54 protein-coding genes are annotated in these 55,866 nt (G+C 64.5%); 33 read left to right on the top strand and 21 right to left on the bottom strand.

Annotated features, from left to right (window positions below):
* Positions 1–28 precede the first annotated feature (28 nt).
* From fliD to AC07X6_RS22955, 11 genes are all read left to right on the top strand, one after another.
* Complete coding sequence (fliD, locus tag AC07X6_RS23005) at positions 29–1,441, top strand: flagellar filament capping protein FliD (RefSeq protein WP_494792516.1); 1,413 nt, start codon at positions 29–31, stop codon at positions 1,439–1,441.
* 50 nt (positions 1,442–1,491) lie between these two features.
* On the top strand, positions 1,492–1,881 hold the full coding sequence (gene fliS / locus AC07X6_RS23000) for a flagellar export chaperone FliS (RefSeq protein ID WP_072454561.1): 390 nt from the start codon (positions 1,492–1,494) through the stop codon (positions 1,879–1,881).
* A gap of 67 nt (positions 1,882–1,948) precedes the next feature.
* Positions 1,949–2,191 (top strand): hypothetical protein, encoded by a 243-nt coding sequence (locus AC07X6_RS22995; RefSeq protein WP_230541895.1) that lies wholly within the window; start codon positions 1,949–1,951, stop codon positions 2,189–2,191.
* Complete coding sequence (locus AC07X6_RS22990; RefSeq protein ID WP_494792515.1) at positions 2,188–3,330, top strand: flagellar hook-length control protein FliK; 1,143 nt, start codon at positions 2,188–2,190, stop codon at positions 3,328–3,330. The genes AC07X6_RS22995 and AC07X6_RS22990 overlap by 4 nt, the downstream gene beginning before the upstream one ends.
* Positions 3,330–3,806, top strand: coding sequence for a flagellar basal body-associated FliL family protein (locus AC07X6_RS22985; protein ID WP_230541893.1), 477 nt, complete (start codon positions 3,330–3,332; stop codon positions 3,804–3,806). Before AC07X6_RS22990 ends, AC07X6_RS22985 begins: the two co-directional genes overlap by 1 nt.
* Positions 3,807–3,839: 33 nt before the next feature.
* On the top strand, positions 3,840–4,583 hold the full coding sequence (locus AC07X6_RS22980) for a FliA/WhiG family RNA polymerase sigma factor (RefSeq protein WP_230541892.1): 744 nt from the start codon (positions 3,840–3,842) through the stop codon (positions 4,581–4,583).
* A 56-nt stretch (positions 4,584–4,639) separates the two neighbouring features.
* On the top strand, positions 4,640–5,554 hold the full coding sequence (motA, locus tag AC07X6_RS22975) for a flagellar motor stator protein MotA (RefSeq protein WP_034757817.1): 915 nt from the start codon (positions 4,640–4,642) through the stop codon (positions 5,552–5,554).
* On the top strand, positions 5,481–6,542 hold the full coding sequence (locus AC07X6_RS22970; protein ID WP_230541891.1) for a flagellar motor protein MotB: 1,062 nt from the start codon (positions 5,481–5,483) through the stop codon (positions 6,540–6,542). The genes motA and AC07X6_RS22970 overlap by 74 nt, the downstream gene beginning before the upstream one ends.
* A gap of 13 nt (positions 6,543–6,555) precedes the next feature.
* Positions 6,556–6,846, top strand: coding sequence for a flagellar biosynthesis anti-sigma factor FlgM (gene flgM / locus AC07X6_RS22965; protein ID WP_230541890.1), 291 nt, complete (start codon positions 6,556–6,558; stop codon positions 6,844–6,846).
* Complete coding sequence (gene flgN / locus AC07X6_RS22960) at positions 6,843–7,283, top strand: flagellar export chaperone FlgN (protein ID WP_230541889.1); 441 nt, start codon at positions 6,843–6,845, stop codon at positions 7,281–7,283. The genes flgM and flgN overlap by 4 nt, the downstream gene beginning before the upstream one ends.
* On the top strand, positions 7,270–8,031 hold the full coding sequence (locus AC07X6_RS22955) for a glycoside hydrolase family 73 protein (RefSeq protein ID WP_494792514.1): 762 nt from the start codon (positions 7,270–7,272) through the stop codon (positions 8,029–8,031). Before flgN ends, AC07X6_RS22955 begins: the two co-directional genes overlap by 14 nt.
* A 6-nt stretch (positions 8,032–8,037) precedes the next feature.
* On the opposite strand, the gene flgA is transcribed toward AC07X6_RS22955, so the two are convergent.
* Entirely contained in the window at positions 8,038–8,685 is a 648-nt protein-coding gene (gene flgA / locus AC07X6_RS22950; RefSeq protein WP_494792513.1) for a flagellar basal body P-ring formation chaperone FlgA, read from the bottom strand.
* 254 nt (positions 8,686–8,939) lie between these two features.
* Here flgA and flgB point away from each other — a divergent pair, with 254 nt between their 5' ends.
* From flgB to AC07X6_RS22885, 13 genes are all read left to right on the top strand, one after another.
* Positions 8,940–9,302, top strand: coding sequence for a flagellar basal body rod protein FlgB (gene flgB / locus AC07X6_RS22945; RefSeq protein ID WP_034758109.1), 363 nt, complete (start codon positions 8,940–8,942; stop codon positions 9,300–9,302).
* Positions 9,303–9,309: 7 nt separating this feature from the next.
* Positions 9,310–9,726: a flagellar basal body rod protein FlgC gene (gene flgC, locus AC07X6_RS22940; RefSeq protein WP_034757795.1), complete on the top strand. Its 417-nt coding sequence runs from the start codon at positions 9,310–9,312 to the stop codon at positions 9,724–9,726.
* Between the two features lie 3 nt (positions 9,727–9,729).
* Entirely contained in the window at positions 9,730–10,383 is a 654-nt protein-coding gene (locus AC07X6_RS22935) for a flagellar hook capping FlgD N-terminal domain-containing protein (protein ID WP_230541886.1), read from the top strand.
* A gap of 57 nt (positions 10,384–10,440) precedes the next feature.
* A complete protein-coding gene (locus AC07X6_RS22930) occupies positions 10,441–11,619 on the top strand; it encodes a flagellar hook protein FlgE (protein ID WP_230541885.1) in 1,179 nt (392 codons plus the stop codon).
* 26 nt (positions 11,620–11,645) lie between these two features.
* The gene (gene flgF, locus AC07X6_RS22925; RefSeq protein ID WP_230541884.1) at positions 11,646–12,374 is read left to right on the top strand and encodes a flagellar basal-body rod protein FlgF; all 729 of its coding nucleotides are present in this window, start codon (positions 11,646–11,648) and stop codon (positions 12,372–12,374) included.
* Between the two features lie 32 nt (positions 12,375–12,406).
* Entirely contained in the window at positions 12,407–13,195 is a 789-nt protein-coding gene (flgG, locus tag AC07X6_RS22920; RefSeq protein ID WP_170909686.1) for a flagellar basal-body rod protein FlgG, read from the top strand.
* The gene (gene flgH / locus AC07X6_RS22915) at positions 13,195–13,869 is read left to right on the top strand and encodes a flagellar basal body L-ring protein FlgH (RefSeq protein WP_494792512.1); all 675 of its coding nucleotides are present in this window, start codon (positions 13,195–13,197) and stop codon (positions 13,867–13,869) included. The genes flgG and flgH overlap by 1 nt, the downstream gene beginning before the upstream one ends.
* A 9-nt stretch (positions 13,870–13,878) precedes the next feature.
* On the top strand, positions 13,879–14,991 hold the full coding sequence (locus tag AC07X6_RS22910) for a flagellar basal body P-ring protein FlgI (protein WP_230541882.1): 1,113 nt from the start codon (positions 13,879–13,881) through the stop codon (positions 14,989–14,991).
* Positions 14,991–15,395: a rod-binding protein gene (locus tag AC07X6_RS22905; RefSeq protein ID WP_494792511.1), complete on the top strand. Its 405-nt coding sequence runs from the start codon at positions 14,991–14,993 to the stop codon at positions 15,393–15,395. Before AC07X6_RS22910 ends, AC07X6_RS22905 begins: the two co-directional genes overlap by 1 nt.
* 81 nt (positions 15,396–15,476) lie before the next feature.
* A complete protein-coding gene (gene flgK, locus AC07X6_RS22900) occupies positions 15,477–16,838 on the top strand; it encodes a flagellar hook-associated protein FlgK (RefSeq protein ID WP_230541880.1) in 1,362 nt (453 codons plus the stop codon).
* A 10-nt stretch (positions 16,839–16,848) separates the two neighbouring features.
* A complete protein-coding gene (gene flgL / locus AC07X6_RS22895) occupies positions 16,849–17,760 on the top strand; it encodes a flagellar hook-associated protein FlgL (protein ID WP_230541879.1) in 912 nt (303 codons plus the stop codon).
* Between the two features lie 5 nt (positions 17,761–17,765).
* Entirely contained in the window at positions 17,766–18,809 is a 1,044-nt protein-coding gene (locus AC07X6_RS22890) for a hypothetical protein (protein WP_494792510.1), read from the top strand.
* A 120-nt stretch (positions 18,810–18,929) separates the two neighbouring features.
* Positions 18,930–20,051, top strand: coding sequence for a glycosyltransferase family 2 protein (locus AC07X6_RS22885; protein WP_230541877.1), 1,122 nt, complete (start codon positions 18,930–18,932; stop codon positions 20,049–20,051).
* Positions 20,052–20,079: 28 nt separating this feature from the next.
* Here the strand turns inward: AC07X6_RS22885 and AC07X6_RS22880 are convergent, their stop codons facing one another.
* Both AC07X6_RS22880 and AC07X6_RS22875 read right to left on the bottom strand, forming a co-directional pair.
* Positions 20,080–22,242 carry a putative bifunctional diguanylate cyclase/phosphodiesterase gene (locus AC07X6_RS22880; protein WP_494792509.1) on the bottom strand — a complete coding sequence of 721 codons (2,163 nt, stop codon included), beginning with the start codon at positions 22,240–22,242 and terminating at the stop codon, positions 20,080–20,082.
* A 116-nt stretch (positions 22,243–22,358) separates the two neighbouring features.
* Positions 22,359–22,808 (bottom strand): hypothetical protein, encoded by a 450-nt coding sequence (locus AC07X6_RS22875; RefSeq protein WP_230541875.1) that lies wholly within the window; start codon positions 22,806–22,808, stop codon positions 22,359–22,361.
* A 206-nt stretch (positions 22,809–23,014) separates the two neighbouring features.
* Here AC07X6_RS22875 and AC07X6_RS22870 point away from each other — a divergent pair, with 206 nt between their 5' ends.
* Positions 23,015–23,482 (top strand): PACE efflux transporter, encoded by a 468-nt coding sequence (locus AC07X6_RS22870; protein WP_070291265.1) that lies wholly within the window; start codon positions 23,015–23,017, stop codon positions 23,480–23,482.
* On the opposite strand, the gene AC07X6_RS22865 is transcribed toward AC07X6_RS22870, so the two are convergent.
* Positions 23,458–24,339: a LysR family transcriptional regulator gene (locus AC07X6_RS22865; RefSeq protein WP_474290782.1), complete on the bottom strand. Its 882-nt coding sequence runs from the start codon at positions 24,337–24,339 to the stop codon at positions 23,458–23,460. The two genes, AC07X6_RS22870 and AC07X6_RS22865, sit on opposite strands and share 25 nt — an antisense overlap.
* Before the next feature lie 68 nt (positions 24,340–24,407).
* On the opposite strand from AC07X6_RS22865, the gene AC07X6_RS22860 reads away from it, so the two are divergent.
* Entirely contained in the window at positions 24,408–24,611 is a 204-nt protein-coding gene (locus AC07X6_RS22860; protein WP_230541873.1) for a DUF3460 family protein, read from the top strand.
* 6 nt (positions 24,612–24,617) lie between these two features.
* Here the strand turns inward: AC07X6_RS22860 and AC07X6_RS22855 are convergent, their stop codons facing one another.
* Both AC07X6_RS22855 and AC07X6_RS22850 read right to left on the bottom strand, forming a co-directional pair.
* Positions 24,618–25,367: a YcbK family protein gene (locus AC07X6_RS22855; RefSeq protein ID WP_494792508.1), complete on the bottom strand. Its 750-nt coding sequence runs from the start codon at positions 25,365–25,367 to the stop codon at positions 24,618–24,620.
* Between the two features lie 99 nt (positions 25,368–25,466).
* Positions 25,467–26,303, bottom strand: a complete 837-nt coding sequence (locus AC07X6_RS22850) for an EAL domain-containing protein (protein ID WP_494792507.1) — start codon at positions 26,301–26,303, stop codon at positions 25,467–25,469.
* A gap of 234 nt (positions 26,304–26,537) precedes the next feature.
* On the opposite strand from AC07X6_RS22850, the gene AC07X6_RS22845 reads away from it, so the two are divergent.
* Positions 26,538–27,350, top strand: coding sequence for a class II glutamine amidotransferase (locus AC07X6_RS22845; RefSeq protein ID WP_494792506.1), 813 nt, complete (start codon positions 26,538–26,540; stop codon positions 27,348–27,350).
* Positions 27,351–27,416: 66 nt separating this feature from the next.
* On the opposite strand, the gene AC07X6_RS22840 is transcribed toward AC07X6_RS22845, so the two are convergent.
* On the bottom strand, positions 27,417–27,947 hold the full coding sequence (locus AC07X6_RS22840) for a GNAT family N-acetyltransferase (protein ID WP_494792505.1): 531 nt from the start codon (positions 27,945–27,947) through the stop codon (positions 27,417–27,419).
* A gap of 302 nt (positions 27,948–28,249) precedes the next feature.
* On the opposite strand from AC07X6_RS22840, the gene AC07X6_RS22835 reads away from it, so the two are divergent.
* On the top strand, positions 28,250–29,305 hold the full coding sequence (locus tag AC07X6_RS22835; protein ID WP_494792504.1) for a sulfate ABC transporter substrate-binding protein: 1,056 nt from the start codon (positions 28,250–28,252) through the stop codon (positions 29,303–29,305).
* Between the two features lie 57 nt (positions 29,306–29,362).
* On the opposite strand, the gene AC07X6_RS22830 is transcribed toward AC07X6_RS22835, so the two are convergent.
* Positions 29,363–29,848, bottom strand: coding sequence for a hypothetical protein (locus AC07X6_RS22830; RefSeq protein ID WP_494792503.1), 486 nt, complete (start codon positions 29,846–29,848; stop codon positions 29,363–29,365).
* A gap of 173 nt (positions 29,849–30,021) precedes the next feature.
* Here AC07X6_RS22830 and AC07X6_RS22825 point away from each other — a divergent pair, with 173 nt between their 5' ends.
* Positions 30,022–30,240, top strand: a complete 219-nt coding sequence (locus AC07X6_RS22825) for a TOBE domain-containing protein (protein ID WP_034757699.1) — start codon at positions 30,022–30,024, stop codon at positions 30,238–30,240.
* Between the two features lie 64 nt (positions 30,241–30,304).
* On the opposite strand, the gene AC07X6_RS22820 is transcribed toward AC07X6_RS22825, so the two are convergent.
* The gene (locus tag AC07X6_RS22820; protein ID WP_230541868.1) at positions 30,305–31,054 is read right to left on the bottom strand and encodes a LytR/AlgR family response regulator transcription factor; all 750 of its coding nucleotides are present in this window, start codon (positions 31,052–31,054) and stop codon (positions 30,305–30,307) included.
* Entirely contained in the window at positions 31,051–32,304 is a 1,254-nt protein-coding gene (locus AC07X6_RS22815; RefSeq protein WP_494792502.1) for a sensor histidine kinase, read from the bottom strand. The genes AC07X6_RS22820 and AC07X6_RS22815 overlap by 4 nt, the downstream gene beginning before the upstream one ends.
* A 416-nt stretch (positions 32,305–32,720) precedes the next feature.
* On the opposite strand from AC07X6_RS22815, the gene AC07X6_RS22810 reads away from it, so the two are divergent.
* Positions 32,721–33,599: a serine hydrolase gene (locus AC07X6_RS22810; RefSeq protein ID WP_035826880.1), complete on the top strand. Its 879-nt coding sequence runs from the start codon at positions 32,721–32,723 to the stop codon at positions 33,597–33,599.
* Here AC07X6_RS22810 and AC07X6_RS22805 read toward each other — a convergent pair whose 3' ends face one another.
* Positions 33,600–34,532: a DMT family transporter gene (locus tag AC07X6_RS22805; RefSeq protein ID WP_230541865.1), complete on the bottom strand. Its 933-nt coding sequence runs from the start codon at positions 34,530–34,532 to the stop codon at positions 33,600–33,602.
* A gap of 111 nt (positions 34,533–34,643) precedes the next feature.
* On the opposite strand from AC07X6_RS22805, the gene AC07X6_RS22800 reads away from it, so the two are divergent.
* Complete coding sequence (locus AC07X6_RS22800) at positions 34,644–35,543, top strand: LysR family transcriptional regulator (RefSeq protein WP_494792501.1); 900 nt, start codon at positions 34,644–34,646, stop codon at positions 35,541–35,543.
* A 7-nt stretch (positions 35,544–35,550) separates the two neighbouring features.
* On the opposite strand, the gene AC07X6_RS22795 is transcribed toward AC07X6_RS22800, so the two are convergent.
* Positions 35,551–37,488, bottom strand: a complete 1,938-nt coding sequence (locus AC07X6_RS22795) for a methyl-accepting chemotaxis protein (protein ID WP_494792500.1) — start codon at positions 37,486–37,488, stop codon at positions 35,551–35,553.
* A gap of 199 nt (positions 37,489–37,687) precedes the next feature.
* Between AC07X6_RS22795 and AC07X6_RS22790 the strand changes: the two genes are divergently transcribed.
* Positions 37,688–38,350, top strand: coding sequence for a thiol:disulfide interchange protein DsbA/DsbL (locus AC07X6_RS22790; RefSeq protein ID WP_230541862.1), 663 nt, complete (start codon positions 37,688–37,690; stop codon positions 38,348–38,350).
* A gap of 1 nt (position 38,351) precedes the next feature.
* Here the strand turns inward: AC07X6_RS22790 and recD are convergent, their stop codons facing one another.
* The 5 genes from recD to AC07X6_RS22765 form a co-directional block, all read right to left on the bottom strand.
* Complete coding sequence (recD, locus tag AC07X6_RS22785) at positions 38,352–40,310, bottom strand: exodeoxyribonuclease V subunit alpha (RefSeq protein WP_494792499.1); 1,959 nt, start codon at positions 40,308–40,310, stop codon at positions 38,352–38,354.
* The gene (gene recB, locus AC07X6_RS22780) at positions 40,300–43,971 is read right to left on the bottom strand and encodes an exodeoxyribonuclease V subunit beta (RefSeq protein WP_494792498.1); all 3,672 of its coding nucleotides are present in this window, start codon (positions 43,969–43,971) and stop codon (positions 40,300–40,302) included. Before recB ends, recD begins: the two co-directional genes overlap by 11 nt.
* Positions 43,968–47,408, bottom strand: a complete 3,441-nt coding sequence (gene recC / locus AC07X6_RS22775) for an exodeoxyribonuclease V subunit gamma (RefSeq protein ID WP_494792497.1) — start codon at positions 47,406–47,408, stop codon at positions 43,968–43,970. The genes recB and recC overlap by 4 nt, the downstream gene beginning before the upstream one ends.
* Positions 47,409–47,483: 75 nt before the next feature.
* Positions 47,484–50,513: a CHASE domain-containing protein gene (locus AC07X6_RS22770; protein ID WP_494792496.1), complete on the bottom strand. Its 3,030-nt coding sequence runs from the start codon at positions 50,511–50,513 to the stop codon at positions 47,484–47,486.
* Positions 50,514–50,655: 142 nt separating this feature from the next.
* Positions 50,656–51,546, bottom strand: a complete 891-nt coding sequence (locus tag AC07X6_RS22765) for a LysR family transcriptional regulator (RefSeq protein WP_494792528.1) — start codon at positions 51,544–51,546, stop codon at positions 50,656–50,658.
* Positions 51,547–51,654: 108 nt separating this feature from the next.
* On the opposite strand from AC07X6_RS22765, the gene AC07X6_RS22760 reads away from it, so the two are divergent.
* Entirely contained in the window at positions 51,655–52,638 is a 984-nt protein-coding gene (locus AC07X6_RS22760; RefSeq protein ID WP_494792495.1) for a cyclase family protein, read from the top strand.
* Positions 52,639–52,650: 12 nt separating this feature from the next.
* Here AC07X6_RS22760 and cobA read toward each other — a convergent pair whose 3' ends face one another.
* The 4 genes from cobA to AC07X6_RS22740 form a co-directional block, all read right to left on the bottom strand.
* Positions 52,651–53,421 (bottom strand): uroporphyrinogen-III C-methyltransferase, encoded by a 771-nt coding sequence (gene cobA / locus AC07X6_RS22755; protein WP_494792494.1) that lies wholly within the window; start codon positions 53,419–53,421, stop codon positions 52,651–52,653.
* 14 nt (positions 53,422–53,435) lie between these two features.
* On the bottom strand, positions 53,436–54,626 hold the full coding sequence (locus AC07X6_RS22750) for a CmpA/NrtA family ABC transporter substrate-binding protein (RefSeq protein WP_494792493.1): 1,191 nt from the start codon (positions 54,624–54,626) through the stop codon (positions 53,436–53,438).
* A gap of 157 nt (positions 54,627–54,783) precedes the next feature.
* Complete coding sequence (locus AC07X6_RS22745) at positions 54,784–55,422, bottom strand: ANTAR domain-containing response regulator (RefSeq protein WP_494792492.1); 639 nt, start codon at positions 55,420–55,422, stop codon at positions 54,784–54,786.
* Between the two features lie 75 nt (positions 55,423–55,497).
* Positions 55,498–55,866, bottom strand: a 369-nt coding sequence (locus AC07X6_RS22740; protein WP_494792491.1) for an aldehyde dehydrogenase family protein, incomplete at its 5' end; no start/stop codon positions are given.

Raw genomic sequence — 55,866 nt, 5'->3', positions numbered from 1 at the left:
GGTATAACCCTTTATTCAGGAGTCTGGCATGGCAAACGCAATTACCGCACCACGATACGATCCACTCGTCACAGCACAACAACTGGCTACCAAATCGGTGGCTGCGCAAAAGGCGGCCCTGGAGGCTCAGAGTACGCTTGCCAACAACACCTCCAGCGCGCTGGGCAACCTGAAATCGGCCATCTCGGCATTCCAGCTGGCGATGTCGGCAATGACGTCCAGCAAATCCGTGCTGAACCAGTCCGCTACCTTCAGCAATACCGCGTATGGCACGGCCACGGCCGGCATCAAGGCGGCGCCGGGCAGCTACGCGTTCTTTGTGGAACAACTGGCCACGGCCAGCCAGACGTCGTATGGCGGCTTGAGCAGCACCACGCCCGCCAACGGTGGCAACCTGACCATCCGCATCGGCGACCCGGCAGCCGCTGCCACGGCCGACAATGCCTTCGACATCGACCTGGCCGCCGCCAACAAGGATGGCGACCCCTACCTGACGCCGCAGGAAATCGCCGCCGCCATCAATGGCAACAGCAAGAATAATGCGCGCGTCACCGCTTCCGTCATCAATATCGGCAACCAGGCGCAATTGGTGCTGACATCGAATCTCACCGGCCTGGCCAATGCCGTCTCGATCGACACCAACAGTGTGACGGATCCGGCGCTGCAGACAGCGCTGCAGAGCGACAAGAAAGCCCTCGTGGCGCCCAAGGATGCCATCGTCTGGCTGGGAGCCCAGGGCTCCGGCACCAAAATCACGCAGGCATCGAACACGTTTACCAACGTGCCCGACGTGAAAATGACGTTCACCAAGGCCATGACGGCGGGCGAAAATCCGCTTACCGTGACCGTCGGGACGGATAGCGCCGGCACCATTGCCAATGTGCAAGCCTTCGTCGACGCCTACAACAAGCTGAAAAGCGTGATGGATGGCCTGGCCAACCCCGGCAACCCGGAGAAAAATATCGCTGCCGGCATCTTTGCCCACGATTCCGGCCTGAACGCCCTGCGCTCCAGCATGGGCGATGCCTTGCGCCTGAACGTCGATGGCGTGTCGCTGGTGGCGTATGGCATTACGGCCCAGCGCGATGGCACGATCAGCCTGAATGCCGCCAAACTGACGGCCAAACTGGCAGATAATCCTGGCGGCCTGGACAAACTGTTCGGCAATAACAGCCTGTCGGCACCTGCCGGCGTGCTCGGCGGCCTGGACAAGGTGCTGGGCCAGTGGAGCAATGTCACCAAGGGCCAGATCACCCAACGCATGGCAGCAACGGACAAGTTGCAGAAGAGCCTGGTCAAGAGCAGCGAGCGTCTGACCAACCAGTACAACACGGCGTACAGCCGCTTCCTGGATCAGTATTCCCGACTGCAAGTATTGCAGGAGCAAATGACCAGGAATTCCGACATGTTCGATGCCATGTTTAATAGCAGCAAATCCTAAGGCGGACGTGCCAGCCGCGCCGCCACAGTTAACATAGCGAGAAGATAATAATGTTGAACAATGAAGCTTACGGCAACTACCACGCCGTCAACCTGGATTCCCAGACCGCCCGCGCCACACCGGTCGAGCTGGTACTGGTGCTGACGGACGGCTTGCTGGAAGAACTGGCGCGCGCGCGCGGGCATATCGTGGGCAAGCGCTACGAGCAAAAGGCCATCAGCCTGGATAAATGCACGCAGATCATCAACGGTCTGTCGAGCTCGCTCGATTTCGACAATGGCGGCGAAGTGGTGGTCAACCTGGCGCGCCTGTACGACTATTGCGTGGCGCGCCTGTACACGGCCGGCATCAAGCTCGACCCGACGCTGATCGATGAAGTAACTACCTTGATGACCACCATCAAGCGCGGCTGGGTGGGCGTCCAGGCCAATAATGCCTAGGCGCGCTGCGCTGCAGCAGCTGAGCCGGCATTTGAGCGCGGCTGTCGCCCAGGCAGACTGGGAGGCGATGGAACAAATCTCGGCCAGCCTGGCGAAAAACATCCCGCTGCTGGCCGAACGCGGCGCATGGAATGCGCTGGAACAAACAGAATTGTTGCAATTGCGCAAAATTCACGCGCAAGCGGTTAAAATTTGCTCTGCGGAAAAAGAACGCCTGGGTCAACACCTGGGTGCATTACAGGCAAATAAGGAAGGTTGGGTCGCCTACGCCGCACTCGGCGAATACGACTCGGACGGGAATCAAGCATGATCATGAACTTCAACAAGGCGCCGGCCGCTCCGGCAGCGACGGCCAATGCGGCACCGGCACCAGCCTCGGCGCCAGCGCCGGCACAGGCGGCCGCCGTGCCCGGCACGCCAGGCTATGGCAGCAACGGTGCAGCGCCCTCCGCCCTGCCCCTGTTTGCGCAGGTGCTCGATGTGACAGGCACGCAGACGGCCGATGGCGATACGCCCGCGCCCGCCAAGGATGGCGACAGCGACAGCCAGGCCGACAGCGGCCTGCCCGCCATGGCCGCCCCTGTCATCGGCTTGCCGCTGACGATGCTGCCGCCAACGGACGCGGCCGCAGCCGAGGCGCGCGCCGCCGCGCAGGCACAGACACAGACACCCGCGCAGGCGAATGTGGCGCAAGCCAACCCGGCACTCAACATCAGCCTGCATCCGGCGGCGATCAGCCTCAGCGCACAGGGAACGGCGCAGCCGGCAGGCCGCGATACGCGCGAACCGCTGGCAGCAGCCATCCCGGCGAGCGCCGCCAAGGGCAGCGCGCCGGCCCAGCCTTTCGAATCGCTATTGCAGCAAGGCACGCCGTTGACGGCCGCCACTCCTGCCGCTGCGGCGCGCGAAGGCGAACGCGGCGCTGCGACGCCAACGCCACCCAATCTGGGCCTGGCGGGCGCGGTCGGCAATGCCGCCACGGCGGCCCCGGCCGGCGATACCATCAAGCTCAACGGCCCTGCCCAGCAATGGCAGGAACCGCTGCGCGAAGCGCTGGGCGAACGCCTGCAGACGCAGCTCGGCCGCAACAGCGAACACGCGACGATCCGCCTCGACCCGCCCATGCTGGGCCGCATTGAGATCTCCATCCGCCACACGGCCGGCGCGCTGCAGGTGAACGTCACGGCATCGAACTCGGAAGTGTTGCGCCAGTTGCAAGGCATCGGCGAAAACATGCGCAGCGACCTGGCGCAGCGCCAGTACACCGAGGTGGCCGTCAATATCAGCGCCACCCCGCGCAGCCCCGCCGCCCAGGCATTTGCCGAAGGCGATGCGCGCGGCCAGCGTCAACCGGGCCGCCAGCAGGACGATGCCGAACCGGGCCGCGCCCTGTCCGATGGCACAGCCTCCAGCACCACGTACGCCATGCATGAGCGAGAAACCACCTGATGACTATGAAAATGAAACTGATAGGCGGCTTTATCGCCGTGGCGGTGCTGGCCGCCGGCGCGGCAGGCGGCGCCATGTGGTACCTGGCCAAGCCGGTCGCCGGCCATGCCGATGTTGCCGAAGCGAAAGCCCCGCCACCGCCCGCCACGGGCAAGAAGGCGCGCAAATTCATCACGCTTGACAAGGTCATCGTGATGCTGCGCCGCGCTCCCGGCGAAGGCGAAACGCATTACCTGTCGGCCGACCTGGTGATCGCCACCACCGAAGAAAAGGAAAAGCTGACCAAGGACCACTTGCCGCTGATGCGCTCGATCGCCGTCAGCACCCTGTCGAGCTTTCCACTGGACAAGGCGCAAACCATGACCGTGGACCAGTATGCCGAGCAGATCAACAAGGCATTCAATGTCAGCTATGAACGCGAGCAGATGGAAAAGCCGTTCACCGAAGTCATGGTCGGCAAGCTGATCATTGAATAAGCCAACACGCCAGCCGACCTAGTGGGAGACCCTGTGGCTTATGCAGAGCAATACCAGGAAGCGTATGGCGCCGGAGAATATGCGGCCGCCAGTGCTTGCGCGGCCGTGCTCAGCGTTGCTGAAGAGCAACAACATCTGGTGGCGTACGCCCCTTTGGTGAAGCGCATCGTGCGCCAGCTCAATTCGCAGGTATCGGGCGCCATCGACCGCGACGACATGGAGCAGATTGGCCTGATGGGTTTGCTCGAAGCCTTGCGCCGCTACGGCGTGCCGGATCAGTCTTTCGGCAGCTATGCCAGCCTGCGCATCCGTGGCGCCATCCTCGATGAACTGCGGCGCCAGGACTGGCGCCCGCGCGCCGTGCGCCAGGAAAGCCACCGCCTGCGCGACAGCGTGCGCGCCCTGACCCGGCGCCTGGGACGCGAGCCGCAGGAGGCGGAAATCATGGCGGCCCTGAAGCTGACGCCGGAAGCCTTCCAGGAATATCAATTGGCTGAAAACGCCGAGCTGATCGCCAGTTTCGACGAAGTGCTGCAGGAAAGCCTGGGACAGGCCGACAGCGCACCGAGCCCGGAAGAGCAATTGATGGTGCGCCGCAGCCTGGAGCAAGCGTTGCGCGCGCTGGACGAACGCGAGCAGCGCGTGATCCAGATGTATTACGAATTCGAACTGAGCTACAAAGAAATAGCCGCCGTGCTTGACCTGAGCGACGCCCGCGTCTGCCAGCTCAACAAGACGGCACTGGGCAAGATGAAAGCCATGCTGCAAGACGCATAAGTTTCAGCACTATCCATCAAATTGACGCAGCACAATGACGCAGAAAGGCAGTTGACATGGTAATTATCGGTATCTTAATCGTGATGGGGTGTGTATTCGGAGGCTTCGCCCTGATGGGCGGCACCGTCCACGCGATCTGGCAACCGGTCGAGTTGATCATCATCATTGGCGCCGCCGTCGGCGCCCTGGTGCTGGGCAACCCCAAGCATGTACTCGGTGAAATGCTGCACCAGATGCGCAAGATCGTCACGCACAAGAAGCAAGGCTCGGAATTCCAGCGCCAGTTGCTGCTGCTGATGTACGAACTGCTGCAAACGGCCGCCGGCGGCCTGAAGGCGCTCGATGCCCACGTCGAGGCACCGCGCGAAAGCGCCCTGTTCCAGCGCTATCCGCTGGTGCTGGAAGAGCCGAAGCTGCTCGCTTTCATCGTCGACAACTTCCGTTTGATGGCGATGGGCAAGATCAACGCGCATGAGCTCGAAGGCGTGCTGGAGCAGGAACTGGAAGCCATCCACGACGAATTGCTGCAACCGTCGAAGTCGCTGCACAAGATCGCCGAAGCCATGCCCGGCTTCGGTATTCTGGCCGCCGTGCTCGGTATCGTGATGGCCATGAATTCCGTGGCCGACGGCGCCGATGCGGCGGAAATTTCGGAAAAAGTGGGCGCCGCCATGGTCGGTACCTTCATCGGCATCTTCTTTTGCTACGGCGTGCTCGATCCGATGTGCAACATGATGAAACAGCTGGTGGGCGAGGAAGGCTCGACCATGGAGTGCGTGAAGGTCGTGCTGGTCACGCACGTGGCGGGCAAACCGCCCCTGCTGGCCATCGATGCGGGCCGCCGCCTGGTGCAGTTGAACATCAAGCCAAGCTTCGCCCAGCTGGAAAGCTGGATCAATGCGCTGGAAGATGGCGGCGCCGAACAAGAGCAAGGCCAAGGCCGGGGAGGCCGCCGTGCTAAAGCCGCATGAGAAACATGAACAGGCCATCATCAAGCGGGCTGGCCGCAAGCACGACGACGACGGCCACGGCGGCGCCTGGAAAGTAGCGTTTGCCGACTTTTGCCTGGCCCTGCTGTCGCTCTTCCTCGTGCTGTGGCTGATGGCCGCGCGCGAGCAGCAGGCGATGAAGGAAATCATGATGGATGCCAGCGCCGGCAGCCGCCAGGGCGAAGGCCAGGGCGTCATGCCGGAACAGAAAGGCGGCCCCCGTGGCAGCCTGATCGAGCGCTTCCCCATGCCCCGCAAGGGCACGGGCGACACGCGCACGGAAGGCAAGCAGATGCAGGATGGCAAGGCCGGCGCCGCGCCGCAAAACCAGACCAAGATCAGCTACCAGTCGCCGGAAGACCTGCTGAGCCTGTCGCGCGCGCTCGACAAGCTCAGCGATGAAGCTGGATTAAAAAGCAACTTGCAATCGGTGATCACGCCCTACGGCTTGCGCGTCATGCTGCACGATACGGACAAGCAAGGCATGTTCGTGCGCGGCAGCGCCGTGCCGACCGACCGCTTCCGCAAGCTGCTGCGCCAGATGGGCCCTGTTTTTGCCCAGATGGACAACCAGATGCTGATCGTCGGCCATACCGATTCCATGCAATACGCCAATACCGGCTATGAAGGCTTTTCGAACTGGACCCTGTCGGCCAACCGCGCCATGTCGGCGCGCGCGCAATTGTTGATCGGCAGCATGAGTCCGGACAGCGTGCTGCAAGTGGTGGGCATGGCCGACCGCGCGCCGCTGGACGTGAAAAATGCCAGCGCCGGCATCAACCGCCGCATCGAACTGTTAATATTGACGCGTGGCCAGGCCGACAGCATCGCCGCCATGTTCGGCATGGCGGGGCAAAAGCCGCAAGGCGAAGAGCTGCAAGTGGGTGAACCGGACTCGGGCACCTTGCAGCGCCTGCGTGATAAGCTGGGCCTGCCCGCAAAGAAGGAACGGGACGAGCATGCAAATTAAAGGCAAACAACGTATGAAAATCTCCTCCGGCAATACCGGCGCTGCCGTGCGCAGCAGCGCCGTGGCGCCGGCCGAGGCGATCGCCGAGCACGCGGGCGCCGCAGGCGCCATGGGCGGCTCGTCGGCCGGGGCGGAACTGCAATCGGCCGTGCTGCAACCGGCCATGGCCGCCCTGCGCGCCATGCCCGAGATCGATCACGAGCGCGTGGCCATGCTGCGCGATGCGCTGGCCAAGGGCGAATTGCCGTTCGATCCGTCGAAACTGGCTGGCCTGATCCAGCGTTTCCACGGCGGCGAATCGTGACCGCGCCGCGCAAGGGCATCACGCGCCAGGAAGCCATGCGCCGCGTGCTGCAAGGCATGACGGACGACCGCGCCGGCTACGCCGCCCTGCAAACCTTGCTGGAAGAACAATTTCAGGCCACCCTGCACCACCAGAGCGCGCAGCTGACGGCGCTGGCCGACCAGGTCGTCGCCGCCGTCGAGCCACTCGATGCGCGCCGCCGCCAGCGGGTCAGCCTCGTCACTGCCCTGCTGGGCCCGCAAGGCGATATGCCGCAATTGTTTGCGTTATTACAAGAAGACGCGCGCAGCAAGGCCCAGGCTGATTGGGCCTTGCTGGAACAGATGGTGCTTGAATGCAAGCGCCTGAATGCCCGCAACAGCGATTTATTAACAGAGCAGTACAGCATCATGCAGCGCGTGCTGCATGGCGAGGAAGATACGTATGCGCCAGGCTGATTTCCTGACCACCCGCGCCACGGCGGCGACGCCATCGACGGCGGCGACCCATGCCGTGCAAAGCAATATGCGCGCCACCGACGCCACCGGCGCCACTGTCTCCGGCGGCAGCTTTGGCAGCGTGTTCCGGCAAGTGCAGGGCGAAGTGGCCCGCTTCATCGAACAGGGCGGCGGCAATGCCACCAGCCTGAGCCCGCAGGGCCGCGCCTACCTGGAGCAAAGCCAGCCTGTCAACGTCCTGGGCAGCATCAGCCAGGGCGGCGAGATCGGCGAAACGCAGCAGCAATTCCTCGCCTCGATCAAGCCGTGGACGGAAGAAACAGGCGCGCGCCTTGGCGTGGCGCCGGAAATCGTTGCCGCCCACGCGGCGCTGGAATCGGGCTGGGGCCAGCGTCCGCTGCGCCAGGGCACGGGCGCGGACACGAATAATTTGTTCGGCATCAAGGCCGGCGGCAAATGGCAGGGCGACGTGGCCAGCAATGTCACCACCGAATACGAGGCGGGCGGCGCTACGGCCCTGAAAAAAACGGAACGCTTCCGCAGCTACCCGGACCAGGCCAGCGCCTTCCGCGACTATGCGCAAGTGCTGCTCGACAACCCGCGCTACCGCGCCGCCCTGAACACGGGCGCCGACGCGGGCGCCTTCGCGCAAGGCCTGGCGCGCGGCGGCTATGCCACCGACCCCAACTACGCCGCCAAGCTGACGCAGCTGGCGACGCGGCTGCAGCGCACGGCCGCCGCCGACTGATTTTTCTTAACGGCCAGCAATATCGGCCGGCTCCACCACACCCGCATCGACCACCCTGGCACGTATCACCGTGCCGCTGGTGGCGTTGCGCACGCGAATCACCTCCCCTTGCGCGCCCGGATCCAGCGCTTCGCCGGCCATGCTCACCTCCACCTGCTCCTTGCGCGCCACGATATTCACCGCACTGCCCCGCTTGATCAACACGGGCGAGGCCAGTTGTCCTTGCCGCAACACTTCGCCGGCACGCAAGCTGCGCCGGCTCGACAGGCCAACGGCGCCGGGCAAGGAGGCAATGCTGTCGGGCACCATCGTCACATCGCGCCGCGCCATCGTCACGTCGCCCGCCTGCAAGGGCGTATTCGCCGTGACGGGGGCGCTCGTCACCGCCACCTGGGCCGTGATGCTGCCGCGCGCCAGCATTTCATAGCGCCAACCGTTGCTCCCAGGACACACTGCAACAAAGCGCATGCGCTGCGCCGAACGGCTGTCCGCCGTTTCCAGCGCGACGGGCGCCGCGCACGCCGGCATGGGGCGCGTGCTTTTCACCACGGCCACCTGGAACTGCGGCTCCAGCAATCCCGCCGAGGCTGCCTGCTGTGCCAATTGCTCGCGCGCCAATTGTTCCACACGCGAAAATATATTGTCGGCTGGCAATTCTGCGCGTCCTGCACTACTATATAGGCTGGTCAGTAAAAATAGGCTTGGCAATAGTATGTGACGACCTTGCGCCTTGTTCCACATCATGGAATAGTTCTCAAAATAAATCATTGCTAACCTTAATCAAAGATACTGAAGCGGCATGACCTTACCATGCGTCAACATGACCAGGCTGGGATTTTACCTCTGCACCATCTATTTTCTAGCCCGAACCGCAAAAAGCACGATCGAATTCAATACAAAGGATGACCATGGGGATTAATTTCAAGGATGCGCTGGGCGTGCACGCCGATGCGCTCGCGCTGCGCGCCGACCGTACTCGCGTGCTGGCGGCCAACATCGCCAATGAAAACACGCCAGGCTTCCAGGCCATGGACATGGATTTCGGCAGCGCCCTGCAGCAGTTGCAGGATAACGAGGCCGGCCTGCTGTCGACCGATGACGATGCCAGCGCCCTGTACCGCGTCCCCTACCACCCCAGCCGCGACGGCAACACCGTCGAAATCGGCGTGGAGCAGGCGGCGTTCTCGCAGAATGCCACCGACTTCCAGACCAGCCTCACTTTCGTCAACATGAAACTGAAGGGTCTGTCCAAGGCCATTTCCGGACAATAAGGATCACATGAGCTTCCAGGATATTTCCAAGATCGCCGGTTCGGCGATGGCGGCGCAAACCGTGCGCCTCAATACCATCGCCAGCAACCTGGCCAATGCCGATTCCGTGGCCGGTTCCGAAGGCGAAACCTACCGCGCGCGCAAGCCGGTGTTTGCGGCCGTGATGGATGGCCCCGGTGCCAGCGGCGCCGGCGGACGAGTTCAAGTACTCGACGTGGTGCAAAGCGATGAGCCGCTGCGCAAGGTGTATGAACCGGGCCATCCGATGGCCAATGCCGATGGCATGGTGTTCTACCCCAACGTCAACCAGGTCGCCGAGATGACCGACATGATGTCGGCCTCGCGCGCGTTTGAAACCAATGTCGAAGTTCTGGGCCGCATCAAGTCGATGCAGCAATCGCTCCTCAAATTAGGTGAAGCATAATCCATGGAAACCAATCTCTTTACAAATAACACCAGCGGCAGCGGCAGCAACAGCAATGCCGTCAAGTCGCAAAGCAATGCCACCCAGGATATGTTCACCAAATTGCTGGTCGCACAGATCAAGAACCAGGATCCCCTCGCGCCGACCGATCCGAGCCAGTTCGTCAATCAATTGACGCAGCAGGCGCAGACGGAAGCGATGCAGAACCTGTCGGCGCTGACCAGCGCCAATGCCAGCGTGCTGCAATCGATGCAAGTGCTGGCCCTGGGCGCGCAAGTCGGTTCCGAAGTCATGGTCAACAGCGAGACGGTACAGCTCGACAAGAGCAAGGTCAGCGGCAGCATCGCGCTGGCGTCCGGCACCACCAAGACCACCGTGACACTGAAAGGCATCGACGACAAGGAATACAAGATCGAACTGGGCGCCAAGGCGGCCGGCACGGTGCCGTTCACCATCGATCCCGTCGCCCTGGGCTTGCCTGCTGGCACCTACAGCATGAAGGTCACCACCAATGGCACCGAAAAGCCGACGGTCGATATCGCGGGCAAGCTGAACAGCGTGCGCCTGTCGGCCGGCGGCAGCATGATTCTGAGCGTGTCGAACCTGGGCGAAGTCAACCCTGGCGCGATCACCGGCTTTAACGGTAAGACGGCCTGATCCGCTCTCCCCTTCGTTCCTGAACACTAATCTCCTCCTTCACTAAAGGAAGTCAACATGAGTTTCGACATCGCCCTGTCCGGTATCCAGTCCATCAACCAACAGTTGAACAGCACCAGTAACAATATCGCCAATGCCGGCACCTACGGTTTCAAGAGCAGCCGCGCCAACTTTTCGGCCATGTACGCCGGGTCGCGCGCCACGGGCACGGAAATCGGTTCGCTGACGCAAAGCATGTCGCTCAATGGCGGCGTGCTCAACACGGGCCGCGCGCTCGACGCGGCCATCGACGGCCGCGGCTACTTCGTCACGCGCGATGCACAGAACACCATGATCTACAGCCGCGTCGGCATCTTTTCGGCCAGCAATGATGGCAAGCTGATCGACTCGAACGGCCGCCTGGTGCAGGGCTACGCCGCCGTCAAGGGCAGCACCACTCTGGGCACCATGGGCGACATGAACATTCCGACGGGCCAGATTCCCGCCGTGGCAACGACCAAGCTGGCGTATGCCGCCAACATGTCGTCCGAATGGACCGTGAAAACCCCGCCGTTCAGCAAGACCAACGAACTGAGCTACAACAGCGCCAAGTCCTCGATCGTCTACGACTCGCTGGGCGCCAAGCACTCGCTGGGCCAGTACTTCGTCAAGACGGCAACGGGCGTGGACGTGCACTACACCTTCGACAACGCCGATGTGACGCCGGTGACCAGCATGACCTTCGACACGAACGGCAAGCTGTTGACGGGCACGACCGCGTCGCCAGTGCTGCCGACGCCGGCTGGCGCCGCGCCGATGACGGTCGCCATCGACTACGCGGGCACCACCCAGTTCGCCGGTGAAGCCACGACCTCGACCGACCGCGCCGACGGCTATGCCTCGGGCACCTACATGGGCGTGGAACTGGCCGATGACGGCTCCGTCGTGGCGAAATACACGAATGGCCAGAAACAAAGCATCGGCGTGATCGCCCTGGCAACCTTCCCCGACGAAGGCGCCTTGACGGCCGTCAACGATACCAGCTGGGTCGCCTCGACCACCTCCGGTACCGCCATGTATGACCGTCCGGGCGTGGGCATGGCCGGCAAACTGGTGACGAGCTCGCTGGAACAGTCGAACGTCGACATCACTTCCGAACTGGTGGGCCTGATGACGTCGCAGCGCAATTACCAGGCGAACTCGAAGGTCATTTCGACCGAGAACGCCATGCTGCAATCGCTGATGCAAGCGCTGTAATCCACGATACGCAAAGGTAAAGAGCAATGGATGCGCTGATTTATACCGCCATGAGCGGGGCCGACCGTGCCCTGCGGGCACAGCAGGTACACGCCAACAACCTGGCCAACATCGAAACGGGCGGCTTCCGCGCCAATCTCGAGGTATCGACGGCCCAGCCGTTGCAGAACGGCTATGGCTACGACGACCGCCACATGACGCAGACGCAGTCGAGCGCCGTCGGCACGCGCACCGGCGCCATCAAGGAGACGGGACGCGAGCTCGACGTGGCCATCACGGGCAACGGCTTTCTCGCGGTGCAGTGGCAAAACGGCGAAGCCTACACGCGCGCCGGCGCCATGGACCTCGATGAAACGGGCGCGCTGACCATCAACGGCCGGCCCGTGCTGGGCGAAGGCGGCCCCATCACGATTCCCGAACACACCAGCCTGTCGATCGGCGCCGATGGCACGATTTCCATCCAGGTGCCGGGCACCGCGCAAATGCAGACGGTCGACAAGCTCAAGCTGGTCAATGCCGAAGCGGGCGAGCTGACGAAGAACGAGGCGGGCCTGATCGTGGCGCGCGGCGGCGAAGACTTGCAGGCCGATCCGACGGTACGCCTGCGCGACCGCCACCTGGAAGGCAGCAACGTCTCTGCCGTCGAGGAAATGGTCGCCACCATGAGCCTGAACCGCAGTTTCGAGATGCAAATGAAAGTATTCAAGGCCAGCGATTCCATGACGGAATCGGGAAACCGCCTGCTGGGCGCCTAAGCCCCACGCCAACCAATTACCAGGAGTAAATCATGAATCCAGCAATGTGGATCAGCAAGACCGGCGTGCAGGCGCAAGATGCCAAACTGCAAGCCATCGCGAACAACCTGGCCAACGTCAATACCGTTGGTTTCAAGCGCGACCGCGTCGTCTTCGAAGACCTGTTCTACCAGGTCGAACAGCAGCCGGGCACGCAGCGCGCCGACAATACCCTGTCGCCGTCGGGCGTGCAGCTGGGTAACGGCACGCACATGGTGGGCACGCAAAAGGTGTTTACCACGGGCAGCCTGCAAACGACGAGCCGCGAATTCGACGTCGCCATCACCGGCAATGGCTTTTTGCAAGTGCTGCGCCCGAACGGCGAAGCGGCCTACACGCGCGCCGGCCAGCTGGGCATCAATGAAAACGGCGTGATGGTCAACGCCCAGGGCTTGCCGCTGGTGCCGCAGATCACCGTACCGAACAATGCCACGGCGATCACCATCGGCGAAAACGGCATGGTTACGGCCACCGTGCCGGGCAATGTCAACGGCACCCAGCTGGGCCAGCTGAACCTGACCAGCTTCGTCAATCCGACCGGCTTACTGGCACTCGGTGAAAACCTGTTCCAGGAAACGGCATCGAGCGGTACGCCGACGGAAGGCCGTCCTGGCGAAGGCGCACTGGGCAAGCTGAAACAGTTCGCGCTGGAAGGCTCGAACGTGCAGGTGGTGGAAGAGATGGTCGACATGATCGCTGCCCAGCGCACCTATGAAATGAACACCAAGGTGCTGTCGGCCGCCGACAATATGCTGCAATACCTGGCGCAAGCGGCACGCTGATGACGGTCGCCATGAAAGTCACGGCGGCTCTGCTGCTGGTGTCGATCGCCGGTTGCGCCAGCCAGCCGGCCGCGCCAGTGGCGCCCAGCTTTTCCGATACGCCGCTGCCCGTGGCGCCGCGCAGCGCTGCGCGCGGCGGCGTGGGCGGCGGCGTCTTCAATCCCGATGCGGGACTGGACCTGATTTCGGACAGCCGCGCCTTCCGCGTGGGCGACGTCGTCACGGTGGCCCTGCAGGAAACCACGCAAGCGAGCAAGAAGGCCGGCACGTCGTTCAACAAGGGTTCCTCCGTCGGCGTGAATGCGGCCAACATCCTCGGCAAGACCTTCCCCAAGACGGGCATCGACCTGTCGGCCGACCGCAACTTCGCCGGCGACTCGACCAGCACGCAGCAAAATGCGCTGTCCGGCGCCATCACCGTGATCGTGCAGGAAGTGCTGCCGAACGGCTTGCTGCGCGTACAGGGCGAAAAAACGCTGACCCTGAACCAGGGCGAGGAATTCGTGCGCCTGCGCGGCTACCTGCGCGCAGCCGACATCGATTCCAACAACCAGGTATCGTCCTTGCGCATCGCCAATGCGCAAATCGCCTATTCCGGCCAGGGCACCCTGGCCGAAGCCAATACACCAGGCTGGCTGACGCGCTTCTTCGTCGGCCCATGGATGCCGTTTTAAGGTGAGCTCATGAAATTTCGTTCCGCCCTGCCCCTGGCAGCCATGCTGGCCGTGCTCTCCGGCTTAGCCCTGCCCGCCAGCGCCGCGCAAGTGCTGCGCAACCTGGTCAGCATCGAGGGCGTGCGCGACAACCCGCTGGTCGGCTATGGCCTCGTCGTGGGCCTGAACGGCAGCGGCGACACCACCCAGGTGAAGTTTTCCAGCCAGTCCGTGGTCAACATGCTCAAGCAGTTCGGCGTGAAGATGCCGGACGGCGCCGAAGCGAAAAGCAAGAACGTCGCCACCGTCATGGTCAGCGCCGTGTTTCCGCCTGGATACCGCCGTGGCCAGTCCATCGACGTCACCGTCTCCTCGCTGGGCGATGCGAAAAGCTTGCGCGGCGGCACCTTGCTGCTGACGCAACTGCGCGCGGCCGACAATGAAACGTATGCGCTGGCGCAAGGCAACGTGGTCGTCGGCGGCCTCAACGCCACCGGCAAGAGCGGCTCGTCCGTCACCGTGAATACGCCCACCTCGGGCCGCATTCCCAACGGCGCCAACATCGAGCGCGAGATTCTCAGCGACTTTTCCACCAAGCCTTCCGTCACCCTGAACCTGCGCCACCCGCATTTCGAGACGGCCATCAATATCGTCGAAGCCGTGAACCGCCGCTTCGGCGCCGTCGCCACCACGCGCGACGCCACCAGCGTGGACGTGCTGGCGCCGGAAAACCCGACCCAGCGCGTGGCTTTCATGGCCAAGCTGGAAGCCTTGAGCGTCGATGTGGGCGTCGACACGCCGAAAGTGGTCTTCAATTCGCGCACAGGCACCGTGGTCATCGCCGAAGGCTTGCGCGTGAAAGCGGCCGCCGTCACGCACGGCTCGCTGAAAGTGGTCATTTCCGAGAGTTCGGCCGTCAGCCAGCCGGCGCCGTTCGGCCGCGGCCAGACCACCGTCACGCCGCAATCGAAGGTGTCCGTCGACCAGGGCAACGGCAATATGTTCAAATGGCCGGCCGGCGCCAAGCTGCAATCGATCATCGACGTGGTCAACAGCCTGGGCGCTTCGCCCGATGACATCATGGCAATTTTACAAGCCCTCGACCAGGCCGGGGCCATCGAAGGCGAACTGGTGGTTATCTGATGCTTAATATAAATGACAGCAGCAGCGCCCTGCCTTCGGCGCTCGACGACAAGACCCCCGCCGCCGCCACGCCGGCTGATCCCCGCTATGCGGCCAAGGCCACCGAGGCGGCCGTCAAGTTCGAAGCCTTCTTCATCTCGCACATGCTGCGCCAGATGCGTTCAGGCACGCGCGAGATGGCGGGCGAGGACAGCGTCTTCAAGGACCCCATCAACAGCGACATGCTGGAAATGGCCGACAACCTGGTGGCCGACAAGATGGCCGGCCAGCGCGCCTTCGGCATCGCCGACGCCATCCTGCGCCAGCTGCTGCCGGCGGCCGGCGCACCCGTTTCGGCCAACGTCACTGGCAAAAGCGCTGTCAAAACCGACAATATTGCAGCGTCGCTTAATAAATCGGCCTGAAGCGTCGCCTGTACAAGGTAACAACGATTCAATGCCTGCCCACCCGCATGCGCCACACTCTTCACGAAAGAAACTTGCCCAATGAGCATCATCAGCAATGCATTGTCAGGCAGCATCGCCGCCCAGGCCGCACTCAATGCGGCCAGCCAGAACATCGCCAACCTGCAAACGGCGGGCTATACCCGTCAAGGCGTGCTGTTGTCCTCGCTTGGCGCTAGCGCCGGCGTACGCTCGGCCGGCAATGGCGTGGAAGTGTCCGCCCTGCTGCGCTTTGCCGATGCTTATAAAAGCCAGCAAATGTGGCGTGCCGCGTCCGACCAGGGCGCCCGTTCGCAGACCCAGCCTTATCTGACGCAGCTCGAACGCGTGATGGGCGACGATGCCTCCAGCATCAGCAACGGCATCGACGGCTTTTTCGCCGCCCTCAACGCCTCGGCCGTCGACCCGACCTCGACGCCGCTGCGCCAGCAGATCATCACCTCCGCCGACGCCATGGCGCAGCGCTTCAACAGCATCAGCACCGTCATGGGCAACCAGTTGCTGTCGGTGCAGCAACAACGCGCAGCGATCGTGCCGCAAGCCAATACTGCCCTGGCCAATATCGCCGCACTGAACCAGCGCATCAGCGCCTCCACGGCCTCGGGCACGAACGTGTCGTCGCTGATGGATGCACGCGACCAGCTGATCGACGGCCTGGCCTCGCAAATGGGCATCGACGTGCTCGACCAGCCGGACGGCTCGCGCAATGTCTCGCTGAAGTCGGGCCAGCCGCTGGTCATCGGCAGCCTGGCCGGCACCTTGACCAGCACCATGACGAACTCGGGCGAGCAAACCCTGAGCCTTGATTTCGCCAAGTCGACGTACACCCTCGATCTGGCAGCCATCGGCGGGCAGATGGGCGGCCTGGGCGAATTCGAAAAAAATACCCTGAAACCGCTGCAACAGTCGCTGCAAGACATGGCCACCCAGCTGACCAGCAAGGTCAACGCACAGCTGGCACTGGGAAAAACCATGGCTGGTACCCCCGGTGGTCCACTGCTGGCCTACGCGAATGGCAAGCTGAGCATTACTCCAGGCTTCAACGCCAAGGATCTGGCCCTGTCGTTGACGGGCGCCGCCGGCGACAGCGGCAACTTGCAAAAATTGATCGATATCAAGAATCAGTCGATCAACGTCAGCTGGGTGGGTGATGTCTTGATGAGCGACGCGGATACGCAGCTGGTCGGCAAGCTGGGCATCTACAGCCAGCAGAACCAGGCCTTGCTGAAAACGGCCACCACGGTGCGCGCGCAAGCCATCGACGACTGGAAATCCACCAGCGGCGTAAACAAGGACGAGGAAGCGATGAACCTGGTCGAATTCCAGAATATGTATCAGGCAAACATGAAAGTCATTTCCGTGGCAAATACCTTGTTTGATGCCACTTTGCAAATGATGGGTTAAGGAGAAGATCATGCGTGTCGCCAGCAGCCAGTACCAATCGCTGATCAATATTTCGCTTCAGCAAAACCAGGAACGCATCAACTTCCTGACGCAGCAGATGTCGTCGGGCTTGCGCATCCAGCTGCCATCGGACGATCCGATCGGCAACGTGCGCATTTCGCGCCTGACGCGCGAGCAAGCCATGGTGACCCAGTACCAGGACAATATCGCCACGGTCAAAGTGCGCCTGCTGAAAAACGAAAACTACCTGTCGAGCATGGTCACCGACATGGGCGAGGCGCGCGACCTGCTGGTGTGGGCCGCCGACGGCAGCAACACGCCCGGCGACCTGAATGCGATGACGCAATCGCTGACCGCCATGCGCGACAGCGTGCTGTACACGGCCAACCTGAAGGACCAGGAAGGCCGCTACATGTTTTCCGGCACCGCTACCGACCAGCCCGCGATCAAATACGACTCGGCGGCAAACGCCGGTTCGCGCTACAGCTACATCGGCAATACCGACACGCAAACCGTGGTGGTGGGCAACGGCGTGTCGCAGGCGGCCAACGTCGACGTGAAGAACCTGGAGGTGTGGCTGAACAAGATCGATAAGGTCATCGCCACCCTCAGCGCGCCGGGCGTCAATCCCAACGACCCTGCCGTGCGCGCCATCGTCAGCGACGGCCTCGGCGGCACCGATGATGGCATGGATTTGCTTTCCGGCAAGATCGCCATCTTCGGCGGCGCGCAAAACATCCTCACTACGCTCTCCGGCAACCTGGCCAATGTCTCGCTGTCGAACAATTCGGCCCTGCTGGACCTGAAAAAGACCGACATGGGCGCGGCCGCCATCGACCTGACCGGCTACCAGACGGCCCTGCAGGCAACATACAAGGCTTACGCCAAGGTTGGCACCATTTCCCTGTTTGATCTTCTCTGACCATCATGCAAATCGTTCAGACCTCCTCCTCTTCCGGCGTTGCCGCCAAAGGCGCCGGCACCGCCCGCGTCGTCGATGACGCGTCCGCCGCGGTCAAAGGCAGCGCCAGCGCGCGCAGCGAGGCGCCGGCAGCGAGGAGTTCGACGGCGAGCCTGCAGCGTGGCCTGAGCAACTGGGATCACCAGTTGCAGGGGGAAATTTCCAACGCGCAACAAACCCTCGACTACCTGGAACGCAGCAGCAGCCAGCTGCAAGCGCTGAAAAGCGAACTGGCGGCCAAGCTGGCCGCGCGCCAGGGCCGCGAGGGGCAAGTCGAGGCAAGAGTACGCCAGTTCAGCAATACCTGGCGCCAGCGCGCCAGCGCCTCGGGCGGCACGCTCGACGCGCAGCTCAGCTATACCAGCCCGCAGGCGGCACAGCAGAACTTCAGCATCCGCGGCCTGACCATGGCCAGCCTGCAGGAAGGCCCGCAGGAAGTGCTGGCCTTTTCCGTCGGCGGCGCGAACCAGGCCTTGCGCTCGGTGAATATCGAACCTGGCCTGAGCGCGAACGACATCGTCTCCCGCTTCGACCGCGCACTGATGCCCTCAGGCATAGGCGTGAAGCTGGGCGAGAATGGCGAGCTGGTGTTCAGCACCTCGGAAGCCGCCTGGGCCAACGTGCGCGACAGCCTGTCCGTGCGCGGCAGCGGCATCCGCTATCCGACGGGCCAGATGAGCCGCGTGCGCACGGATGTGGAGCCGGCCGCCATCGCCCCGGAAGAATGGCATACGGGCGACACGGAAGCCCTGCGCGCCACCTTGCAGCAAGTGGTGCAGGCGCTGGCGCAGTTGCAGGCGGCGCGCAGCGCCGTCAGCCTGGCCCTGGCGCAAGCCACGGGAAGGGTTGCCCGCGCACAACCGGTGCAAGTGGCCGTCAGCATGGATACCCTGGCGGAAAACTTCACGGAAAAGGCCAGCCAGCCCGGCTATGAATCGCTGCTGGCGATCAGCTCGGCATTGGTAGGCATCAGCCGCGAACGAGTCGTCGCCCTGCTGGGCCTGGAATAAGCCTGGTCCGGCGGCGCAATTGCCGGACGCATGCGGCATCAATAGTTACGGCAGGAAATTTCATTTCACAAAAACAAGAAATTCAGTCAAGATAGCGCCACTTCCATTGCGCACCTATCCATGACCGACACCATCTCGCTAAGCCTCATTGTTCCTGCATACAATGTCCAAGACTATATTCGCGCCAGCATCGTGGCCATTGCCACGCAAATGCGGCCATGCCATGAGCTGATCGTCATTGATGATGGCTCCAGCGACAGTACGCTGGCAGAGCTGCGGCGCTTGCAGCAAGAGTTCGAACACTTGCGCATCACTATCTTCGAGCAAAGCAACCAGGGGGTCGCAGCGGCCCGCAATCAGGGCCTGGCGCTGGCACGCGGCGACTATATCGCCTTCGTCGACAGCGATGACATCCTGTTGCCCGCTTCCCTCGATGCCCTCGATGACGTGATACGTCAAGCGCGCCCCGATGTCATCGCCTGCGACCTGCAATTCTGGTATCCGCAACGCGAGTCGAAAAACAAGCGGATCACCACGGCCTTTGCGCCGCATGTCTTGACGACAAGTAAAGACGAAATACTCAATACCTATTTTGACGAATGTCATATGTTCGTCTGGTCGAAGATTTTCCGACGCGAAATTTACTTGCGGCAGACGGCCCCCGTCTTTCCACAAGGGCGCGTCTATGAAGATGTGACTGCGTTGCCGCAACTGCTCGACAGCTGCGACAACCTGTATTATTTGCCGCATTGCATTATCAACTACCGCCAGCGCGACGGCAGCATCAGCAAGACAAGCAGCGTCAAGTCGTTCCGCGAACTGTCCACCGCCCTGCTGCCGGCGCGCCGCCACTTTGCCGAGAGCGGCCTGAACGCCGGCAGCCGCCTGTATTTCGACGTGGCGCTGTGCCACGTCTTCATCGGGATCGTCAAGGACACCTACAATCTGCCATTGCTGCAGGGCCGCCGGCTGCGCAAGGAAATCCGGGCGACCTTGCTGGGGGCGCTCTTCCATCCGTGGCAGGACGTGCTGGCGGCCATGCCGCTTCCCCGGGACAGCCAGGGCGGGCGCGATGCCGCCGCGGCACAGGAACGCAGCGAGTTCCGCAAGAAGCAGGCAAGGCAATTGCGCCAGGTGCTGGGCGGCAGTATCGCCTTTGACGTGAAACAGACCGTCAGCCGCACCGTGCGTGCCTGGCGCAACAAGCTGAGGATGGGCCTGGGCCGCGCCGCCGTGTCCTGAGCATCCCCCGTGCCTTGAGCATCCCTTGTCAGGCCGCGATCAAGGCGGCCAGTTGCTGCGCCGGCAGCGCGCGGGAAAAGAAGTATCCCTGCGCATAATCGCAGCCGGCGGCGCGCAGCACATCGCGCTGCGGCGCCGTCTCCACGCCTTCGGCCACGACTTTCAGCCCCAGCCTATGCGCCAGTGCAATGATCGCTTCGCACAGCCCCTGCCCGGCGCCGTCGCGGCCCAGTTCGGCGACCAGCGAGCGGTCGATCTTGAGAAAGTCGATATCGGCCTTCTTGATGCACGCGAGCGACACCTGGCCGCTGCCGAAATCGTCGAGCGCCAGGGCCAGGCCCATGGCGCGGAACTGGCGCAGGCGGTCGGCCACCTGGCGCGCCTCGTCGAGCAGCACCGCTTCCGTGGTTTCGATGACGATGGCGCCCGGCGCCAGGCCCGCCCGCGCCAGGGCATTGCCCCAGTCCTGGTACAGCGCGGCATCGCAGCGGAACTCCACGGCCGACTTGTTGATCGATATCTGAAATACGGCGCCTAGCTCGTCCTGCCACTGCCGCGCCTGGCGCACGACCTGGCGAAACACCCATTCGCCGATATCGACGATCAGGCCGTTCGCCTCGGCAAAGGCGATGAAGTCGGCGGGCACCAGCAAGCCGCGCAGCGGATGGCGCCAGCGCAGCAGCGCTTCGGCCCGCTCGATGGCGCCATCGCGCAGACGGATGATGGGCTGGTAATGCACTTCGAACTGGTCTTGCGCCAGCGCCAGGCGCATCTCGCGCACCATGTTGCGGCGCAGTTCGGCAGCCTGCTGCAAGGCCGGCGTGAAATAGCTGTAGCCGTTGCGCCCGCCGCTCTTGACCGCATACATGGCCTGGTCGGCATGCCGCAGCAAGGCGTCCGGCGCCTCGGCGTCGGCCGGATACAGTGCCACGCCCACGCTGGCCGACACTTGCGCCGAGTCGCCGTCAAGCAGGAAAGGCAGGGCCAGCGCGGCCGTCAGCTCCTGCAGCACGCGCTCGATGCCGCCCAGCTGCCCCACGCCGGCCAGGATGACGGTGAATTCGTCGCCGCCCAGGCGCGCTACCGTATCGGTGACGCGCACGTGCTCGCTGATGCGCCGTGCCGCCTGGCGCAGCAGCATGTCGCCCTTCTCGTGGCCCAGGCGGTCATTCACCTGCTTGAAATGGTCGAGGTCGATGAACAGCAGGGCCAGGCACCCGCCCTCGCGTTTGGCATGGGCCGCCTCGTGCTGCAAGCGGTCGAGAAACATGTGGCGGTTCGGCAAGCCCGTCAGCTGGTCGAAATTGGCTTGCCGCCAGATGCGCTCGGACGCCGCGCGCTGCGCCGTGATGTCGCTGACCAGCGCCAGCGCGCCCAGATAGCTGCCGCCGGAGTCGAAGATGGGATTGGTGGCCAGGGTGGCCCACAAGGTGCTGCCGTCCCGCCGCAGGAACTTGAATTCGTGCCGCTCGACAATGCCATCCTGGCGCCGCGCAATGTTGCGCTCCAGGATGGCGCGCCCCTCCTCATCCATGAAGGCAGCCAACGGCTGGCCCAGCATATCCTCGATCCGGCAACCGAGCATGTGCGCCATCTTCGGATTGACAAAGCTGGTCAGCGCCTGCGCATCGATTTCCCAGATGCCTTCCTCGGCGCTGTGCACGATACGCCGGAAACGCTCTTCGCTGCGTTCGAGCACGGCCAGCTTGCCCTCGGCCTGCTCCAGCACCAGGCGCAGCGCCTGGCCATTCGGATCGGCGCTGCCCAGCAGGCTGACGGGCAAGCCGGCCTCGCGCGCGCCGGGACGCGGCGGCGGCAGCTGCACCTGCAGCTGGATGCGCTCGGGCTCGCTGCTATTGAGCACGCGCTGCACGAACCGCTCGTAATCGTGGCGGAAGGCTTCGTGCACATAGGAACGGAACAGCACGTGGCCAAGGCGCTCGCGCGCCAGGCCGAACAGCTCGGCCGCCACCAGGTTGACTTGCACGATCGCGCCATCGAGGCCGAGCACGAAATAGGCGACGGGCGCCAGCAGGTATAAATCGTTGAAATAGGCTTGCTCGCGTTCGGCCTTCACCCGCTCCGGGCTGAAGACGCCATCATCAAGCAGGGGCGCGGCATGCCGCGGCACGCCGTCGTGGACGCGCGGGGAGGAATCCGGAGCAGGTACCGCTAGCGGTGGTGTGTCCATGGCTGTCCTTTGCACCGCCGCCCAGGCAACAAGGTGGGTGCAGTAGCGAGACTAGCACGCGCCACGCGCAGTGTCGAGCCATGCCTGCCATGGATAACTGTTCTGCAACAAGCCGCTCAGCGGCCCAGCCCCATGCCGCGCCGGCGCAAGCCGAAATCATGGCCGACCACCAGCAAAGTGCTGGCGACCAGGCTGGACAGTCCCACGATGAGCTGAATCAGCTTATCGTCAGGCAATATCCACAGTGACGAGTCCGGCGTCTCGCAGCCCGTGGCCGCGCTGATCAGGGGAGCGACCCAGGCCGCGTCCGGCGTCACGTCGAGCACGACGGCGCCATCGGCGCTGGTCTGCATATAGATATCGCCCCCTTCGGCCAGGGTAAAGCAGATGCCCACGCCCGTTTCCGTGGCGCGGATATTGTCCTGCATGCTGCGGTTATGTTCCTCGATCCACACTTCCACGTCGTACGGCGTTTCCAGGTGTTCCCACGGACGGGGGCGGAAACGGGGACGTTCGTCCGCGCTGGCGGGGGTGTCGGGGATGTTGCTGTCTGCTGCGCCTTGCATGCTCGTTGCCTTTTCTGCGGTGATGTTCTGCGGTGATGTTCTGCGGTGATGCAGGGGAGCGTTCGCCCGCCAGCCGCCATTATCCCCCGTTCCTGGGCAACATGCGATTACGCGCATCAATGCATCAGAAAAACTGACAGCTATTAACTTTTAACATCAGCATGACTGACTTAAAATACGCGCCATCTCTTCTTTACAGGTTTTACATGCAAGGCATCAAACGCAAAATCGTCTACGTCACGGCCTTTGAAATCATCGGCATGGCCATTTCCACGGCCTGGCTGACCCTGCTTTCGGGCGAATCGCCCACCAGCACGGGCCCGCTGGCCATCATGATCACCACCATCGCCGTGATCTGGAACCTGCTCTACAACACGGCTTTCGAATATTGGGAAATCCGGCAAGTGTCGCGCACGCGCACGGTCTGGCGCCGCATCCTGCATGCGATCGGCTTCCAGATCACCCTCGTCATCTACCTGATCCCGCTGATCGCCTGGTGGCTCGACATCAGCCTGTGGCAAGCGTTCGTGCTGGATTTCGCGCTGATGCTGATCATTCCCTGCTACAGCTTCATCTTCAACTACTTCTTCGACGGCCTGTTCGGCGTGCCCCTGTCGGCGCAGCAGCCGAAGGAAGAGCCTGCTGACGTTCAAGCCGCTTCGCTGAGCAACTGAAGAAAGGACCGCGCCGCCATGCCCAGCGGCCGGTCCTTCATCCATACCAGGTGGATGGGCACGACCAGGCCATTGCCCGTATTCTTGAACGCCACGCGGCGCACCCGCCCCGCCGCCAGAGAATGGGCGATGGCCGAGGCGGCAAAGTTGCCCCAGCCCAAACCTGCTTCCACCATCGCCAGCGCCATCGGCAAGCTGTCCGTGCGCCAGTAGGACAGCCCCACCACGGGGCGCGCATCGGCCAGGTCGAGTTCGCGGCTGGCCACGATGATCTGGCGCAAATTCACCAATTCCTCGATATACAGGGGCCGGCCCGCCGCGTCGGGCGGATGCTGGGTGGAAATAATCGCCAGCAAGGCATCACTGCCCACCAGCTGGAACTGTTCCTCGTGATTGATGCGCCCGCCAGCGAAGGCCATGCAGGCGCTGATGCGGCCCCGGTGCAGCATGTCGAGCACGTCGTCCTGCGGCGCCGTCAGCACTTCGATGTCGAGCAGCGGATGGCGCTGCGACAGCGCCCGCACGGCAGCGAGGAAGGGCGTATGGTCGAGTTCGGCCGCGATGCCCAGCGAAATGCGGCTTTCCAGCCCCTGCGACAATTCCTGCACGTGCAGGTGCAACTGCTTCAGCTGCTCGGCGATCAGGCGCGCGTGGGGCAGCAGCGCCATCGCGGCCGGCGTGGGCACGGCTTCGCGCGCGCCCCGGTCGAACAGGGCGATACCCAGTTCCGCCTCGATGTTGGCCATCGCCATGCTGACGGCCGACGGCGCCCGGCGCAAGGCGCGCGCGGCGGCCGAGAACGAGCCGCCGTCGACGACGGCCAGGAACAGTTCGATGTTATGGCTGGAGAGTTTCATGGAAGAGAGCCCGGCACTTTTGCGTGCGCCAGAGGTCAAAAGCCAGGCCAGGCAAGAAAGGAGCAGCCATGCCGCATCGACTTCCCTACCGCCGCAGCGGTTATGTATCGGACTTTACGCGCTTTATCGACGGCTATCTGCAGGCGCACCCGGAGGTGCAGGCCAGCCAGCGCCTGGGCTGGCGCATTTTCTGGGAGCGCCCCGTGAATTTCGACGCATGGCGGCGCGCCGGCACCGATAGCGTGCCGGAGCCGCCCTACCACTACGACTAAAAAGTCTTAGCCTTTCCAGACGCGCTGCAATCCCGTATCGGCATGTATCCAGCCGCCACGGGGGCCGGAGCGGTAATAGAAGCCCACGCCGCCCTGCTTGAAGCTGCGCACGAGCGAACCGAGCACTTCCGCGTTCAGATTCGCCACGCGGATGTCGGCGGCGCGGCCCGAGATGTGCAGCGACTGGCGCGCGGCCGGCACGCCCGCTTCGCGCAGCTTGCCGTTCGATTCGGCCGTGCGGTAGCCCGACAGGATTTCCAGCGGCTGCTCGATGCCGTAGCGGGCCACGAACGCTTGCGTGCCCCACAGGGTTTCCAGCAGTTTCGGGTCGATGGGGGCCGTCTTCTTGCCGTTCACGTCGCGCAGCAAGTGGCACAGTTCCTGGTAGGCCGAATCGATGACTTCGCCATCTTTCCAGTACAGCAATTTCGCTTTTTCATTGCTGGCCGGGCGCACCACTTCCAGGGTGCGGGGCTTGAGCCAGAATTCCAGGTCCAGCGCCTGGGCATCGAAGATGTCGGGTGGCGGTTCCATTTCCGTGATCGCCTGGCGCGACTGCGAAGTGATCGAGCGGTCGACGCTGGCCAGCTGCGTGGGCTGGGGCGGCACGCCCGTGCGCGGAGCGCGCGGCTTGGCGCCGGCCGAAGCGGAGGCGGGAGCGGCCGTGCGCGAGGCGCAGCCGATGAGCGGGGTGGCTACCAGGCCCAGCGCGGCCAGGCCCATACCGTGGTGTAGAAAATTTCTGCGCGATGCCATAGTCAGTCCAATGTAACGATGGGAATACTATAGCGTATTGTGCTGCGAAGAAAAACCCTCAATGCCTATCGTGCCGCCCTCATTTCAGCATTGGACGCCCTAGGCGGCGGCCGCGCTGGCCACCGCGTCCCGATTTGCCTGCGCCAGCGCCGTCAAAGGCTTGTCGAGCAGATAACCCTGGGCCACGATGGGCAAGCCCGTGATGGCGGCGACGCGCTGCAGCGCGGCCAGCGCGGCCGGCGTGTCGAGGCGCTTGAAGACGACGCGGATCTTCGCCGCATGGCACACGGTGACGAAGCTGGCAACGGCTTGCTCGTCGCTGAGGTTGCCCGCGTCAAGCTTGAACGCATGCGGGTGCAGGCGCTCCAGCATGCCCGTGGCCTCCTGCACACTGGCCACGTTGATGGCCAGGCGGAAACCGTTGCGCCGGTAATTGTCGGCCACGTAGTTGAGCAGCCAGCCCTGGTTCGGCGTGACCGTCGGCAATTGCAGCACGATGCGCTCGATGGGCAAGCCCAGCGCGTCGAGGATGCGCTGGAAGGCGTGCCCGTGATTGCTGCTGACGGCACTGAGCAGGCGGTCGTGCACGTTCAGGTACAGGTCGGACTGCTCCGCTTCCGCCTGCCGGAAAAAATTAATGGCGTGCAACATGCGACACAGGCGGTCCAGCTCCACGGATTCGTCGTCGCTGGCCGCGTGATCGAGCAGGCGCCACAGCGACAAGCCCTCGTCCGCCTTCGACACGCTGCGCGCCAGCCCCTCGAACGCCACCAGCTTGCCGCTGTCGAGTTCGCGCAGCGGCTGGAAGGCGCTGGTCATGGTGCAATTGAAAAAACGCCCCAGCGCCCTGCCCTCGCCGTCGAGCCAGACGCTGGTGCCGGCCTGGGTTTGGTGCGACAAACGGGCCAGGTAGTTTTTCAGGACGGGAAATGGCATACGTGCTCCTTCATCGGGCTGCGCCGCCGGCTCTCGTGGGGCAGGCGGCGCCAAAGTGTGCAGACTAAGGCAGGTCGAACCAAAGGAGAACGAATGGTTTCACCATTTGATATGCGTCCAGCGAATAAGGTCACGGCAACGGCCAGCGCATATCAATAGTTGGAAACATTCGTTCCAGCGCCCTGCCCCGGCCTTTACTGTGGGCGTGTACCGATACCATCAGGAAGGGCCGCCATGTGCCAGTTACTCGCAATGAACAGCAGCAAGCCGGCCGCGCTGGGCTTTTCCTTTGCCGGCTTTGCCGAGCGGGGCGGACGCACGGACGAGCACCGCGACGGCTGGGGCATCGCCTATCATTCCAGTAGCGGCTGCACCTTGCTGACGGATCACCTGGCGGCCATCGATTCGCCGCTGGCCGCCACGGTGCAGCGGCATCCCGTGAAGGCGAAAAACATCGTCGCGCACATCCGCAAAGCCACGCAGGGCCGCATCGCCCCGGAAAACACCCACCCGTTCGCCCGCGACCTGTGGGGCAAGACCTGGTCCTTCGCCCACAATGGCGACCTGAAAACGTGGCGCGCCCCCGCCAATGCCCACTACCGCGCCAGCGGCGACACGGACAGCGAACAGGCCTTCTGCCACCTGCTGGCCCGCTTGCGCGCGCAGTTTCCCGCCGGCGAACCCGCGCGCGCCGCGCTGCGCGCCGCCATCGCCGAGGTCGCCACGGAAATCGCCGCGCACGGCACGTTCAATTTCATCCTGTCGGACGGCGAACTGCTGTTTGCCCACTGCTCCACGCATCTGCACTATGTGATACGCGAATACCCGTTTTCCGTGGCGCAACTGATCGACTGCGAGCGCAGCATCGATTTTCGCCAGCACAACCACCTGGACGACCGCATCGCCGTCATCGCCACGCATCCGCTGACGCAAAACGAGGACTGGCTGGCATTCGCGCCCGGCGAACTGAAACTGTTTGCGAACGGCACCTTGCTGCAGGCGAGCGATGGCGCGCAACAAGGCGTGTATATCCAGATCAGTTACTGAAGGGAAATATTCAAAGGAAGGAAATGGCCCGCCGCCGGATGGGCGGGCTGAAGTGCAGAAAAGCCGTCAGGCCGAATTGCAGTTGCAAAAACGCTTGCGCTTGGGGTCGCCGCTAGCGAGACCCGCGGGATCAATCTGTTTCCAGCAAAAAATCGTTTCCACGCCATACGGCGAGCGCACATTGCCCGCCTCGATATAGCCCTGCTTGACGAAAAAGGCCTGGCTGCTGGCCGTGCTGTGCAGTTGCAGGGCCTTGATGCCCCATTCGCGCGCCTGCGCTTCCAGCTGCGCCACCAGCGCCTTGCCGGCGCCACGGCCTTGCGCCTCGGGCAGCAGGTAGCACAGGGCCAGCTTGCCGGCGCGCGTCAGCAGGCCGACGCCGACGACGGCGCCCTGCTCGACTGCGACCAGCGAAAAATTGGTAGGCGACGCAAACCAGCACGCCACCATCTGCGGTGTTTTATTGCCCAGCCAGGCTTCCAGGATGGCCGGATCGTCCCGATGATCGAGGCTGCAGCATTCGACGATGGAGCGTCGTAATACATTGCACGCCTCGAAAGCGTCGGTCGATGTTGCAATACGAATTTCAAGACTCATGTACGCTCACAAAATATTCCAGTTGCCGATGCAGACGGTTTTACCCCTGTATCGCGCGATTCGACTATACACCAAGCGGCGCAATCGGGTTTTTTCGCGCCACGCCACGGGGCGGATTTGCCTATGGCGCCCTGCCTGCAGACTAAGTGCTGATGCGCATCTTGCCCACGAATGTTTCCAGAAATCGATATCTGTTTTTTAGCGCAAACGGGAATCGGATCTAAGCATATTACGAAAAATTCGTTTCTTTTCCGGCCGGAATTTTAGACTATGACTGTCTATTCTCACAACAAGAGTTCAACATGACCCATTCCAACGCCGTATCGACTGCCGCAGCGACACTCACCCAACGCTCGCGCCGCTGGTTCCTGGCCAGCGCCCTGGCCGCTTCCGCTGCCGCCATGAGCCTGCCGATGGCTGCCAGCGCCGCCGAACCCGTGGTCTTGCTGAATGCCTCGTACGACGTGATGCGCGAACTGTTCAAGGATGTGAATCCCGCATTTGTTGCTGATTGGAAAGCCAAGACGGGCGAAACCATTACCATCAAGCAATCGCACGGCGGTTCCAGCAAGCAGGCGCGCTCCGTCGCCGATGGCCTGGAAGCGTCCGTCGTGACCATGAACCAGGCGAATGACATCGACATCCTCGTCGACCGCGGCCTCGTGGTGGCCGACTGGGCCAAGAAATTCCCGAACAATGCGGCGCCGTTTTATTCGACCATGGTGTACCTGGTGCGCAAAGGCAACCCTAAACACATCAAGGATTGGGACGACCTGGCCAAGCCGGGCATCAAGGTCATCGTGCCGAACCCGAAAACCTCGGGCAACGGCCGCTACACCTACCTGGCGGCCTGGGGCTATGCCGTGAAAAAAGGCGGCAGCGAAGCGCAGGCGCGCGAGCTGGTGACCAAGCTGTTCAAGAACGTGCCCGTGCTCGACGGCGGCGGCCGCGGCGCCACCACCACTTTTACGCAGCGCGAAATCGGCGACGTGCTGGTGACGTTTGAAAACGAAGTGCAACTGGTGCGCGCCGAATTCGGCGATAACTTCGAAGTCGTGTATCCAAGCATCTCCATCCTGGCCGAGTCGCCCGTGGCCGTCGTCGACAAGGTGGTCGACCGCCGCGGCATCCGCAAGGAAGCCACGGCCTACCTGCAATACCTGTACTCGGAGCCAGGTCAGGAACTGGTCGCCAAGCACTATTTGCGCCCCCGTTCGGCCGCAGTAGCGAAGAAATACGCAGCCAGCTTCAAGCCGATCTCCCTGTTCACCATCGATGACGTCTTTGGCGGCTGGAAACAAGCGCAAAAGAAACATTTTGACGATGGCGGCGAGTTCGACAAGATTTATCAGAAATAAGCTTGCGCCACATCAATAAAAAACCGGGATGAGTCCCGGTTTTTTATTGCCGCCGCGTCACTGCTTTTTCAGCAGCAGCTTGAATTGCGGCAGCCAGCGCCCGTCCACCTGCATCTCGCTGGCCGCCTCGTAGGCATCGCCCGACGGCGTCCAGCGCACGCGGTAGGTCAGCGCCTTGCCGCTGGCACCCACGTATTGCGTGGCGGGAAAGTCGAGGCCGCCGTCCGCCGGCAACATCGTGCCACGGCTATGGCCGCCGCTGTTTTCCACATACAGAAAGGCTACCTTGCCTTCGGCGGCATCGTGGTAATACGTGGTTTCGCCCACGTAATCGGGCTTGCCGGGGCTGCGCACCGTGTGCACGTCGCGCAGCATCCGGCCGCCATACAGCCACTGGAAACAGTGCTCATCCGTCTGCTTGCCACCAGGGAACTCTCCCTTCCAGCAATGCCCGGCCAGGAAAGCCATCGGCTGCAGGGCAGCGACCGGTTGCGCCAGCACGGCAAATGAGGGCAACAGCAGCAGCAAGGGCAATGGGCGCATGGCAAACCTCCTGGTCAATGCCAACGAGTATAGGCGAATAATATGCTTGCGCCAGCGCTGCCGCACACTTTGCGCATATCGATATGCGCATCGATTCGTGGTCAAAACCACGCGCGCGCCGTACTCTGGCCATGTCGCGCCGCACGGCGTATTACGGGCACAAAGGAAATATCATGGCTATCTCGGAAGTGAATGTACGCAACCAGTTTCGCGGCAAGATCAAGGAAATCATCTTTGGCCCCGTCGTGTCCGAAGTGGACGTGGAAACGCCGCACGGCATCGTCACCTCGGTCATCACCTCGCGCTCGATCAAGGATCTGGACCTGAAAGTGGGCAGCGAAGTCATCGCGCTGGTCAAATCGACGGAAGTGTCGATCGCCAAGATCCAGTAGGCGCGGCGCCGCCTCCATCACCACCCCCGCCCCGCCCCCAGATGCGGGGCGTTTGCCTTGCGGGCTAGTCGCGAAACAAATGCGTAAACGTGCGGCTGACGGGCAGCTTTTCCGTGCTGCCGCGCAGCAGTACCTGCATGCGCTCGGCGTCGATGCGCTCGGCCGCTTCGATGGCTTTCACGTTGACCATGGTGCCGCGGTGAATTTGCCAGAACTGTTCCGGATCAAGTCCCCCCAATAAATCCTTCAGCGGCGTGCGCACCAGCGCTTCCGAGCCGGCCAGCACCACGCGCGTGTACTTGGTGTCCGCCTGGAAGAACAGCACATCGTCGATGTCGATCAGGCGGATCTGCTTGCCCACGCTGGCCTTGATCCATTTCAGTTTTTCGCGCGGCGGCGCCGGCAAGGCGGCGCGCAGCGACTGCAGCAAATGGGCCATGTCGGCCGGCTGGGCGCCGAGTTTGTCGCGCAGGCGGGCCAGCGCGCGCGCCAGCCGTTCGCCCTGCACGGGTTTCAACAGGTAGTCGACGGCGCCCGCGTCGAACGCGTCGACGGCGTACTGGTCGTAGGCCGTGACGAATACCACGTGGGCCCGCGTGCCGATGCGCTCGGCCACTTCCAGGCCCGACAGGCCCGGCATGCGGATGTCGAGGAAGACCACGTCCGGCTCATGCTCGAGGAAACCGTCCCAGGCATCGTTGCCGTTTTCCGCCACCAGCACGACGCGCGCCTCGGGCCAGGCTTGCGCCAGCAGCATTTGCAGGCGCTCGCGCATCAGCGGTTCGTCTTCGGCGATCAGGATGGTGGCGTTCATGCGGCGGAGTCTTTCAGGCTGGATGCAATTTTGATGGGCAACACTATTTCAGCGATCACGCCGCCCTCTTCGCCGCCGCGCAGGCTCAAGCTGGCGGACGGATCGGACAGCAACAGGCGGCTGCGCACGTTTTCCAGGCCCAGGCCGCCTCCGGGCGCGCTGCCCGCGCCGTCTTCCGGCAAGCCCATGCCGCTGTCCTGCACGCGCAGGCGCAGCCTGCCATCGCCGGCGAGCGCGGCCGACATAACGATCTCGCCGCCACGCAACGATGGCTCGATGCCGTGTTTGATGGCGTTTTCCGCCAGGGTCAGCAAGATCATGCTCGGTATCGTCGCCTGCGCCAGCTCTGCCGGCAAGTCCAGGCTGAAGCGCAAGCGCGAGCCCAGGCGCGCCTGCATCACGCGCAGGTAGGCGGCCACCATCTCGAATTCGCTTTGCAAGGGCACGTGCTCGCTGCGCATTTCCGCCAGACTGGCGCGCAGGAAGGCGATCAGGTCGGACGTCAGCGCCGCTGCCCTGGGCGCGCCCTGCTCGGCCAGCTGCTGCACGGCGCCCAGGGTGTTGAACAGGAAATGCGGCTCGATCTGCGCGCGCAGCAGGCGCAGCTGCGATTCGCTCAGTTCGCGCGCCAGGCGGTCGCGCTCGGCATCTTGCTGCAACTGCAGGGTCAGCGCTTCGTACTGGCGGTTGCGCCAGAGAACGACGATGGTCATCGGCACCATGTAGACCAGCCCTGTCGTCAGCGCGGCCCAGCCGCCCACGCGCACGCCGTGCTCCAGCGCCGGACCGATGGAACTATCACCTTCCAGCATGGCGCGCAGGACGCCAATCGCCACACCTGCCAGGGCGGGCACAAGCAGCAGTAACAGCACCTTGAATTTCTTTTGCGCCAGCTTGCGGTAATTGAACCAGACCCCCAGCACGCCCCAGGCCATCGCCAGGCCGAGAATATTGCTGAGCACCAAGGCCTTGCTCCAGCCTACCCTGTCCGGCAGCAGCAGGTGCAGCGCGACGCCGAGAATGCTAAACAACAGCACCAGCCTGACCGCAGCCAGGTAAAAGCCGGCGCCCCGGTACTTGAGCATGAAGGCGTGGAATTGCTGGCGCTCGATCGGCGTCAGCGTGGCCAGCCGCAACGCCACCCAGCGCCGCCAGCCCTGCGGCAACTGGGCCGCCGTGTCCGGATGCGCAAGCACCCTGAGGGTTTCATCGTCGTAACAGCGATACCATCCGGCAAATTTTTTCCACATGCTGCGTTCTCCTTGTCGTATCAATCAGGCATGAACGCAGTCTACGGCGCCCCGGTTGCGGGACCTAGCGCGGGGCGACGAAGCACGAAGCGGCAGGCATCAACGACGACGCGCGCCGTGCCTGCCCGGCCAAGGCTGCCAATCTTGCTGAAATCATACGAAGTTTCCAAGATGAAATCAACAATTGCGCAACAATTTTCACTACGGCAAGAATAGCCCCATTTATTTACCAAATTGGCCGCAACGCCGCCTGTGGCGCCCTGATTCCGTAGACATCGCTTGATCTTTAATGGTATTGTTTAAGCTTGGCAAATATTGCCTCCGAGATACACGCCGCGTCCCCGCGCGGCCCGCTTCCGGATTTGCGCGCAGCGCCCACGATGGCGCCCCAAAACTGCTTTCCCACATACAATCCCATGCTCAAAAAAATGTTCGCCGCGGTGCTGATGACGCTTTCGACAGCGGCCATCGCCGTGCCCTTCGGTTCCCAGTCGATTCTGGTGGTCGAAGACGGCACAGGCAAAGTCTTGCTTGAAAAAAATTCCAACGTGGTAGTGCCCATCGCCTCGCTGACCAAACTCATGACAGCCATGGTCGTGCTCGACTCCAAGGCGAATATGCAGGAAGAGATCAGCATCGACCGCGAGGACGTCGATACCTTGAAACACAGCACTTCGCGCGTGCCCGTGGGCGCGACCCTGAGCCGCCACGACGTGCTGCAACTGGCGCTGATGTCGTCCGACAACCGCGCCGCCGCCTCGCTGGCGCGCACCTTCCCCGGCGGCCCGACGGCGTTTGCCGTGGCCGTCAACGCCAAGATCAAGGCACTGGGCATGCGCCAGACCGTGATCGAAGAGCCGACGGGCTTATCGCCGAACAACCAGTCGACGGCGGCGGACCTCGTCAAGATGGCCGTGGCCGCCTCGCGCTACCCGGAAATCAGCCGCATCACCACCGATTCGAAGGACGTGATCCAGATCAAGGGCCGCGACGTGGAATACCACAACACGAACCGCCTGGTGGGCGCCAAGGGCTGGGACATCGGCCTGTCGAAGACGGGCTACACGAATGAAGCGGGCCGCTGCCTGATCATGCGCATCAAGTCGGCCGGCAAGTTCGCCACCATGATCCTGCTCAACGCGCGCGCCAATTCCGTGCGCGCCATGGATGCCGTCAACATCCGCCGCATGCTGGCGGCCGAAAACGGCATCGAAGAGCCGAAGGTGATGCGCGCTTCCGTCAGCCGGCACAAGAAGGCGCCGGCCAAGCCTTCGAAGCGCCGCCGCGCCAAATAATTATTTCGCTTGCCGGTTGGTCATCACCACGCCGGCAATCGTCACCGCGCCGCCCACCAGCATCGACGCCAGCACCGGTTCGCCCAGCAGCCCCGCCGCCAGCACGATGCCAAACACGGGCACGAGGTTGTTGAACACGGCCGTGCGCGACGGGCCCAGCGCCTTGACGCCTTCGTAATACCAGACAAAGCCGATCACCGTGCCGAACACGCCCAGGTAGCCGATGGCGGCCCACACTTGCCAGCCGAAGCTGTGCCACGGCACCGTCGGGAATTCCACCACCGCCCCCACCAGCAAGAAGGCCAGGCCCCACATCGACGCGTACGTGGTGGCGGCGATGGGCGAGAGGCCCTTCAGCGCCACTCTGCCGATCAGGGTATAGGCGGCCCAGCTGGAAATGCCGCAAAACATGAACACTTCGCCCATGCCGATGCCGCCGCCCGTGCCGTGCAGCACGCCGGCCAGATCGCCGCGCGTGATGACGATGGCCGTGCCGCAAAACGCCAGCATGATGCCCAGCCACTTGAACGATCCCAGCCGTTCGCGGAACAGCATGGCCGAGGCCAGCGCCGTGACGATGGGATTCAGGGCCACGAACAGGGCCGTGCGCCCCGCCGGCATGCGCGACAGGGCCGCCAGGAAGCACAGGTTGTATAAAAAGATGCCCGTCAGGCCCAGCGCGGCCGTCGTCGCCAGCTGCTTGCGGTCCAGGCGCGGCAAGCCCCCTTCCAGCTTCCACGCCAGCACGACGAGCAGCAGCACGGCCACGCCGAAGCGCCCGCTGGCGGCCGTCATGGGCGGCATCTGCTGCGCCAGCACGCGGCCCGCGATAAAGGTGCCGCCCCAGAACAGGGCGACGAAAATCAGTTTGAGGTAGACGAGCGGCGATTGCGCGGCAGGCAAGGCGGCAGAGGGCAAGGCGGATGAAGACATGGGATTTCCTGTGAGGCCGTTTGCGCGGCGGGGTGGTGTACACTTATATATTAATACTAATATTAACTCATGAAATAATGAGCAAAAACTCATAGCACAGGAAAACCACAGATGACCTTCACGCAACTGGAAATCTTTACCCTGGTGGCCGAGCTGCACGGCTTTTCCGCCGCCGCCGCGCAGCTGGGCATCAGCCAGTCGGCCGTCTCGCACGCGTTAAAAGCGCTGGAAAGGGAGATGGGCGTGGACCTGATCGTGCGCCACCAGGCGTCGGCCGAGCTGACGGATGTGGGCCGCCAGCTGCTGGTGCGGGCGCGCGAAATCCTGGGACTATCCGAAGCCATGCGCCAGGAAGCGGCCGACGTGCTGGGCCAGCGCCAGGGCAGCCTGCGCATCGGCTCCTTCGGCCCCACTTCGTCGTTGAATCTGCTGCCGGCCATCACGGCGCAGTTCCGCCTGCGCTATCCGGGCATCGCCCTGCGCATCGACGAAGGCGCCGACCATGAAGTGGTGCAGTGGATACGCGAACGCCGCGTGGATGTCGGCTTCGTCGTGCTGCCCGACGAGCGTTTCGATACGGCGCCGCTGGTGGAAGACCAGATGATGGCGCTGGTGCCGCGCAGCCACCCGCTGGCCAGCGAAACGGCCATCACCCTGGCGCAGCTGTGCGAAGGGCCGTTCATCATGTCCGAGGCGGGCTGCGCCTGCCTGATCGAACCGCTGTTCGCCAACGCGGGCCTGCAGCCCAATGTCCCCTACCGCATCAGCCAGGTGATTACCATCCTCGACATGGTCAGCCGCGGCGACGGCGTCTCCATCGTGGCCGAACTGGCCCTGCCGCAGCGCTTGCGCGAGCAGTATCCGGAGCTCGTCGCCCTGCCGCTCAATCCGCCCGTCAGCCGCAAGGTGGGCCTGGCCGTGCGCGACCGGCGCCAGAACACGCCGGCCACCAACGCCTTTTTCGAGGTGGCGAAGCAGATGGCGCCGACCCTGGCGCCCCGGCGCGCCTGAACGCTGCTTAAAAGGTTTCCCACTCCTCGCTCGCTTCCGGCTTGCGCTGCGCCGCGGCCCTGGAGGCTGGCGCCTGCGCGATGCGCGCCGGAGCCGGCGCGCGCGCCACGGGCCTTGCGGCATGCGGCACGGCCGCCGGAGCCTGCCCGTCATCGAGCTTGAACACGCCCACCACCTGCGCCAGGGTGCTGGCCTGGTCTTGCAGGCTTTCCGCCGCGGCGGCCGCCTCTTCCACCAGGGCCGCGTTCTGCTGCGTCACCTGGTCCATTTGCGCGATCGCCTGGTTCACCTGTTCGATGCCCGAGCTTTGCTCGACGCTGGCGGCCGTAATCTCGCCCATGATGTCGGTCACGCGGCGCACGCTGTCGACGATTTCCTGCATCGTCGCCCCCGCCTCGTCGACCAGGCGCGCGCCCGAATCGACCTTGCCCACCGAATCGTCGATCAGCAGCTTGATTTCCTTTGCCGCCCCCGCGGAGCGCTGGGCGAGGCTGCGCACTTCCGTCGCCACCACGGCAAAGCCGCGTCCCTGCTCGCCCGCGCGCGCCGCTTCCACGGCCGCATTCAGGGCCAGGATATTCGTCTGGAAGGCGATGCCATCGATGACGCTGATGATGTCGACGATCTTCTTCGACGAATCATTGATCGAGGCCATGGTGTCGACCACCTGCGCCACCACCTGCCCGCCCTTGCTGGCCACGCCGGACGCCGATTGCGCCATCTGGTTGGCCTGGCGCGCATTGTCCGCGTTCTGCTTCACGGTACTGGTCAACTCTTCCATCGAAGCGGCCGTTTCCTCCAGCGAGCTCGCCTGCTGTTCCGTACGCGACGACAGGTCCTGGTTGCCGGCGGCGATTTCCGACGACGATACCTTCACCGATTCGCTGGCCGTGCGGATTTTCACGAGCACGGCGGCGATCTTGTCGATGAAGCGGTTGAAGGCATCCGCGATCTGCGCCAGTTCATCCACGCCGGAAGCGTCGAGGCGGCGCGTCAGGTCGCCCTCGCCCGAGGCGATGTCGTCGAGCGCGTCGCGCACCAGTTCCAGGCGCTTGAGCATTTTAAAGACCAGCAGCGACAGCAGCACCGCGGCCAGCCCCGTCAGCAGCACGGCCGTGACGGTGGCCGTCGTCAGCATCGTCTGCAAGGCTTGCATGGCTTCCTGCTGGTCCAGCACCACGGCCAGCAGCCAGTCGGTACCGGCCACGCGCGTCACATACAGCATGCCGTCGCGGTCATTCAGGCGCACGGCCTCGCTCTGGCGCGCGCTTTCCAGGCGGTTCACCTGCGCGGCCGACAGCGCCGCATCGAGTTTCGCCACCGGCTGCAGGCTCAGTTCCTTGTCCGCATGGGCGATGATGGTGCCGCTCTGGTCGACGAGGAAGGCAAAGCTGTGCGGCGTCGGCTTGATCGCCACCACGTTGGCGATCACCGTATCGAGCAGCACGTCCGCGCCCGCCACGCCCAGCAGCGCCTCTTTCGGCCCGACGGGCGCCGTAAACGACACCACCAGCTTGTGACTGGCCGCGTCCACGTACGGCGGCGTGAGCATCGGCACGCCCGCCTTGACGGTATCCGTGTACCAGGCGCGCGCCGTGGGATCGAAATCGGCCGGACGGCCCGGATGGGTAAACACGGAGCGCTTGTCCGCGTAGCCGATGAACACTTCCGCAAAATCACCGGCCTTTTCCGCAATCTGGAAGGCGCGCAGCGGATCGGGCGTCTCGGCCGACATGACGACGGAGGCCATGACCTTTTTCTTGCCGTCGACCCATTGCGCCAGCACGGCCGACTGGCTTTGCAGCAGCTGCTGCATCTGCTGGTCGGCCGACGCCAGCATGCTGTTGCGCGTAGTGACGTAATTGGCGACCGACAAGGCCAGCATGGACAGGACGACGATGGAGACGCAAATCAGCACCAGACGCGTGCGCAACGATGAAAACATGGTGTACTCCTTTGTGGTGATTTTTATGGTGTGAACCAGCGGCCTAGCCACGCACACTCTGCCGCCATTTTCACACAAAAATTGGAACGATATTATTCAATATTCGGAATAATAAATGTTTATTACATCAAAGCAACACCATCAGACGTTGACGCCCTACAATGATTGCCTCATAGTCAATCTTTTTAAAGGAGCTTCCATGCGTTTGCACCACGTCGTCCTGGCCTGCGCCAGCTTCGCCATCAGCAGCGCCTTCGCCTCGCCGCAAGCGCCCGTGCCGGGCAAGGAATATCAGGTGCTGGCCACGCCGCAGCCCGTGCAGGCGGCGCCGGGCAAGGTGGAAGTGATCGAGTTTTTCATGTACCACTGCCCCGCCTGCAATGCACTGGAGCCGGGCCTGGCGCGCTGGCTCAAGGACAATGCCGCCACGGTGTCGTTCCGCCGCATCCATTTGCCGCACACGCCGGCAAACGATCCGGAAGCGCATCTGTTCCTGACCCTGGAAGCGCTGAAGAAGGAAGAGGCGCTGCACGCGCAAGTCATGCACACCTGGCATGTGGAGCGCAAACGCCTCGCCAGCGACAGCGATAACCTCGATTGGGCGCTGAAAAATGGCCTGGACAAGGCGACCTTCGAAGGCGCCTACCAGTCGTTTGGCGTGCAGACCAGGCTGAAAAATCTGCCCCGCCTGGCCGCCGGCTACCAGGTCGACAGCACGCCCACCCTGATCGTGGGCGGGCGCTACCTGACCAATCCATCGCTGGTCGCCGGCGCCAACCCGGGCTTGCCGCGCCAGGACGTGGAGCAAGCCACCCTGCAAGTGGTGCAGGCGCTGGTGGCCAGGGCAAAGCTGGCGAAGTAAATCAGCCGATCAAGCCCCGCAGCCCGCTGGCGCGCTGCGTGCGGCGCAGGATCGCGTCGAACAGCACGGCCTGCGTGGGCGAAACGAGGGTGAAGAAATCGCGCGCGCGCGTGATGCCCGTGTAGACCAGTTCGCGCGCCAGCATGGCGCCGCCTTCCTGCGGCAGCACCAGCACAGTATGGCGGAATTCCGAACCCTGCGACTTGTGCACCGTCATGGCGAACGCCGTCTCCACGTGGCGCAAACGCGTGGCCAGCACGCTGCGCACGTTCTCGCCTTCCAGGAAGTACACGCGCAATGATCCCGGCCGCACAGGGTCGTGCAAGGTCAGGCCGATGTCGCCATTGAACACGCCCGTGCCGTAGTCGTTGCGCGTGACCATCACGGGACGGCCCACATACCACTCGCTGCGGCGTATCAGCCCTTCCTTTTCCAGCCGCAGCTCGATGGCCGTGTTCAGGCCCGCCACGCCCCACTCGCCTTCGCGCACGGCACACAGGATGCGGAACGACTCGAAAGCGTGCAGTACGGCGCGCACCCAGTCGTCATGTTGCGCGTAACCTTCGCCGCCGGCATTCACCAGCGCCAGGTAGGGCTGGTAGCCGCCCGGCGCATCAGGACGTCCGCGCAAGGCCAGGCGCAGCACGTCTTCCTGCTGCGCCGGCACGCTCCACGCCAGCTGGCCGCCGCTATCGGCGGCAAAACACGCCTTGGCCAGATCGGGCCTGCCGCCATTCACGGCCAGCGCCAGTTCGCCGATCGGACCGCTGAAACGGTGGCTGTGGCGCAGCATCACCGTCTGCTGCGCCAGCGCGCCCGCCGCGCCCGCAAAGGCAGGTGGAATGGTCACGCCGCTGGCCGCCTGCGCATATGCGATGGTGGCGTCCGTGTAGCCGCCCGCCTGCGCGTCGTGGCACAAGTCGCCCAGCACGGCGCCCGCTTCCACGGACGCCAATTGATCCTTGTCGCCCAGCAGGATCAGGATCGCCGTGGGCGGCAAGGCGTCGAGCACGGACGCCATCATTTCCAGGTGCACCATCGACGCTTCATCGACGATCAGCACGTCGACGTCGAGCTGATTGCCCGCGTGGTGGGCAAAGGCGCGCGTGTCGGGCCGCGCGCCCAGCAAACTATGCAGGGTGCGCGCCGCGCCCATGCGCCGCGCCAGTTCCAGCAGGGGCAGCGCGCCGCCCGCCTTGGCCGCCAGGCCTTCGAGCGCCTTGTCGATCGACTGTTTTAATCGCGCGGCCGCCTTGCCCGTCGGCGCGGCCAGCGCGATGCGCAGCTGCTCCGGCTGCGGCGAGACGGCAAACAGCAAGGTCAGCAAACTGGCCACCGTGTACGTCTTGCCCGTGCCCGGGCCGCCCGTGATGATGGCCACCTTGCCGCGCAGGGCGACGGCGCACGCCACCTTTTGCCAGTCCGGGCCACCATCCTGCGTGGGCTGGTCGAACAGGATATCGAGCCATTGCCGCACCTGCGCCAGCGGCGGATTCGTCAAATCCTGCGCCCGCACGGCGATCTTTTCACCGACCAGTGTCTCGTCGCGCCAGTAGCGGCGCAGGTACAAACGGTCGCCGTCGAGCACCAGCGGCTGTTTCACGTCGGGCGCACCGACCCGCCACACCTGCGGCGCGCCGGCCAACAGCGCGCGCCAGCCGGCGGCGCTGTCCGGCAGCGGGCCGGAAACGGCCAGCACGCCATGCCACAATTCCTCGCTCCAGCCCAGCAGCTGCGACGGTTCGCTGGCAAGGTCCGCCAGCATCAGGCAGCTGTGGCCCCGCCCTTCCAGCTCGGACAGCACCACGCACGCGACGGCGACGGCGGGCGCATGCGGCGCCCCCTCGTCCAGGCTGGCGATGAAGCGGGCAAAGGCGGCGCTCAGGCGGCGCAGATGGCCATCCCCGGCGATGCCGTCGACATGGGTAAACAAAGCGTCCATCTGCGCGTCATGCTGCATGGTGTTCCGTTTCTTCTAACAGTTGATCGAGGCCGTCCAGCAGTTCCAGCTGCGGCGCCAGCCAGTAGCAGCCGTGCGTGTCCGCGTTCGCTATGCCGCGCAGGAACAGGAAAATGGCGCCGCCCAGGTGTTCGGCCGGGTCGTAGGCGTCGCCAAGCCGGCTTTTCAGCAGCCGGTGCAAGGCCAGCATGTAGATGGCGCCCTGGATGTCGTAGCGGTGCTGCGCCATGCCGGCCGCCAGCGCCTGCGTGTGGTAGGCGGCGTCGCTGGCGCCCAGCGCGTTCGACTTGTAGTCGAGCACCCAGTAGCGCCCCTCCCTTTCGATGACCAGGTCGGCAAAGCCTTTCAGCATGCCGTGCAGCTGGCGCCGCGGCAGCACGGGACGCGGCGCGCCGTCGAGCAGCAAGCGCGTGCACAGCTGGTCGAGCGCGCCCGTGGACAAATGCTCGCTGGGGAACCAGAACTCCATCTCGGACAGGGTGCTGTCCAGTTGCGACAGCGATGCATCGAGCAGCGGCAGCGGCGTGACGGCGATTTCCCGGAGCCAGGCGATGGCGTCTTCCTGGCGGTGGCCCCAGCCCGCCCGCTCGCAGCGCGCGGCCAGGCGCGTGTCGAAATTGGCATCGTGGACGCTGTCAAAGCCTTCGCTGCCCATCCACTCGAGCTGTTCGTGCAGGAAATTGCCGGGCACGGAACCGCGCGGGAAGCGGTGCCAGGGCGCGTCGCCCATAGGCGTCGGCGCGGCCACTGCCACTGCCGTGCCATCTTCCAGCAGGGTCTCTTCCAGCGCCCGCTGCGGCACGTGCGCGGCCGCCACGGCGCCGATCTGGCGCGTCAGCGAGGTAAAGCTGCCCACCGACCAGTCGCGCTCGAATTCGCCCGTGAACACGGGCGCGGGACGCAGCTCGGGGCGCCGCTCGATGCGGTCGAGCACCGTGCAGGCATCGGGCTGCGCCAGGGAACTCACGTAGATGGCGTCGCAATCGCCCGCCACCTGCTGCCAGCGCAGCAGCAGCTGCTCCGCCGGCAGCTTGTCGCCGCCCGTCAGCAAATAGCCGAGCGCCGATTCGTGCAGGGTGTTCTCGCCCGCCTTGCGCGCCGCCTGGGCGGCCACGCCCAGCCACAAAAAGTGGCGCGCGCGCGTCAGGGCCACGTACAGCAGGCGCAGGTCTTCCTCGATGCGCGCCTCTTCGACCGCCGCCATGGCTTCGTCGGACAAGGACAGGTCGAGGCGGCGTTCGCCATCCTCGCCCGCATACTCGAAGAAGCTGCGGTTGCGTTTATCCACCTTGCGCGCCGTGACGGCGAACGGCAGATACACGAGCGGGTATTCGAGACCCTTGGATTTGTGCACGGTGATGACCTTGACCAGCTCCGCATCGCTTTCCAGGCGCAGCACGCGCTCGTCGCCGCCCTCGCCTTCGCCGGCGATCTGCTCGGCCAGCCAGCGTATCAGCGCCTGCTCGCCATCGAGCTGGCGGCTGGCCGATTGCAGCAATTCGGCCAGGTGCAGCAGATTCGTCAGCCGCCGTTCACCGCCCGTCTGCTGCAGCAGCATGGCGGGCAATTGCAGTTCGTGGATGAAGCGGCGCAGCATGGCCAGCACGCCCTGGAGCTGCCAGATCAGGTGCAGGGCCTTCAATTGCTCGACCCGGCGCTCCCACTCCAGTTCATCGCTCGACAGGCGCGCCAGCTCGCCCAGCGACAGGCCGATGGTGCGCGTGGCAAACGCGGCGCGCGCCAGGCCGCCGTCGAGCGGGTTGGCCAGCGCCGCCAGCCAGCGCAGCACGTCTTGCGCTTCCTCGCTGTCGACGACGGAATCCTTGTCGGACAGGTAGACGCTGGCAACCCGGCGGCGCGCCAGCGCGCGGCGGATGGCGGCAGCCTCCTTGCGGTCGCGCACGAGGATGGCGACGTCGGCCGGCTGCAGGCGCGTAAAACCGTCGGGACCGTCGAAACCCGCTTGCGCATCGCCCAGCATGGCGACGATGTGCTCCGCGCAATGCTGCGCGAAATACTCGCGGTAGCTGTCGCCGCGCAGCCCTTCATCGCTGGCGCAGGCGGCCAGCAGGGCCGGCAGCGGGCCGCCGGCGTTCACCAGCCATTCGTCGCGGCCCTTGGCGTCGACGGCCTCGAACGGCAGCGGATTCTCGCCGTTTTTGCGGTAGCGGAAGGCGCCGGCCGGCACTTCGGCGCGCTCGGCATGCAGGAACAGCTGGTTGACGGCCGCCACCAGGGGCGCCGTCGAGCGGTAATTGGTGCCCAGCTGGTAGTGGCGACCCGTGGTGGCGCGCCGCGCCGCCAGGTAGCTCTGGATATCGGCGCCGCGAAAGCCGTAGATCGACTGTTTCGGATCGCCGATCAGGAACAATCCTTGCGCGGGATCATTCTCCGCAATGCGGTACAGCAAATTGAAGATCTGATACTGTGCAGGGGCCGTATCCTGGAATTCATCGACCATGGCCAGCGGGTACTGGTCGACGATGCGCTGGCGCAGCGCCGCGCCATTCTCGCCGGCCAGCGCATCGTGCAGCCGTTGCAGCATGTCGGCAAAGCCGAACTGGCGCGACTGGCGTTTTAACTGATCCATGCGCCGCGCGATGGCCGCCGCCGCATGCAGATGCAGCTTGTGCGCCAGCGGCGTGATGGCCGCCAGGGCCGTCCCCAGCGCTTCCGTATGTTCGAAGCACTCGGGCACTTGCGCCGTGAAACTCTTGGCGAACGCATCCTCGATGCCGAACGGCGTCAGGCGCTCCCACGCCTTGGCCGTGATGGCGGGCAGCAGCAACAGCGGATCCTGCGCCCAGCGGCGCAAGCCGTCGAACCACTTTGCCAGGTTCTCCGGCTTCATCTTGACGCCGTTAAAACACTTGGGATTGGCGGCGCGGTGGTCGTTGATCCACACGGCCATCTGCTCCGTGCGCTCGACCCAGCCCGCCTTCAGGGTGGCCAGCTGCGCGGCCAGCGCCCGCTGTTCGCGCGCGATCAGGACCGATAAGGGCTCATCGTCGGCCATCTGCATGCTGCCGGCGCGGCGCGCCAGTTCGCGCACGCCCTTCTTCAACGCCCCGACGTCGGGCCAGCAGGCCAGCAGCACGTCGAGCGCCTGCGGCGGCAAGGGATAGACTTGCTGGCGCCAGTAATCGTGGGCCGCATCCTCGAACAGGGCTTGCTCGTCGCTGACCAGTTCTTCGTCGAACAGGCTGCCGCTGTCGAACGCGTGCTCGCGCAGCATGCGCTGGCACCAGGCGTCGATGGTGAAGATGGCCGCTTCATCCATCGTCTCGGCGGCCAGCATCAGCCGGTGCGCGGCCTTTTGCCGTTCGCTTTCGTCCGGATAGGACTCGAGCAAGGCGTCGAGAAACGGGTCGCTGCCGCCGGGTTCCATGCCAGATTCGTGGCGAAAATACGCGGCCGCCTCGATCAGGCGTTCGCGCACGCGGTTCGACAATTCGCGCGTGGCGGCGCGGGTAAACGTCATCACGAGGATGTCGGCCGGCAGCAGCGGCCGCGTAAAACGGCTGTCGTCGTTGCCGTGTCCCAGCACGAGGCGCACATACAGTGCGGCGATGGTCCAGGTCTTGCCCGTGCCGGCGGACGCCTCGATCAGGCGCGAGCCGTGCAGGGGGAACACCAGGGGGTTGAGCAGATGGCTCGTCATTGTTCTTCTCCCGCGCCGTCATCGGGCGCGCTGATCGGGTCGATCGTAATGTGTTGTTGCAGCCAGTCGGCCAGCGGGCCATACAGCTCGCGCGTGCAGTCTTCCCATGCTTCCTCAAGCGCCAGCGCGGAAAACTCGGGCCACAGGCGCGCCAGGCACAATTCTGCGCGCTCACCAGACAGTTCAAAACCGCCATCGTAGACGGCGCGCGGGTCGCCCTGCTGCACCAGCGCCAGCCCCGTCTTGCACGCCGTGGGCAGCGGATGGTTCATGCCTTCGCGCCACAGCGCCAGCAGGGTCGCCAGCGCGTCGCGCGAACTGGCCGGATCGAGCGGCGCCATGCTGACGATGGCGTCGCGCGCCACCAGATAGCCGGTGACGGGAAAACCGAGGGCGGCGGCGGCCAGCTGGCGCAGCCACATCAGCATCAGCTTGTCGCCGCGCGCCAGGCCGCCCTTGTCCGTCACTTTCGAGGAAATCTGCATCAGCCAGGCCGTCTCCTGCCCGTTGCTGCGCAATTTGTCGAGCCAGTCGTCGACCTGCAGCTCGCCAAACGGCAAGTTGATGGCGCGCTTGTCGGCCGCGTACGGGAACGAGGCGCGCAGCGACAGCCACGCGCTACGCACGGGCACCAGCGCCTCGACCAGCTGCGCCTGCACCTGCCGGCCGATCAGGCCGATGGGCAGCACGCCTTCGCGCGCCAGTTTCCCTGCCCGCGCTTCCAGGCTGGCGCGCACGTCGTCCAGCGCTTCGACGGCACCGCCGTCATCGAGCATGGTGTCTTCCAGCAGATAGCGCTCGAGCGCATTCAGGCCGAACGGCTCCTCATCCTCGCCCAGCATGGCCGCGTCGGCAAAATACACGCTCAGGCGGCGGCGAAAGAAGTACTTGACGGGCTGGCGCAAAAAGCTGGCCAGTTCGCCCAGTTTCAGGCGCGTGCCGGGATCGAGTTCGTAAGGGCCCAGCGGCAGCGCGGCGGCCTGCATGTCCGCATCCGCCGCATCGGCATCGGTATGGACTACGCGCCATTCGCGCGCATAGGTGAGCAGGCCGCCCGCCTCGAAATAGCGGCGGCTGAACGGCTGCAGCGCGTGTTCCGTGGTGAGCGACGCCAGGTGCCGATCCAGCGACCAGCCGGCGGCCAGGTAGTCGCGCAGCTGCGACACCAGCACGGACGGCGGCTGTTCGGAATTGTCGCGCACATTGCGCCCCACCCAGCTCACGTACAGTTTGTCGCGCGCGGCCAGCAAGGCTTCGAGCATCAGGTAGCGGTCGTCGTCGCGGCGCGAGCGGTCGCCCGGGCGGGCCATGCCGGGTAGCGCCAGCAAGTCGAAATCGGCCTTTGGCGCGCGGCGCGGGAAGTCGCCATCGTTCATGCCCAGCAGGCACACCACGCGGAACGGCACGGCGCGCATCGGCATCAGCGTGCAGAAGGTCACGCCGCCGGAGACGAATTGATGGTTCAGGGTCGGCTCGTCCAGCGCGCCCAGCCACGCCACGCGCAGCACGGACAGCGGCACCTGCTCGACAAAGCCCGCGTGTTCGCAGGTTTCCAGCCAGCCTTGCAAGGCGCCTTCCAGCTGCGCCAGGGTCAAACGGTCGCCCTCGTCGTCGGCGTCAAAGAAGGCCGCCAGCAGCGCGCGCGCCTGTTCACCCCATTCGGCCGGCGTGCGCGCGCCGGCCAGCACGGTGCGCCAGTGCAGCAGCGCCTCGACCAGCTGCGCCAAAGACCCTGCCAGCGCCGCATCGAGGCCGCCCACTTCCGCATACGGCTCGATGCCGCCAAAGCTGGCGCCATCGCCGCTGGCATAGCCGAGCAGCATGCGCCGCACGCCGAAGATCCACGCATTCTGTTCCCCGGCCGCGCCCAGCCCCAGGCCGGCGCGGTGTTCCTGGTCCAGGCCCCAGCGCACGCCCGCCCCTTCGATCCAGGCGCCCAGGGTAGCCAGGTCGTCCGGCTGCAGGCCAAAGCGGACGGCCAGCGCCGGCACGTCGAGCAGGTCGCGCACTTCGCTCTGGCGGCAGCGCTGCTGCGGCAGCTGCAGCAGCCACTCGAGCGCGACGAGCAGCGGGTTGACGCTGCGGTCCTTCACGTCGCCGATCTCGAACGGGATGAAACGCTCGTCGTTGCGCCGGTACTGGCCGAAGACGGCGTGGATGGCGGCCGTAAAGGTGTCGATGTCGGGTACCATCACCACCACGTCGCGCGGACGCAAGCCCGTCTCGGCGCTGTGCGCGAACATGGCCAGCAGCTGGTCGTGCAGCACCTCCACTTCGCGCTGCACGCTGTGTGCCACGTGAAATTCGATCGAGCGGTCGCCGGCGCCGGCGTCGGGCGGCGTTTGCTCGTGTTCGGCCAGCGGACGCAGTTCGCGGATGGCCACCTGCACCTGCTGCAGCAGGGTTTCCCCCGTTTCCTCGCCAAACAGGTCGATGCGCAGGCTGTCGTCGCGCCCTTCGGCTTGCGCGTGTTCGTCGAATTCGTCGAGCATGCGGATGAAATCGCGCCCTTGCCTGCCCCAGCTGGCCAGCAGCGGATGGCTGTGCGCATGCAGTTCTTCCAGCGGAATCTGCGCCAGGTCGGTGCCGTTGCGCTGCCGCTGGCGCTTGTTTTCCGCGCGCAGCAGGTCGCGCCCGTCGATGATGTCGCCCCAGTAAAACTGGCACGGATTCGGCACGGCCAGCACCACCTGGGTGTGGCGCGCCAGCGCGGCGAGCGCCTGCAAGGTCTGGTACGGCAGGGCCGACACGCCGAACAGCACCACCCTGCGCGGCAGCTTGCCAGCGGGTGCATCGCCGGCGGCGATCGCCGCCAGGAAGGCGTCGTGGATGTCGGCGCGGCCCGTGTCGCGCTCGAAAGCCTCGACATCGGCCGCCACGGCGCGCCACAACTGCGCCTGCCAGCGCTGGTCTTCCTTCAGTGCGATGGCTTCATTGCGGGCCGTGCGCAGCTGGTCGCGCCCGGCCGCCCAGTCGGCCAGCCAGTCGGCGCGGTAGACCTGGTACTGGTCGAACAAATCGGCCAGGCGCTCGGCCAGCTGCAGCCGGCGTTCGCTATCGCCATCGGCCAGGAAGTAGCGCAGCGGCGCAAAGACGGGGTCGGCCAGCAAAGATGGCAGCAAGCGCATCAAACGCCACGTCAGCGGGGATTTATCGAACGGCGACACGCGCGGGACGCGCTCGCGCCCCAGCATGCCCCGGTAGCTTTCCCACAGCAGGCGCGCCGGCAGCGCGATGCGCGTGGCGGCGCATACGCCCATTTCCTCGGCCAGGGCGATCTTCAGCCACTCGGCCACGCCGTTCGACTGCACCAGGAAGATATCCGTTTCCAGCGGTGCCAGCGGGTGCTGGCGCAGCCACTGGAAGACGGCGGCGCGCAGCTGTTCCAGCTGGTTGCCATGCAGGATGAGGAGGCCGGGCGTGACGGGAGTATGCATGCTGATCCGATGGGTTGCCGCGTCTGCGGCCGGGTGGCCGCAGACGTCAAACGCCTATTATCGCCGCTGCCTGCGTCAGGGAGCGTCGCTGGCGGCAAATTCCATGGAAATTTGTTCCGCCACCTGCGCCAGCGCCGGCCCGAGCGCCGTCAGCAAGGCGCGCGCCTGCTGCAGGTCGCCGCCCCGGCGCAAGCCTTCGATCGACGTGCACAGGCCGGCAAAGGCATGGGCGCCCACGGCCAGCGCCGACGATTTGCTGCGGTGGCCCAGGTCGGCCAGCCGTCCCAGGTCTTCCAGCGCCATGGCTTGCTCCATTTCGGCGATGCCGTCGCGCGCCGTGTCGAGAAACAGCTGGGTGTACTTGCGCATCTTCACTGCATCATTGCTGAACGTGAGCGCCAGCGTGGCCAGGTCGAGGATGGCTGTGTCGCGCGGCTCCGGCGAAGCGTCCGACGGCGGCGTTTTCGGCACGGCCACCAGCCTGTCGCCCGCGCGCGCATGGCCTATGCCTCCACGCAAGCGGAACCATTTCGCCAGCAGGTGGAACAGCAGATTCGGGGCGATCGGCTTGGTCACGAATTCATCCATGCCCGCCGCCAGGCAGCGGGCGCGGTCTTCGCTGCCCGCATTGGCCGTCATGGCGATCACCAGCAGGCCGGCTAGCTGCGGGTCGGCGCGGATACGGCGCGTCGCCTCGAAGCCATCCATCTCCGGCATCTGCACGTCCATCAGCACGCAATCGTAGCGCCGATGGGCCAGCAATTCCAGCGCTTCGCGGCCATTGCAGGCGACGCAAACGGTGGCGCCGGCGTCTTCCAGCAATTCGCAGCCCACCTGCTGGCTGAAGACGTTGTCTTCCACCAGCAGGATGGACGCGCCGCGTATCACCCCCAGCACTTCCGGCTCCACCTCGGCGATGCGCTCGTCGCTGGCCTGCGCGCTTTTCTCCAGGCGCGCCGTGAACCAGAAGGTGCTGCCCAGGCCCGGCTGGCTGTACACGCCCACCTTGCCGCCCATCAACTCCACCAGCTGCTTGCTGATCACCAGCCCCAGGCCGCTGCCGCCATACTTGCGCGTGGTCGACGGGTCGGCCTGGTGGAAGGAACGGAACAGCTGCGCCACCTCTTCCTGGTTCATGCCGATGCCCCGGTCCTGCACCTCGAAGCGCAGCATGCTGTGGCTGGCGCGCTCCTCGGACTGGCGCACGCGCACGAAGATGCTGCCATTGTCGGAAAACTTGATGGCGTTGCTGGCCAGGTTCAGCAAGACCTGTTCCAGGCGCAGCGGGTCGCCGCGCCAGCGCTGCGGCAGCTCCGGCGCGATATCGAACTGCAGCGCCAGGCCCTTGACGGCGGCCGCATCGCCGAGCTGGCTGGCGATGTTCGCCAGCAGGGTGTCGAGACGGAAGTCCAGCACCTCCAGCTCCAGCTTGCCCGCCTCGATCTTGGAAAAATCGAGGATGTCGTTGATCAGGCCCAGCAAATGCTGGCCCGAATGGAAGATTTTCTGCAGGTAGTCGCGCTGGCGCGCATCGGCCACCGATTTCAGCGCCAGGTGCGCCATGCCGATGATGCTGTTCATCGGCGTGCGGATTTCATGGCTCATGTTCGACAGGAAGTCGCTCTTGGCCTGGCTGGCCGCGTCGGCCTGCTCCTTCAGGCGGTGCAGTTCCGTCACGTCGGTGGACAGGCCGATCAGGCCCGTGACGGGACCGGGCAAGCCCAGCGGCACCTTCACGCTCCACAGGTGATGCACCTGGCCCTGCGCATCGACGAAGCGCTCCTCGCCGACGAACTTGGCGCCGCTGTCGAACACCTGGCGCTCCGTCAGCTGCGCGGCGGCGGCGGCATCGCCGAGCATCAATTCACCATCCTGGCGGCCGATCAGCTGCTCCGCCGGGCGGCCCAGTATCTTCGCCGTGCGCGCATTCACGTAGCGGTAGCGCAGGTCGGCATCCTTCATGTAGACATAGGCGTCGACGCTGTCGAGCACCGTGTCGAGCAGGGTGCGCTGCGCCACCGCGCTGCGGCGCGAACGGTACAGGGTAAAGATATAGCCATAACCGAGCAGCGTGCCGGCCACGCCGACGGCCAGCGCCAGCCACGGGAAATAGCGGTCGAAAGGGCTGTACAGCTCCGCCTTGCGCACGCGGAAATGGGCTTTCCACAGGCCGCCCTGGTAAGCCACGGGCAGCACCTGGTCGAAATACGCGGCATCGCTGCCCGGTTGCGGCGGCGGCGCCGCCAGGTCGCCATCGTCGTTGAACAGCAGCCGGTCCTGCGGCGTAATGGTCAGGGTCCCGCTGGCCGGCAACGGGTCTGCGGCGCTGTACAGGGTCAGGTGCAGCGGTTCCAGGGCGCTGCGTTCGAGCGCGCTGTGCACCAGCTGCGCCACGCCGAAGCCGATGCCGACGGAGCCCTGGTAGGCGGCGCGGCGCTCGGCCACGCTGCCCTGCGGCATGCCGTTGCGGTACACGGGCAGGCGCATGCCCAGGCCGATATGCGCGGGCGGCCCCTTGATCATGATCACCTGCCCCGACGCGCTGACCTCGCCGCTGTCGCGCGCCTGCGCCAGGGACTGGGCCACCAGCGGGTTGGCGCCGATATCGACGCCCATGCGCTCGCCCAGCAGGGAATCGGGCTCCAGGTAAGTGAGCACCGTGTATTCGGGCCGCTCGCCGGGCGGGCGGAGGGTGAAATCGGGATAGCCGCGCGGTGCCAGACTGGTGTCGCGGCGCACGGCCTCGATGAAGGCGGCGCGCTGCGCCGATGGGACGGCCACCGCGTAGTTGACCGATTCGATGGCGGGAAACTGGCGCGCGATATCGAGGCCGGCCACGTAATCGTGGAACTGGCGGCGCGTCAGATGCTCGCTGGTACGGAACAGGGCTTCGAGGCCGCGCAGCAGGTCGGAATAGCTTTTTACGCGCGTGATCAGGCTATGCTGGGCGCCATGCGTGAGATTGTCGAAACGCTGTTCGGCGTCGTCATTGACCGTGCGCGCCGCGCCCGCATACAGCGCGCCGCCCACCGCCAAGGCCAGCAGCAAGCCACCCGCCCAGATTCTGATACCCGCTGCCGTCCCGCCCTTGCTCAAAGTGTGCATTGTCGATCGCTTATTCCGGTTTCCTCGAATGTGCGGCGCCCCGCCGCCCAGCAAGTACGAGGATACTATCAAAGCTCATGCCCGACGCATCTGTGCATGAAAAAAAGGGCGCATGATAGTTACCCTGGAAAACACCTGGCGCCTAGGCCCCCTGCAGCGCCCCGGCCAGGAAGTCGCAGAAAGCGCGCACCTTTTCCTGCACGTGGCGTCCATCGGGCATCAAGGCATACACGCCGCGCCTGGCCATGGCGTGCGACGGCAGCACGCGCACCAGGGCGCCGCTGGCCAGCAGCGGCGCGGCGACGAACGACGGCAGCGCACCGACGCCGATGCCGGCCACCAGCATGTCGGCCAGCAACAGGCTGCTGTCGGCGGAAAAGCGCACGGGCAGCACGATGCTGCTCGCCCCTTCCGGCCCGGCCAGCTGCCAGACGCCGGGACTGTCGGCCAGCCGGTAGGCCAGGCAGTCGTGGCCGTGCAGATCCTGCGCCTGGCCTGGCGTGCCACGCCGGACGAGGTAGGCCGGCGCTGCGCAGATCATTTGCTCGACGTCGCCCAGGCGGCGCGCCACCAGGGTCGAATCGGCCAGCGCGGCGCGGATGCGCAGCGACACGTCGTAGCCTTCGCCCACCACGTCGCGCAGGCGGTCGTCCAGGGTCATCTCGATCTTGACGTCCGGATAACGGGTCATGAAGTCCGGCAGCAGCGGCGACAGCACCTTCAGGCCAAACGACAGCGGCGCATTCACGCGCAACCGCCCCGCCACCTTGCCGGCGCAGCCGCGCGTGGCCAATTCCAGCGCGTCGATTTCATCGAGCAGGCGGCAGCATTCAAGATAGTAGGCACGCCCGCCGTCCGACAGGCTCATGCGCCGCGTCGTGCGCACCAGCAGCACGGTACCCAGGCGCGCTTCGAGCTGGCGCACCTGCTTGCTGATGGCGGCCGCCGACTGGTGCAAGTCCAGCGCCGCCTTGCTGAAGCTGTCGCGCTCGACCACCTTGCGAAACACGCGCATGTGCGCGAGAACATCCATCATTCTTTCCTTCCAGTTGAATATCTTATTATTTTATCGCTGATTATCATTGAAATGAAAAACAATATGATGGTTGCTTCTTTCTTTCGCTGATACAAGGAGCACACCATGTTCAAACCATCCGCCACCCTGACCGCCCTGCTGCTGGCGCTGCTGGCAGGAACGACGCAAGCCGCCGCCCTGCCCGAAGTGGGCATCAGCCCCTGGGGTCCGAAAGACGAGATCGGCCGCCTGAACCTGATGACGCCAGCCTCGCGCGCCGCCATCCTGGCCCGCATCGACGGCGGCAAGAGCTACGACCTGGCCGTCGATTTCTATGTCGGCATGCCCAGCTGGCAGGCGGCAGGCGACCCGCCCTATCAGATGTGGATGACGCACACACCGAAGGGCAATGTGGTGGCCGACTCGATGCAGGTGGGCGACGCCATGAACCGCCACGTCAGTTACACGGGCTCGGCCGTGTCCATGTATGCGCACATGGGCACGCATATCGACGCCCTCAACCATTTCGGCTTGAACGGCAAGATCTGGAACGGTTTTACGGAGGAACAATACCTGGGCGACCGGGGCTGGACCGTGACGGGGGCTGAAAAACTGCCGCCCATCGTGGCGCGCGGCGTGCTGATCGACGTGGCCGTGGCCAAGGGCTTGTCGCAACTGCCCGACAATTACCGGGTGACGCGGCAAGACTTGCGCGCGGCGCTGGCAAAACAGAAGGTCACGCTGGAAAAAGGCGACGTGGTGCTGATACGCACGGGCCGCATGCAGCATTATGAGCAGGCGCAAGCGTACATGGCCAATCCGCCCGGCCTGTCGCTCGATGCGGCGAAATTCCTCGTGGAAGATGGCGGCGCCATGGTGGTGGGCGCGGACAACCTCAGTTTCGAGGCGTTTCCGTCCGAAGTGGCGAACAATTACCTGCCTGTGCACACCTATCTGCTGGCGCAGCAGGGCACGCCCATCCTGGAACTGGTCGACCTGGAAGCGTTGTCGCGCGACAAGGTGTACCAGTTCGCCTTCATCGGCGCGTCGCTGAAATTCCGTGGCGGCGACGCGGCGCCCATCCGCCCCGTGGCCCTGCCGATCCGCTAGGCGCCAGCAGGCTCAGACGCAGGCGGCCAGCAAGGTGCCGGCGCCATGGTCATCCCAGGCATCGGCGCAGCGCACCACGTCGCCCACGACGATGATGCTGGGGCTGCCCAGGCCGCTGGCCTGCAAGTGGTCGGGCAGCTCCTGCAAGGTGCTCAGCAACTGGCGCTGCGCCGGCAGGCTGGCCGATTGCACCACGGCCACGGGCGTGCCGGGCGCCATGCCGCCGGCCAGCAAGCCCGCCTGGATGGCGGCCACCCTGGCCACGCCCATGTAGATGACCAGGGTCAAGCCGCTTTGCGCCAGCGCAAGCCAGTTCGGCTCCGAGGCGCTATCCTTGCCATGACCGGTAACGAAGATCGCGCCCTGGCTCCAGCTGCGGTGCGTCAGCGGCACGCCGATGCTGGACGGTGCGGCAAGGCCGCTGCTGATGCCGGGGATCACGTCGACGGCCACGCCGTGGCTGCGCAGGTAGGCGCGCTCTTCGCCGCCGCGCCCGAACAAATACGGATCGCCCCCTTTCAGGCGCACCACGTGCAGGCCGGCGCGGGCCTCGGCCAGCATCAGGCGTTCGATGAACGCTTGCGGCGTGGAAGCGCAGCCGCCCCGCTTGCCCACCTCGACCACGCGCACGCCTTGCGCCGCATGCGCGAGAATGGCCGGGTTGACGAGGTCGTCGATCAGCACCACGTCGGCCCGCGCGATGGCCTTCACCGCCTTGATCGTCAGCAAGTCCGGGTCCCCGGGACCGGCGCCGACCAGGGTTACGCTTCCTTGTTGTGCCATGACAAACTCTCCAATCAGAAAAAATGGCCGATGGCAAACGATGCCGCGTACGCTTCCGGCGCGCTGCCGTCCCACACGACGCCATCGCACAGGGTCGAGCTGCGCATGGGGGACGCTGGCAATGGCGTGGCCGTCATTTCCGCCGCCTGGCGGTACAGGTCGATGCGGTTGACTTGCCTTGCCACCGCCAGGTAATCGGGTTCGTCGCGCAGCAAGCCCCAGCGCCGGTGCTGGGTCATGAACCACATGCCGTCGGACAGATACGGAAAATTGACGGCGCCTTCGCCGTAAAACTGCAAGCCGTGCGCCTCGTCCCAGGTCTTGCCCAGGCCATCCTGGTAATGGCCGAGAACACGCGGCGCCAGCATTTCCTGCGGCGTATGCAGATAAGCGGGCTCGGCCAGGGTGGCCGCCATGGCCAGCCGGTTGGCATCGCTGGCGTCGATCCAGCGCCCCGCCTCGAGCACGGCAGCGATCAGGGCGCGGCAGCTGTTCGGATGCGCGTGCGCAAACGCGGCGCTGGTGCCCAGCACCTTGCCCGGATGGTCGGGCCAGATGGCGCCGCTGGTGGTGGCCGTCACGCCCACGCCATCGACGATGGCCTTGTAGCCCCACGGCTCGCCCGCGCAAAAGCCATCCATCTGGCCCGCGCGCAAGGCCGCCACCATCTGCGACGGCGGCACCGTCATCACGCGCGCGTCGCGCAGCGGATCGATGCCCTGCGCGGCCAGCCAGTATTGCAGCAGCATCGCGTGATTGCCGGTCGGAAAAGTATGCGCAAACGCAAACGGACGCGCCGCGCCGCGCAGGTGGCGCGCCAGCGAATCGCCATCGTGGGCGCCCTCGCGCGCCAGCGCCGCCGACAGGGTCACGGCCTGGCCGCTGTGATTGAGATTCATCAATACGGCCATGTCATGCCGCTGCCCGCCGATGCCCATCTGCACGCCATATACGAGACCATACAGCACGTGCGCAGCGTCGAGTTCGCCACTGTTCAGCTTGTCGCGCACGCCGGCCCACGACATTTCGCGGCTCAGTTCGATCTTGATGCCGTATTTTTCATCCAGGCCCATCTTCGACGCCATCACCAGCGAGCCGCAATCGGTTAGCGGCAGGTAGCCGATGCGTATCGTCTGTTTTTCTGGCTGCAGGGTCCGCAACACCTGGACGCCCTGCCCTGTCTCTTTGCCCATTTGCTCTGTCATACCATTCCTTGCTGATAAGTACTGTTTTGCCGCGCCGCCATGGGCAAGGTCATGCTGTTCCAGCAGCAAGGACCGTGCCCGTGCATGCCCGGTTGATGGCGGCGGGAAACGCACCGCGATGGTGCGATGCACCAGCATGTATCAGGAAATGAACGATTCATCCCAGCAAGTCTTCCACGTCGAGGATGCGCTGGGCGATATCGGCCAGCTTGAGTTTCTTGTTCATGGCCATGCTGCGCAGGCGCTGGTAGGCCTGCTCTTCCGTCAAGCCGTGATGCGTCATCAACAAGCCCTTGGCCCGTTCGATCACCTTGCGCTCCAGCAATTTATGGCGCGACTCGATCAATTCGGCGCGGAGTTTTTCTTCCTGGCGGAAGCGCGCCAGCGCCACGTTGAGCACCGGTTGAATGCGCTCGGCCTGCAAGCCGGCCACGATATAGGCGGATACGCCGGCCGCCATGGCCGCGTCGATGCTGGCCGTGGCGCCGTCTTCCGTGAACAGGACGATGGGGCGGCGCTCGTCGCGCGTGGCGATGACAATGTGTTCGAGCACGTCGCGCGCATCCGATTCCGCGTCGATGATGATGAGGTCAGGCTGCAGTTGCGCGATGCGCTCGGGAAGGTAGAGGTCGGCTGGAAGCGAGGCGACGATGTCGTACCCCGATTCCAGCAAGCCGATGCGCAAGGCATTGCCGCGCTGCACCTGGGCAGCCAAGGCCGCATTCTCGTGCACGCCATGCTCGACAATAGTGTTGACGACAACGATGCGCAAAGGCTGGGTACGGCTGGACGTCATGGGAGCGATCTGCAATGGCTAAATAGTTAACCATTGCATCAAGCAAGAAGCGAACCAGCGGGTTTTACAGCGGGATTACTTCAGGGTCGGCATGGCAAACTCGGCCCCGGCCGCCGTCGAGGCCGGCCAGCGCTGCGTCACGGCCTTCTGCTTCGTATAGAAACGCACCGATTCGGGGCCGTGCGCATGGTGGTCGCCGAACAGGCTGCGCTTCCAGCCGCCGAAGCTGTGGAAAGCCATCGGCACGGGGATCGGCACGTTCACGCCCACCATCCCCACCTGCACGCGGTGCGTATATTCGCGCGCCGTGTTGCCGTCGCGCGTGTAGATGGCCGTGCCGTTGCCGTATTCATGCGCATTGACGAGATCCAGCGCGGTGGCAAAATCGGGCACGCGCACGATGCACAGCACGGGGCCGAAGATTTCTTCCTTATAAATCGTCAT

Source organism: Janthinobacterium sp. GW460-12-1-14-LB5, assembly GCF_059423585.1.
This window is presented reverse-complemented; position numbering and strand designations above follow the sequence as displayed.

What these genes read in the sequence shown, in the direction of transcription:
- fliD (WP_494792516.1), top strand. Translation starts at nt 29, where the DNA reads ATGGCAAACGCAATTACCGCACCACGATACGATCCACTCGTCACAGCA.
- fliS (WP_072454561.1), top strand. Translation starts at nt 1,492, where the DNA reads ATGTTGAACAATGAAGCTTACGGCAACTACCACGCCGTCAACCTGGAT.
- AC07X6_RS22995 (WP_230541895.1), top strand. Translation starts at nt 1,949, where the DNA reads ATGGAACAAATCTCGGCCAGCCTGGCGAAAAACATCCCGCTGCTGGCC.
- AC07X6_RS22990 (WP_494792515.1), top strand. Translation starts at nt 2,188, where the DNA reads ATGATCATGAACTTCAACAAGGCGCCGGCCGCTCCGGCAGCGACGGCC.
- AC07X6_RS22985 (WP_230541893.1), top strand. Translation starts at nt 3,330, where the DNA reads ATGACTATGAAAATGAAACTGATAGGCGGCTTTATCGCCGTGGCGGTG.
- motA (WP_034757817.1), top strand. Translation starts at nt 4,640, where the DNA reads ATGGTAATTATCGGTATCTTAATCGTGATGGGGTGTGTATTCGGAGGC.
- AC07X6_RS22970 (WP_230541891.1), top strand. Translation starts at nt 5,481, where the DNA reads ATGCGCTGGAAGATGGCGGCGCCGAACAAGAGCAAGGCCAAGGCCGGG.
- flgM (WP_230541890.1), top strand. Translation starts at nt 6,556, where the DNA reads ATGAAAATCTCCTCCGGCAATACCGGCGCTGCCGTGCGCAGCAGCGCC.
- AC07X6_RS22955 (WP_494792514.1), top strand. Translation starts at nt 7,270, where the DNA reads ATGCGCCAGGCTGATTTCCTGACCACCCGCGCCACGGCGGCGACGCCA.
- flgB (WP_034758109.1), top strand. Translation starts at nt 8,940, where the DNA reads ATGGGGATTAATTTCAAGGATGCGCTGGGCGTGCACGCCGATGCGCTC.
- flgC (WP_034757795.1), top strand. Translation starts at nt 9,310, where the DNA reads ATGAGCTTCCAGGATATTTCCAAGATCGCCGGTTCGGCGATGGCGGCG.
- AC07X6_RS22935 (WP_230541886.1), top strand. Translation starts at nt 9,730, where the DNA reads ATGGAAACCAATCTCTTTACAAATAACACCAGCGGCAGCGGCAGCAAC.
- AC07X6_RS22930 (WP_230541885.1), top strand. Translation starts at nt 10,441, where the DNA reads ATGAGTTTCGACATCGCCCTGTCCGGTATCCAGTCCATCAACCAACAG.
- flgF (WP_230541884.1), top strand. Translation starts at nt 11,646, where the DNA reads ATGGATGCGCTGATTTATACCGCCATGAGCGGGGCCGACCGTGCCCTG.
- flgG (WP_170909686.1), top strand. Translation starts at nt 12,407, where the DNA reads ATGAATCCAGCAATGTGGATCAGCAAGACCGGCGTGCAGGCGCAAGAT.
- flgH (WP_494792512.1), top strand. Translation starts at nt 13,195, where the DNA reads ATGACGGTCGCCATGAAAGTCACGGCGGCTCTGCTGCTGGTGTCGATC.
- AC07X6_RS22910 (WP_230541882.1), top strand. Translation starts at nt 13,879, where the DNA reads ATGAAATTTCGTTCCGCCCTGCCCCTGGCAGCCATGCTGGCCGTGCTC.
- AC07X6_RS22905 (WP_494792511.1), top strand. Translation starts at nt 14,991, where the DNA reads ATGCTTAATATAAATGACAGCAGCAGCGCCCTGCCTTCGGCGCTCGAC.
- flgK (WP_230541880.1), top strand. Translation starts at nt 15,477, where the DNA reads ATGAGCATCATCAGCAATGCATTGTCAGGCAGCATCGCCGCCCAGGCC.
- flgL (WP_230541879.1), top strand. Translation starts at nt 16,849, where the DNA reads ATGCGTGTCGCCAGCAGCCAGTACCAATCGCTGATCAATATTTCGCTT.
- AC07X6_RS22890 (WP_494792510.1), top strand. Translation starts at nt 17,766, where the DNA reads ATGCAAATCGTTCAGACCTCCTCCTCTTCCGGCGTTGCCGCCAAAGGC.
- AC07X6_RS22885 (WP_230541877.1), top strand. Translation starts at nt 18,930, where the DNA reads ATGACCGACACCATCTCGCTAAGCCTCATTGTTCCTGCATACAATGTC.
- AC07X6_RS22880 (WP_494792509.1), bottom strand. Translation starts at nt 22,242, where the DNA reads ATGGACACACCACCGCTAGCGGTACCTGCTCCGGATTCCTCCCCGCGC.
- AC07X6_RS22875 (WP_230541875.1), bottom strand. Translation starts at nt 22,808, where the DNA reads ATGCAAGGCGCAGCAGACAGCAACATCCCCGACACCCCCGCCAGCGCG.
- AC07X6_RS22870 (WP_070291265.1), top strand. Translation starts at nt 23,015, where the DNA reads ATGCAAGGCATCAAACGCAAAATCGTCTACGTCACGGCCTTTGAAATC.
- AC07X6_RS22865 (WP_474290782.1), bottom strand. Translation starts at nt 24,339, where the DNA reads ATGAAACTCTCCAGCCATAACATCGAACTGTTCCTGGCCGTCGTCGAC.
- AC07X6_RS22860 (WP_230541873.1), top strand. Translation starts at nt 24,408, where the DNA reads ATGCCGCATCGACTTCCCTACCGCCGCAGCGGTTATGTATCGGACTTT.
- AC07X6_RS22855 (WP_494792508.1), bottom strand. Translation starts at nt 25,367, where the DNA reads ATGGCATCGCGCAGAAATTTTCTACACCACGGTATGGGCCTGGCCGCG.
- AC07X6_RS22850 (WP_494792507.1), bottom strand. Translation starts at nt 26,303, where the DNA reads ATGCCATTTCCCGTCCTGAAAAACTACCTGGCCCGTTTGTCGCACCAA.
- AC07X6_RS22845 (WP_494792506.1), top strand. Translation starts at nt 26,538, where the DNA reads ATGTGCCAGTTACTCGCAATGAACAGCAGCAAGCCGGCCGCGCTGGGC.
- AC07X6_RS22840 (WP_494792505.1), bottom strand. Translation starts at nt 27,947, where the DNA reads ATGAGTCTTGAAATTCGTATTGCAACATCGACCGACGCTTTCGAGGCG.
- AC07X6_RS22835 (WP_494792504.1), top strand. Translation starts at nt 28,250, where the DNA reads ATGACCCATTCCAACGCCGTATCGACTGCCGCAGCGACACTCACCCAA.
- AC07X6_RS22830 (WP_494792503.1), bottom strand. Translation starts at nt 29,848, where the DNA reads ATGCGCCCATTGCCCTTGCTGCTGCTGTTGCCCTCATTTGCCGTGCTG.
- AC07X6_RS22825 (WP_034757699.1), top strand. Translation starts at nt 30,022, where the DNA reads ATGGCTATCTCGGAAGTGAATGTACGCAACCAGTTTCGCGGCAAGATC.
- AC07X6_RS22820 (WP_230541868.1), bottom strand. Translation starts at nt 31,054, where the DNA reads ATGAACGCCACCATCCTGATCGCCGAAGACGAACCGCTGATGCGCGAG.
- AC07X6_RS22815 (WP_494792502.1), bottom strand. Translation starts at nt 32,304, where the DNA reads ATGTGGAAAAAATTTGCCGGATGGTATCGCTGTTACGACGATGAAACC.
- AC07X6_RS22810 (WP_035826880.1), top strand. Translation starts at nt 32,721, where the DNA reads ATGCTCAAAAAAATGTTCGCCGCGGTGCTGATGACGCTTTCGACAGCG.
- AC07X6_RS22805 (WP_230541865.1), bottom strand. Translation starts at nt 34,532, where the DNA reads ATGTCTTCATCCGCCTTGCCCTCTGCCGCCTTGCCTGCCGCGCAATCG.
- AC07X6_RS22800 (WP_494792501.1), top strand. Translation starts at nt 34,644, where the DNA reads ATGACCTTCACGCAACTGGAAATCTTTACCCTGGTGGCCGAGCTGCAC.
- AC07X6_RS22795 (WP_494792500.1), bottom strand. Translation starts at nt 37,488, where the DNA reads ATGTTTTCATCGTTGCGCACGCGTCTGGTGCTGATTTGCGTCTCCATC.
- AC07X6_RS22790 (WP_230541862.1), top strand. Translation starts at nt 37,688, where the DNA reads ATGCGTTTGCACCACGTCGTCCTGGCCTGCGCCAGCTTCGCCATCAGC.
- recD (WP_494792499.1), bottom strand. Translation starts at nt 40,310, where the DNA reads ATGCAGCATGACGCGCAGATGGACGCTTTGTTTACCCATGTCGACGGC.
- recB (WP_494792498.1), bottom strand. Translation starts at nt 43,971, where the DNA reads ATGACGAGCCATCTGCTCAACCCCCTGGTGTTCCCCCTGCACGGCTCG.
- recC (WP_494792497.1), bottom strand. Translation starts at nt 47,408, where the DNA reads ATGCATACTCCCGTCACGCCCGGCCTCCTCATCCTGCATGGCAACCAG.
- AC07X6_RS22770 (WP_494792496.1), bottom strand. Translation starts at nt 50,513, where the DNA reads ATGCACACTTTGAGCAAGGGCGGGACGGCAGCGGGTATCAGAATCTGG.
- AC07X6_RS22765 (WP_494792528.1), bottom strand. Translation starts at nt 51,546, where the DNA reads ATGGATGTTCTCGCGCACATGCGCGTGTTTCGCAAGGTGGTCGAGCGC.
- AC07X6_RS22760 (WP_494792495.1), top strand. Translation starts at nt 51,655, where the DNA reads ATGTTCAAACCATCCGCCACCCTGACCGCCCTGCTGCTGGCGCTGCTG.
- cobA (WP_494792494.1), bottom strand. Translation starts at nt 53,421, where the DNA reads ATGGCACAACAAGGAAGCGTAACCCTGGTCGGCGCCGGTCCCGGGGAC.
- AC07X6_RS22750 (WP_494792493.1), bottom strand. Translation starts at nt 54,626, where the DNA reads ATGACAGAGCAAATGGGCAAAGAGACAGGGCAGGGCGTCCAGGTGTTG.
- AC07X6_RS22745 (WP_494792492.1), bottom strand. Translation starts at nt 55,422, where the DNA reads ATGACGTCCAGCCGTACCCAGCCTTTGCGCATCGTTGTCGTCAACACT.